The sequence below is a fragment of the Pseudomonas sp. 6D_7.1_Bac1 genome, assembly GCF_025465945.1.
Lineage (GTDB): Bacteria > Pseudomonadota > Gammaproteobacteria > Pseudomonadales > Pseudomonadaceae > Aquipseudomonas.
The window spans coordinates 1-57,671 of sequence record NZ_JANLNW010000034.1 but is presented as its reverse complement, the minus strand read 5'-3'; the positions used below and the strand labels follow the sequence as shown (position 1 = coordinate 57,671).

The following is a 57,671-nucleotide window of genomic DNA, read 5'->3' as shown; positions in this document are numbered from 1 at the left end:
CGTTACTCGCTGGAGGTATTTTGTTTGGGTGTGCTGCTGGCGCCGCTGGCGGACATGCTCAACGCGCTGACAGAAGATGCGTGGGCGATGCAGGTTTTCAGTGCGTTGCTGGGAGTGGGATTGATGGCCCTACTGGCCGCGTGGCTGGATTGGAACAAACGGCTGAACCGGTCGGCGCAAGTCGCCGTAGCCTGAACTCAAAAAGCCCCGATCTGGCGACCGGGGCTTTTGCTTTTACGGGGTTACCCACTTACGAAGCCGAGCGCACCGCACCGTGCGACACGTTGGTCGGTTGCAGCTTGAACACGTAAAACAACACGGTCAGCAGCACCAGGAACGCCGGCCCCACGTACAGCGCGACGCGAGTGTCCGGGAAGTAAGCCATCAGGCCAACCACCAGCACCAGGAACGCCAGCGCCAGGTACGAGCTCACCGGGTATAGCCACATGCGGTACTTGAGGCCGACACGTTCAGCCGGACTCAGGCCTTTGCGGAACTTGAGCTGCGCCAGCAGGATCATCACCCAGGTCCAGATCGCACCGAAGGTCGCAATGGCGGTGACCCAGACAAAGACTTTTTCTGGCACCAAGTAGTTGAGCAACACCCCCAGCAGCAACGCACCAATCGACAGCAGCAACGCGCGACGCGGCACGCCATTCGAGGTTTTGGCGAAGCCGGCCGGGGCCTGACCGTTCTGCGCCAGGCTGTAGAGCATGCGCCCGGTGCTGAAGATGCCACCGTTGCAGGAGGACAGTGCGGCGGTGATCACCACGAAGTTGATGATGCCGGCAGCGGTCTTGATGCCCAGACGCTCGAAGGTCATCACAAACGGACTGCCCTGAGTGCCAATTTCGTTCCACGGGTAGATCGACAGAATCACAAACAGCGCGCCGACGTAGAACAGCAAGATGCGCCAGAACACCGAGCCGATCGCATTCGGAATAGTCTTCTGCGGATTCTTCGCTTCACCGGCGGTCAAGCCGATCATCTCGACGCCCAAGTAGGCGAACATCACCATTTGCAGGGACATCAACACGCCCTGCACGCCATTGGGCATAAAGCCGCCGTGGCTCCACAGGTTGGAAATCCCCAGCGCAACACCGTCGTTGCCGAAGCCGAACGCGATCACGCCGATACCGCCCACCACCATCGCAATGATGGTGACGATCTTGATCAGGGCGAACCAGAATTCGAATTCACCGAAGGCCTTGACCGCGATCAGGTTGATCGAGCCCATGCTCACCAATGCCGCCAGCGCCCAGATCCAGCGCGGTACATCGGGGAACCAGATGCCCATGTACACCGCCACCGCGGTAATTTCCGCGACGCAGGTCACCAGCCACAGGAACCAATAGTTCCAGCCCGTGAGGAAGCCTGCCAACGGGCCGAGATAGTCTTGTGCATAGCGGCTGAAGGAGCCGGCGACCGGGTTGTGCACGGCCATTTCGCCAAGGGCGCGCATGATCACCAGGATCGCCAGACCGCCGATGATGTACGACAGCATGATTGCCGGGCCGGCCATTTCGATGGCCTTGGCCGACCCCAGAAACAGGCCGACACCGATACAGGCGCCGAGCGCCATCAAGCGAATATGCCGTTCGCCGAGTTCGCGTTTGAGCGGACCGCCCTGAGCGGTCTCGCCGTGGGGTTGGTGATTGCCTACTGGCATAAGGGTACAACCTCCTTGTTATTGGATATGACCACCGAGCGTCGAAACGCGGACCGATAAGCCTGAACTTCCTGATACCGGATCCACTTCGTGGGTCGATCCGTCTTGTAGGAAAAAACCTGCAAGATCAGCGAAGCGGCGCCGAGTATTGCACAGCAATGGTGCAGCGTCATGCCCCTACCTAGGCCGTATTTACCTGCCAGATAGCTCTATCTCAAGCCTCTCAGACAACCGCCAACCTCCCTCGCCACAGTCAATCGTATGTTCGCAGAAATTCTGTATTCACAAATTTTTCACCAGTTCCAACCAGCGTCTAAGCTTCAGACAAGTCCGATAAATCTGCGTGAATGGATCAATCGACTATGGGCGCTTTATGGCAATCCGATTCGAGTAAAACTGTGGAACCAACTGATCGCGTGGAAGAAGCGCCTTTACCGAAAAAACCTCGCCGCCCCCGTTATGCCTGGCGGATGTTCTGGTTGTTGCTGGTGATCATTCTGATCGTGCTCGGGTTTGCCGCCGCCAAGGAAATGCGCACCGCGAAACTGCAGGCGCGCGAATTCAGCCAGTTTGCCGCTTCGTTGAGTTACTCGATGCAGCCCGGTCCCAGCGATTCGATTTTCTATCCGGGCGCCGGGCCTTTCGACAAGCGCCTGGGCTACAGCGCTCTGGGTGAGTTTTTGCCACGCTTGCTCAAGCGCGACTACATGATCGTCGCGCAAACCCGCTTCTCGCCGAAACTGTTCGACTACAGCGAAAAGGGCTTTTTCGTGCCCTACACCGAGAAAATCCAGGCCGGTCTATCCATCACCGACTGCCGCGCCTTGCCGTTGTATCAGTACAACTATCCGCAGCAACTGTATTCGAGCTTTGCTGCAATCCCGCCGCTGGTGGTGCACAGCCTGCTGTTCATCGAGAACCGCGACCTGCTCGACCCCAATCAACCCTTGGCCAACCCCGCCGTGGACTGGCCGCGTTTTGGCAAGGCCGCCTGGTCGCAAGTCGCCAAACTGTTGCACCTGCCGGGTCAGACGGCCGGTGGCAGCACCCTCGCCACGCAGCTGGAAAAATACCGCCACTCGCCGGATGGCCTCACGGTATCGGGCAGCGAGAAAATCCGGCAGATGATATCCGCCAGCGTGCGCGCCTATCAGGATGGCCCGCAAACCCTGGAGGCACGGAAAAACATCGTGCGTGACTACCTCAACAGCGTGCCGCTGTCGGCGGTGCCCGGCCACGGTGAAGTGCATGGCATGGCCGAAGGGCTGCGCGTTTGGTACGGCGCCGATTTCGGTCAGGTCAACGAAACCCTGAGAAGTGTTGCCAGTGACCCGTTGAGCCTGTCTCAACGCGGTCTGGCCCTGCGTCAGGTGCTGTCGCTGATGATCGCCCAGCGTCGGCCTTCACACTATTTGGCCAACGGTCGTGACGAACTGGCGGACCTCACCGACAGCCACATCCGCCTGCTCGCACAGAACGCCGTGATCGACGCGCCTCTGGCCGCCGCCGCACTGGCCAGCAAAGTGACCTACCGCGACTGGCAACTGCAACCGACCATCCAGCCGATCGAAACCAACAAGGGCATCAGCGTCGCCCGCAGTCGACTGGGCGCCCTGCTCAATCGCCCTTTGTATGACCTCGATCGTCTCGACCTGTCGGCCACCAGCACCTTGCAATATGACCTGCAAACCAAGGCCACCGAGTACCTCAAGCATCTGGCCGACCCGGCCTACGCGGCGCAATTGGGCCTGCTGGGCGAACACCTGCTGACCCCCACCAGCACGACCCAGGTGCGCTACAGCTTCACCCTGTTCGAGCGGACCCCTGATGGCTCGCGCGTGCGTGTGCAAACCGACAGCACCGATCAGCCCTTCGACATCAACGAGGGCAGCAAGCTGGAACTGGGCTCCACCGCCAAACTGCGGGTGCTCACCATGTATCTGCAGATCATCTGCGAACTGCACGACCGTTATGGCGACAAGACACCGGCCGAGCTGAAAAAAACCGACGTCCCCGAGCAGGATCGGATTACCCGCTGGGCCGTCGATTACCTGATCCAGAACACTGACCGCAGCCTGCCGAAAATGCTCGATGCGGCCCTCAACCGTACGTACTCGGCCAACCCCGGCGAATCATTTTTCACTGGCGGCGGCCTGCACACCTTTCACAACTTCCGTAAAGAAGACAATGGCCGCAGCCCGACCCTGCGCGATGCCCTGCGCGAGTCAATCAACCTGCCGTTCATTCGACTGATGCGTGACCTGGTGCGCTACAGCACGTACTCGGGCCCCAATAACAGCGGTCAATTGCTCACCGATGATGAAAACCCTCGGCGCCAGGAGTATCTGGCGCAATTCGCCGACCACGAGGGCACTGCATTCCTGCTGCGCTTCTGGAAGAAGTACCAGAAGAAAGACACCCAGGCTCGCCTCGAGACCTTCCTCGACGGCATGCACCCGACGGCGATTCGTCTTGCCGCGGTGCACCGCTACCTGCTGCCCGAGGCCAGCCAGGAAAGCTTCAACAGCTTTGTGCGTTCACACCTGAAAACGGCCAAGAAAACCGATAAGAATATTGAAAAAACCACGGGAAAACCCAACGAAAAACTCACTGACGAGCGCCTCGAAAAACTCTATAAAACCTACGGGCCGGGCGCCTTTGACCTGCCCGACCAGGGCTTCATCGCCAAGGTCCACCCACTGGACCTGTGGCTGATGGGCTACTTGCTGAACAACCCCGACGCCAAGTTCAGCCAGATCGTCAAAGCCAGTGAATTCGAACGCCAGGAAGTCTACAGCTGGCTGTTCAAGAGCCGGCACAAAGGCGCCCGAGACAGCCGCATCCGGACCATGCTGGAGATCGAAGCGTTCCTCGACATTCACCAACGCTGGCAAGCCGTCGGTTACCCGTTCGACCACCTGGTGCCGTCACTGGCCACGGCCATCGGCAGCTCCGGCGATCGGCCAGCGGCGCTGGCAGAGCTGATCGGTACGATTCTCAACGATGGTGTGCGTATGCCGACCCTGCGCATCGACAGCCTGCATTTCGCTGCCGGCACACCTTATGAAACAACGCTGATCAACGATCCGAACAAAGGCAAACGCGTAATGCCATCCGAAGTGGCGACGGCGATGCGCGAAGCGCTCTCGCAAGTGGTGGACGCCGGTACCGCCAAACGGGTCGCCGGTACGTTCAAACTGCCGAACGGCACCCCGCTGGCCATGGGCGGCAAGACCGGCACCGGTGATAACCGCATCGAAGCTTTCGGTTCCGGCGGGCGGGTTCTGAGCTCGAAATCGATCAACCGCACGGCGACCTTTGTGTTCTATATCGGTAACAACCACTTTGGCACCTTGACCGCGTTCGTCCCCGGCGTTTCGGCGCAAGCCTACAAGTTCACCTCGGCGCTGCCGGTGCAAGTGCTCAAGGGCATGGCGCCGATTCTTACGCCGTACCTGCAACCGGGCAGCCACACGTTGTGTCAGGCAAACGTGGCAAGTACTCAACCTTAAGCAAGTTCAGACAGGAACGTTTCGAGTGGCGGTAACCCTGTATTTTTTACTCTTCAATATTGAGAGGTTTGAGTCGATACCAGCACTGTTTCGAACGTATATTTGAGCTTTTTTCGGGCTGATCTCTTACCTAGTCTGGTCGCTCCACTATTGATCAATGGACGATCAAGCAATGCCCAATCCTCCCCTGACACTTCATCGGTCAGATCAGGCGACCTCAGCCTCTGCCGATAACAGTATTCACTATGCGCTGGTCAAAAAAGCCATCCCTTCCTGGCTGCTGGGTATTTCAGCGCAACGGGTCAACGCATTGAAAACCGTCAGACTGACGATGCCTGACTGGCACAGAAGCGCTTCGGCCGCGGCCCACCAAAACCTGAAAAATGAAATGCAGCTCGCCTGGAACGCGCAGAACGACGTGGATCAGGCACTGAGCAACCTGCAAGACGTACACACGTTTGCCAAACCCTTGCTGCAAAAGACGCTGAAAGATCGCTTCGGCATAGACGATGACGTCGAGGACACCTGGTTGCGACTGTATGCGCCGGCGAAAACATCATGGTGGGTGAATGACTTTGCGTCAGGCACACAAAGCCGAACTGTTTCCTTGCTCGATGCGGCGCTGCACAACTTTTCCAGCAGCGAAACATTCACCGCCGACTCCGAGTTCATCACCCGGCCCGACGTCCGGGGGCACTTCGCCGTAAAACGCCTGAAGCACAAAATCAGCATCGATCAGTTCAAGGCATTGTGCCGCGAGCTGAACATCGGCGCGCAATACCAGCAGCACCTGAACGAGTTTTTGCTTTCATCCAATCGAGTGGCCGGCAACGTATTGCGCCACAAAGTCATTCACAGCCAAAAGAGCACGTTACGTGCGGCTGCACGAATGGCCCTGATGAAAAACGATATCGGCCAGAACGCTTACGACGTCGTGCTGGGGATGACTGATGAGCGAAAAAATCTGCACTGGAACGGTCAATCCGTCAGCTATTACAACCTGGCAATGATGGATGTTGCGCTGACCGGTATTGTCCTGATCGCCGCCGAAACGTTTACCAGCGGCGAACCTGTTCCCCTGATCGCGTATGTCCCCCACGACCCGGAGCATCCACTCAAGCAATACCCGTCGTCGCTTGAGTTCATGGCAGAACTGACCCGTCAGTTACGCGACACGCAACCCACCGGACACTATCAACAGTTCTTCAGCCAGTTCGTGGCCCATCAACAACGGGGACATTTTTTTGCCGGGTTGAATGACCGTCTCAGCAAAGTGAAATGGCAACCAGCCCCACCGGGCTCCAACTTGCCCAGTTGGCGTGAAACGCCTGTGGATAACCCCAACCTGCAGTTTCGCCTGTCCAGGATTCAGGATGATCGCGAGAACCGCTTCACCGGTGATCTGTGGGGATACGTCTACCGGCAGAAGCTGAACAAGATTTTCAACGACGCACAGGAAATCGCGATTCCCACCGAGTACGCCGACCGTATGGCGCGTTGGGCCTGGTGGGACAACCTGGAAAAAATGCTCTCGGACATTCTGAACGTCGCGTTGCTGGTGGCGACACCGTTTGTGCCTTATCTGGGTGAACTGATGCTGGCTTACACCGCCTTTCAACTGACTGACGAAGTGTTCGAGGGCATCGTCGACCTGGCTGAGGGGCGATTGGCCGAGGCCGCTGAACAGGCCATCGGCGTGCTGGAAAGCGTTGTACAACTCGCTGCGTTCGCCGCCGGGTTGAAAGTTGGCAGCCTGGCCCTTGTGAAGCTCTCACCGTTTATCGAAAGTATGAAACCGGTGCAATTGGCTGATGGCCAGACACGTTTATGGAGTCCCGACCTCTCGCCTTATCAACAGCCGGAGCTTGCCTTGCCGGCGGACGCCAGACCCGATGCATTGGGCATTTACCAACATCAAGGCAAACAGATTGTGCGGTTGGACAAGCAACTGTTCGAAGTGGAAAAAGACCCGGTCACCGGGCAGCACCGCATCAAGCATCCGCAACGGCCCGACGCTTATGCCCCCACCCTCACCCACAACGGCCACGGTGCCTGGGTCAGCGAAACGGAAAATCCGCGTCTGTGGGAAGACCCGCCCCTGATGCGCCGTCTGGGTCACACCACCGACGCCTTCAGCGACACCCAATTGGAACAGATTCGCCAAATCAGCAGCACCGATGAGACCGTACTGCGCAGGATGCATGTTGAAAACGCGCCGCCGCCACCGCTGCTGATCGATACCCTGCAACGCCTCGGATCCCCTGTAAACGCCGCTGAAGCGTTATCCCCCGACATCGCGTTGATGTTCACCGACTTCCCCGAGCTGCCTGAAAATATCGTGGAAAGAATCATGGCCAGCGCCACGGCGTCGGAGCGCCAGCAGATCGCACAGAACAATCGCCTACCGCTGCGACTGAAAAACCGGACCCGAGAACTCCAGTTCGAAGTCAGCTCAGTCAGAGCCGCACAAGGCCTTTACCACGACTCATTGTCCAACATCGACACTGAACGTCTGGTATTGGGAGCCTTGCGCATCTACACCGACACGTTCGGCGATCTGCGCATTGAAATCCGCCAGGGAACGTTCGATGGCGAGCTGCGTTGCAGTGCAGGGCCCGAGGATGCAACACAGTTACGAGTATTGATTCGAAACGACGCGGGTAAGTATCAGGTGCGTGATGGCTCGAATCAGCCGATCCATGAAGCCGATGGTCTACTGGAAGCGATCCTCCAGGCCACGCAAAAGAACGGGCGCAACGCATTGGGCTATAAACCGGGCGACGCCGAGTTCTTCAGGCAATGGGTAATCGCCAAGACGGCGCCCCCCAGTGAGCGCCGGACCGTTCTGGCCCAGCCGCCGATCCGCGCCATTGCCGAGCGTGATACCGAACTACTGGTGCGCGGCGGCGCCCTCAGCCGTGGTGGAGTCACCCTGCATGAACGTATCGAGGACCTGCATCCGCATTTCAGCGCCAGCGAAATCGACGCCTTCGCCGAAGCCTTGATCGCCAAAGGTGAGTCACTGAGGGCCATTGAACAACAGGAAAACGACCTCGATGAATTGCACGTGATTGTCCGTCGCTGGGAGCTCCAACAACCCAAAGCATGGGGCCCTGGCGGGTTCGATTTTCGCGACAACGGCGGACAGCACATTGCCGAACGCCTGATCGACTGTTTCGAACGCAAGAACACTGACCTCGGTAACCGAACTGACCCGGACAGCTACTCACTTGACCTGTCCAGGGAGTTGCTGCCACTGGATCTGCAAACCTGGTGGTCGAAACGTCCGGAACTGAAGAAGTTTCTCGACAAGGTCCGCGTGCTGAAGCTCGACAACACCCGGTTTTCCAGCGAGTCGAACGGTTTGCTGAAGGACTTCCCGAACCTGCGCGAACTCAGCGCCAAAGGCTGCGAGCTGACCCGTTTGCCCCAGAGCATCGGTTCCATGCACAGACTTGAGCGCTTGCGGCTGAGCGACAACCAGATCGTGCTGGACGCCCCGGCGGTGGAGCAGTTGAAAAACCTGACCTACCTGGAAATTCTCAGGCTCGAGAACAATCCGCTGGCCTTGCCGCCACACATTGGCCGAATGCCGCGGTTGACGGTGGTAACGCTGAAAAACACCGGGCTCTCGACCTGGCCCGAGGGAGCATTGGCCAAACCGCGACCGCGTGGATTTTTTCTGGACCTGCGGGATAACCCGATCACCCGGATACCTGAGGTAGTACCCGGCTCGTCGCAAGCCGCCATCGTGGCCCGCACACGTCTAAGCCTTGACCGCCTGACGGAGCCGGATCGGTTGCACGTTGAAACGCTGCGTCGCTCCGTTGGATTGCCTGCCGAACCTGTATTGCCATCTGCTCAGACGAACCCGGCGCTGATCATTTCGAATCAGTACGCTTCGCTTTGGCGAGACGTGCCGGGATGGGGGGTTGATCGCGATATCTTACTGTCGGAGCTGATCGACGAGCCGGATGCAGAAAGCTTCGCAGCCTTGCTTGTCGACATGCAAAACTCTGCGGATTATCGGGCCGGCGGTGAAACACGGGCCAATCTCTTGCAACGCTTGTGGCGAATGATGGACGCCGTTCACATCGACACCCGTCTTCGGGAAAAGCTGTTCACCATGGCGATCGACCCGGTCCGCTGCGCCGATGCCGGTGCGCAGTTGTTCAACAACATGGGTATCGAAGTCCTGGCCTCGGAGGCCTACTCCTACTCCACCAGCGCAGAGCAACTGGAGCAGAAACTGGTAACACTGGCCAAGGGTGCCGCGCGCCTGGAAACGGTCAACGAGATCGCCCGGGCCGACATGGCCAGCCGCCCTGGCAATCCGGACGAAGTCGAGGTCTACCTGGCCTATCAAACCGGTCTGGTACGACGCCTGAATCTGCCGTGGCAATCGGAGTACATGCTGTTTCGGGAAGTGTCAGGGGTCAGCGACGAGATGATCGATCAAGCCTATGACACGGTTATGGCCCTGAGCGAAGGCGATGGTCTGGTGAACCGGATGCTGGAGCAGGAATTCTGGGAAAACTACCTGCTTGAACGCTATCCCGTACGGATGGAAACCAACAAACGGCGCTTCCAGAGCAAAGCCGCTCAGCTCGATGACCTGCAAGCCACGCAACGGCAATGGGCTGACAAAACACTGGCCGAATTTCAACGCCGCGAATTGAAAAACCGGCTTGCAACGCTGATGGATGGATTTTCGATTGCGGAAACCGAAGTCTTCGTCGATGAACCGATCAGCGATGCGGTCATTAACCGCTTGCTGGTGGATCTGGGGGATGAGGAAAAGGGACTGGCCAGAAACCTGACCCGAGCGGCTCTGCGCAGCGCCGGACAGTAAAACCCCGATACCTGCCTGACAGCCATCGCTGTCAGGCAGGTGTCTCTATCAGGGCGCCGCGGCATTGAAAATCAGCTGGACATTTCCATAATAAGTACCCGGTTTAAAGCCGCCGGCCGGCGCTTTCGGTTGTATTTCCAGAGGAAAACGCCCCCCCGCGACCGCCTGCGCTACGGGCACCACTTCCCGAGGTTGGGGATCATGGCTCAACGCTCTGCCATTGAAGCTGACATGCAGATAGATGTTCTGATCGTCACGGCCATTGGACAGGTACGGTTCGCTCTCCAACCGGGCTTCGATCGCGCTGGTGTCATGCTTGACGTCGAAGTTTTTGCGCAACCCACCCAACGTCGACGTATTCAGATTCCACGGCAACGTCTGTTCGAGATGAATCCAGTTGGTCTCGGCCGGTATCACATAAAACCCCAGCGTCGGAATGTCCACCGACACTTCGAAAGTGTGTTCCTCCCGCGCCGCGAACGTCGAAACACTCGTCAGCGCCACGACGCCCACCCACAAGGCGATGGCCGATTGCTTGATCATGTCAGGTACCTGTTGCATCAAAAATGAAGGTTGCGCGAACACTGTTCATTCACGATTACCCGGGCATTACTGGCTGGCGATGCGCAACCTCTTTTTGGCGTGACCCTCGACCAGGTTGAAGCGGTATTCACGCCCGGGCTTTTTCTCGAACTCGAAGGTCTTGCCCGCCAGGATGTGATGCTTGGTGGTCGGCTCGCACTCGGTTTCGCTTTTCAGCGAACAGTTGCGAAACTCATCGACCACCACCACTGTGTTGCCGTTATTGCGCAGCCGGTAGAGGCCCGGACTGTCATCGATCACGCTGTCGAAACGGCTGTTCTTCGGTCTGACGAAGAACACCGTGCCAAACCCGGTCATGACGTTGACGCCCGCCGACAGGTTTTTTTTGTATTCATCGCGCTCGTCGCTGGACACGGCGAACTCGTCCTCCTTTTCCGGTACCACCGGCACGAAGCGCACGCGGAAATAACGCTCGGTGTCACGCTCGCCCATGTGCAACAAACGCGTTCCCTGCATGCCATTGGCCGGCACGATCAACCGCGCGGGGCTGGCCATCAAACCATCACGACCGCTTGCGTCCGCCTGTGTCCTGACCGGCACTTCACGGGATGTGCCATCGGCGTCGTAAATGATTTCCAGGATGTTGACCTTGACGAACGCCGTACTGTCGCCGCTGTTGAACACACGCTTGAGGTACGTGCTCTTGTCGCCATCCAGATAGTCGTACACCGTTCCGACGTTGATCTGCGGCCCGGCCTGAAGGCCCAGGGAAAATCCGCTCAGTCCCATCAGCAGCAATAGACGTTTCATACCTTTGAACCTCATCCCATTGAACATGACACGCTCCCGGATCATTGATACAGCGCCCATCAGACTTCCGAATCCCAGATGACCGTAATGCGCCCGGAATATCTGGACGCGACACCGGGTTGCAACATCTGCTCCATCTCAAGTCGCGCAATTTCAAAGTGCAACACGCCGGGTGCTCTATCTACATAGGAACCAGGTTGATAGAATCGCGCGTAGGACGGTCCCGCTCGTAACAACTCATACTTGACGGGACGCCCAGCCATATCTGTCAAGCCTGGAGGCAGGCTGACATAGGTCTTCAGCTTGACCGACCGGTTGGAAACCGGGTCCTTGATCAAGCAGTCATAGAGATCGATTTCGCAATCCAACTGCATCTTGAAACGCGATGACACCGAGATGAGGAACGCTTGGTCACGGAACAAACGCACCGGTCTGCGGCCCGCTTGTAACCAGTTTTGCCAGCCACCATCAGGCACCAACTCGACTTTTTCACCACCGGGAGGGATATCGACTTTCAGGGTGTGCTGAACGTCCAGAACGAAATGCAGGGCCAGGTAGGAGTCGGTCGGGATCATGACGTCGCCGAAGTCAAAATCACCGCCTGGGCCGAGGCGATAACTCAGGCTCCCGGTGTAAAGCCCTGAAGACATTTTCAACGGGTTAGGCGTGCGAAGTTCGTAGGCGAAGTCCAGATAGCCATAGGTCATGGCGGGAATTGGAAAATTGGCCACTTTGACGCAAGCACGTTCATCCGAGACTTTCCAGAAAAAAGCGTACGTGCTCTCCCCATAAAACCCGACCCCGGTGGATGCACAGGGAGACGCGGGATACAGCCAGCCCGCGCCTTTCCATAACTGATCGTGCCCTTCTCTTGCGCTCAAGGCTCCGGTTAGATTGACGGCCGTATCACTCAAAACATAATTGGAACCAATGCCGGCAATACGTACTTCGACCGTTTCGACTTCGTTCGTATCTGTATTCGTGACCGTCAACGAACGCCACCCCCCCGGCACTTTGAACATGGCACTATTGCGTGGATCAGCATCGGCTTGAATGGCCTTGTTCGACTCGACGCGCGTCGGCAGCCGGATACTGAAAGTATTGCTGTTGCGACATATATCGGGGTAGTACTCGCAGTAACCACTGAGCGGCGTCTGATTGACGAACTCGTTACGTTGCGGATTGGCCGAGTCAGGCGTGAACAACGCTCTGATTTCCTGGGTTACCGCCTCTGCCGGGGGCACTGCAAACACCGCGAACAGCCCCAGCCAATGGCTACGGCGCTTCCATCCAGGCGAAAAAGTCTTGAGATTCATGATTGCACTCTGTCTTGAAACACTATCGGCGCCACTCAACCGGCCTTCTGCCGGGTGAAGGTGACATCGGCCAACGTGTCCGGGCTGCACCGCAGATCACCGATCATCAACACGTTGTTTTCGCTGCGGTGTTTGTCCACATCGAGCCGGAACTGGCACAGCAACTGATCGGCATGCCGCACCTCAAGGGTTGGCGAGCCGGCGTTCATTTCCATCGAGAAGAAGCCGTCGACCTCACTCACGCCACGGCTGGCGTGGTTGATCACGTGATGGCCCTTGAGCGGCCGGCCTTGCGGATCGAGCAGACGACCGAGCACGGTCAGGGTTTTCATCACCCGCACCTTGCGGTACTCCACGCCGCCCTTGTTCAGGTGATAGCGGGTACGCGCCGGTTCGATGGTCGCCGCCGGCACATGGTTACCTTCGAAATCGAAGCTCAGCGAGCTGCTCTTGTAGGCGGTAATCGGAATGAAATTGCGCCCTGGCCGCAGGGCCGCGCTGCCACCACTCAGGTCGTCGGCGCGCAAGGCAATACCCTCGATGTCGGACTCCACGTCAACAATCATCCCCGCCTCACGCCCCTGGTGCTGACTGGTCAACACCATGCGTTGCGCACCAATGGCCAGCGTGCTGTCCAGGTTCACACCGCCGGTCAAGTTGCCGTTGTAGGACGAGCGCTGGACAAAGCCGTCGCCGTTGATCACGTCTGTACGAAAGTTCGCCAGGCTCGACACACCAACGCCATAGGTGTCGGTGAGCGCCGTCACCGATACGCTCTGCAACACGTGGTCTTGCAGGTCTTTGCGGTAACCGAGCGACGCATTGTTGTCGCGGCTGCCATCGCGTGCGGTGCGCGTACCGAGGCTGCCCGAGATTTGCTGACCCGGCCCGCCCAGCGCCATATTGATGCTCAGGTCGACCCCGCGATTGCGTGCATTACCGCTGCTGAAACTGCCGGGGCGGTCGAACAGCGAGAGCCGCCAGTTGGCATCGCTGCCAAACACCTGCGTGCGCTGCGTCCATCCCAGATCTACCCCCACGCCCTCGGTGTTGCCTTCACTGTGGGACACTCGAGCGTTGAGCGAACTTTTGCGGCTGATCCGATGGTTCAGTGCCAGTGATGAATTACTGGTCTGCCCCGTGAACACGTTGCGTTGGCGCACGCGGGTGCCATCGGGCAGGGTGTCGAAAATGTCACGAGTGTCGAGCCAACTACGGTTGTGGCTGACCACCAGACTGCCGCTGCCATAGTTGTAAAGGCCTTGCACATCGGCCCCGGTGCCGTGGTCTTCGGTCCGATACAGGTTGGCGTACAGGCTGGTGCTGTTGGCCAGGGTCCAGTCGATGGAACTGCCGTATTGCAGCTTTTCACGCACCTGGCGCGCCGACAGCCCGAGAATCACCCGTGGGTGCAGCAGGTAGTTGATCGACGCGCCAGCGGTCGCATCGCCACTGGCCTGCTGATCCCAGTTGCTGAGCAGTTTGGTTTCCTGCCCGGCAAACAGGTTGTAGCGCCAGCGCTCATCATGGTTGCGCCAGTTGTTTGGTTTGTAGACCAGTTCCAGCGTCGTCGAAGTGATTTGACCGTCTTCGATCAAGCGAACTTCCACTTCATAGATGCCTCCGGGCAGCGGCCGGGTGTCGAGGGTCTGCAATCCGGCTGGCACCGCTTGGGTATTGATCAGCAGACCGTCGCGGTAGATTTCCACCGAGGCCTGCCGATTGGCGGTGACGTAGATCGGATAAACACTGGGTTTCGGGCTGTCGATCGCCAGACTGTCGGAACTGCCATACATCAACCCGACCGCCGTATCGGGACTGGTGCCGAACGAACGGGGCTGGCGCGTCAAACCTTCGGAGTTGGGGGTGAAATACCCCAGGCGAACAAAACTGCCTTGCAACTCACGTTGGGTGTAAAGCTCGTATACCGAGTGATAGAGCTTGTCATCCGGTCCGCCGAGGCGGGCCAGTTGCAGATTGAGGGTCTGGCTCCAGTTACCCAGGCTGCCGCTGGCCTCGAGACCAAAACGCCCACCCAGATCCTGATCCTGGCCGCCATTGAGGTTGAGCTGGTTGCGCACGATCAGGCCACTGCTGCCGCCTTCCGGCTGATCGTAAAAGCGCTTGGTTTCAGTGTCGCGTTCGGCATTTTCAGTGACGATCGACACCAATGAATTTTCGAGGTTGTAGTGGATCGCCAGCATCTGCTCTGGACACGTACCGGCACAGGCGCCCAGCGCCACCCCGGGCTTGAGGTAATCGGCCCAGGTTTCACGCTCGCTGGCGCTTAAGTTGCTTTCGCTGGTATCGGTAAACTCGAGCAAGGTGATGCGGTCATCGCGGGACAAGACAATCATGGCCTCACCGAGCGGCTGTTGGTCGAGTTCAACCCGAACCGCCAATGGCACATCAAAGAAGTGCTCCTCGAACTCCGCCGGCAAGCCTTTGGCCTGGGCCAACAAACTTTTCGGTGTAGGACCAACAGGAACGGGCGCGGCGAATGCACTGCTACAAAACAGCAACGCAAGTGCAGCCGCGATGGGCGTCATCGGGAACATGAACGAGCACTCTAATGACTAATAAGTTAAAGCCCGGCCGACAAACAGACGTCGTTGCCAGCCGGTTACGTTACTTAGGCAAGTAAGCGTTGGGTGTCGTACTTTCTATTCAAAGAGCGACAGGGGGAACAGCGTCAAACAACATGGTGACTTCACCGGTGTAATCGCCCGGAGCAAAGGTTGTGCCTTTTGCACTGATACGCAGAGGGGCGCGATAGTTCACGTCCGACTCGGCCTCGCCCACGACCATTTGTGGGGTGTTGTTGAGCTCTTTGTTGTTGAGCTCTACTTTCAGGTCAATGGTGCTGGCACCGGAGATGAGCTTCGGCGTGCCTTGCACACTGGCGTGAACCGAGCCGTTGTTGTTACGTACGTCGAAAAAGCCGTTCACCTGGCGCATGGTACCGGTGGCCGGGTTGTGGCTCATATCCTGATCCTTGTTGACCAGATCCGGATCGACTGGAACGACGTAAAAGCCGTTGGTCGGAACGTGGGCAACCAGACTGATGGAATGGTTGGCTTCGCCTGCGGCAAATACAACGGAAGAACTCAGAGCCAGAACAGCCAATGGAGCAGCAATTGCGAGTTTCTTGAACATTATTCGATACCTGTCTTTTTAATAGGTTTTGATCATCGAAAGTTTAAAAACCCAAGGCCAATACTGCACCTTGATAGCGCTTTGTCTTAACTTTCAACGCCGGCAAATGATCAAGCAATTTCTATGGAAAGTAAGCAGGCAAGTTCCGGCGAAGCTGTAGCCATAACGCCGCAGGCAAAGAGTGACAAAACCCGAAAAAACAGGAAAAGCTGTTATTAACCGTAAGAATAAGACGACAAACAGATTTACCGAAAAAACAAGACAGACGCCATCGCCCTGCAATATCCGTATCACTGACACCAGGCAACTAGCAAACAAAGGCCAGAGCCGAACAATTAGAGAGTTAACACTAATTTCCAAGTACACACGGGAATTAAAACCCGCATTTTATCGATATGAAATCGTCCGACAATTTCATACACAAACCGCTTACCTCTGCCGACGCCGGGACCCGACCGTTGGTCCTGCGCCCTTGACCTTCCGTAAAGATATATCTTAAGTTGTATCTAAACACGACGAGAGAACGCAAAAATGAGAGACCATCATTCCCACCGAGAACACAGCGAGGGCCGCGACGGCTTCGAAAAACGCCCTGGCCCCGGCCGCGAACGCGGTGGCCGCGGACCGCGGGTATTCGCCCCCGGCGATCTGAAACTGCTGTTATTGGCGCTGATCGCCGAGCAGCCGTGCCACGGCTATGACCTGATCCGCCAGATCGAAAGCATGTTCGACGGCGCCTACAGCCCAAGCCCCGGCGTGATCTACCCGACCCTGACCTTTCTTGAAGAAAGCGAAATGATCCTGGGCGACGCCGATGGCGGAAAAAAACGCTACAGCATCACCGACGCCGGACGTCTGTCATTAGGCGAACAAGCGATTGCCCTGGACGGCGTGCGCATGCGCATCGAGGTCAGCAAGCGCTCGTTGCGCGGCCAGGATCGCCCGGCCGAAATTCACGAAGCGGTGCACAACCTGCGCCACGCCTTGCAAATGCATCACGGTCGCTGGAGCCCGGAAGAAATCCTGCGGGTGCGCGACCTGCTCAACAACACCGCCAAAGCCATCGTCGATGGCCCTGTCGTCAAACCCGTTCAGGAGCAAGCCGAATGACTGAAGTCATCGTGCAAACCATTCACCGTGTCAGCCACGAGCTCAAACGCCGCCGTCTGCAAGTGCTGCGAGTGGTCGACCTGACCCCGCGCATGCGCCGGATCACCCTCGGCGGCCCAGAGCTGGCCGGCTTCGTCAGCCTTGGAACGGATGACCACGTAAAACTGTTTTTCCCACAGAACGCAGCAGAACACGCGGCGCTGGAAACCCTGGTGTTGGGCGCTGGCAAGGACAACGGGCCAATGCCTGAGATGCGCGACTACACGCCACGTCGCTACGACCTGGACACGCTGGAACTGGACATCGACTTCGTGCTGCACGGTGATGGCCCGGCCGCAACCTGGGCGGCGCAGGCCACACCCGGTCAGTTCCTGCACATCGGCGGGCCACGGGGTTCGATGGTCGTACCGGATGTCTTCGACAGTTATCTGCTGATCGGTGACGAAACCGCCCTACCCGCCATCGCCCGCCGCCTCGAAGGCCTGGCGGCCAACCGTCGTGCGCTGGTGGTGGTGGAAATCGAGAACGGCGCCGAACAGCAAATCCTCGACAGCCCGGCCGAGGTCAAAGTGATCTGGGTTTTACGCGAAAGTGGCAAGCACCACCTGCTGACCACCGTGCAGCAACTGCCCATGCCGAGTGGTGAGCTGTATGCCTGGATCGCGACGGAATCCAAGGTTTCACGGCAGATTCGACGGGTGCTGCTGGATGAGAAAGGTTTGAATCAGGATCAGGTGAAGGCCGTGGGTTACTGGAAACTGGACGATAGCGACGGAGAATAATCATCCGACTGTATTCCACATCCCGTAGCAGCTGCCGAGCCCGCGAGGCTGCGTTCGGCAGCGCAGCCGTCGTAAAATCAGGCAACGCGTTCTTACAGGAAAACCGCGTACACAGGGTTTGCGAGGACTTCGTCCTCGAACGCAGCCTCGCGGGCTCGGCAGCTGCTACGGGAGTTAGTTGCTACAAACGCGGTCAGTGATGGTTAACGCCGCCCGCGCCACCGATCCAGCCCAACCACCACCAGCGCAATCAGCACAAACCCCAGCAATATCCCGCTGGCATTGATGAACACCTGGGGATAACCGAGTTTTTCAACATCGATGAACGGATAGGGGTAGAACCCCAGCGAGTGCCCACGCAACAAGACAAAAGCGAAATACACCACCGGGTAAATCACCCACCCTGCGATGTGGCCCAGGCGCAAGGTGCCCTTGGGCACACACCGCCACCAATAGAGCAGAAACAGCAGCGGCATGACGTCATGCAGCAACTCATCGGCGATGAACTGCCAACCCTGCGGGTGCCATAAATGCCGCAGCAACAGGCTGTAGGCCAGACCGACCAGCGCAATGCTCGCGGCAATCGCGCTGCTGACCCACGGCTGCAAAAAGAACGCACGGCCCTTCGACTCGCGTGAGGTCACGGCACAGGTCAGCACCGTCGCCGCCAGCGTGTTGGTCAGCACCGTAAAATAGCTGAAGTAACTCACCAGCCCTCCGAGCAGACTGGCGTCGACACTCCAGCGACCGTAAAACACCAGGTACAGCTGAATGCTCAATCCCGACCAGCCCAGCACGGCGGCCGAACGGATAAAGCGTCTCATGACGGGCGAAAGTCGAGTCAGCTCGGCGGGCATTTCTATTCCTTAGAGCGGACGTTTGGTGCGCATCAGCTTGACGTAAAGCTTTTCGACTTTCTCACGGGCCCACGGGGTTTTGCGCAGAAAGGTCAGGCTCGACTTGATACTCGGATCACTCTTGAAGCAGCGAATGTCGATGCGCTCGGCCAGCCCCGACCATTCGTAGTGTTGAACCAGCGCGGTGAGGATCTGTTCCAGGGTCACGCCGTGCAGCGGGTTGGTGTTCTGTTCGGTCATGCCGGGCCTTCGAACGAAAAAAGTAGAAGAAGGCGCGCACCTTAGCCGAGGGGGTCGCGCGGTGGAAGAGCATCAGGCAACGGTGTTCGTCAGATGCCGAGTTAACTGTAGGCGACTTCCAGGCAATCAACAGCCGCGCAAACACCCCATGCGTCCGCGTAAAAAAAACCAAAACATATACATATGTACCGCACCCCGCCCTATCGCCCCCTTCACGCTGGCGTTCTCTTGTTTCCTACAACAAATGGAGCTCTTTCGTGCAAGGAATCACTAACAAGTCCCGCGCCTCAATCATCCTCGACGAAATCCTGCAGTACCGCCGACGCTTTTCGGCGATCGACCAGGACATCAGCGCAGAAAACAACCTCGTCAGGCAAATCCAACTGCCGCGCATCGAAGCCTTCGTGGCGCAGAACCGCCCCATCCAGTTTGTGCTGCCGGCATTTCCAGCCAAATCACCGAACCCGAACAAGGTACTGGGCGACGTGCCGGACATGGCGGAAAAACTCTCACTGACGTTTCTCAATGAGGTCTGCCACAGCATCCAGCAGCACTACGCACCGGGTGCCCGGCTGACGATCTGCTCCGACGGTCATGTGTTCTCCGACCTGATCGGCGTCCCGGACGACACCATCAACGTCTACCAGGGCCAGATCAAAGCACTGATACGTGATGAAAAACTGTTGCACCTGGATGTGCTGAACCTGGGGGATATTCAGGAGTTTTCCGCGCTGACTGGCGACTACAACGCCCTGCGCGAAACGCTGATCAACGGTTATGCCGACCCGCTGGAAGACATCCGTGATCAGTTGATCAGTGACGAAGACGGCACGCGGCTGTACCGCGCCATCACCCGTTTCCTCTATGAAGACGGCCTGCTGCCAGACTATTCGGGCTCCAAAACCGCCCTGCAACGCGATGCCCGGCAACGTGCCTACGGGGTGATCCAGAGCAGTTGGGCCTGGGGCAATCTGTTGGCCCGGTGCTTCCCCGAGGCCATCCGCCTGTCGATCCATCCGCAACCGGCATCGAGCCTGAAAATGGGCATCCACATGCTGCCGACCAAGGACGACTGGCTGACACCCTGGCATGGCACTGCCGTGAAAGTCGACGGCACCTTCGTGCTGATGAAGAAAGCCCAAGCCCTGAAAATCAACGCCAAGCCGGTGTGGGTCGATGGCCTGCACAGCCATTACCAGGTCACTACGCAGGCCAATGCCAACGTGGCTTGAACGCTGCGTCCTCTCCGTCTCTACGTCCGGTGAATCACCATGAACACTCACGCCATCAACGACAAACCGTCCTTGCATACCATGGATAATCTGCCCTTCGGCTTGCTGATCCGTCCCACATTCAGCGGACAAACCGTTGAACAATTGCCTGTCAGCGAACTGCGGGCCCTGGCCCGCGAGCACCATCTACTGATCCTGCGCGGGTTCGCCCCGACCTTTGTCGATTCACCGTCGCTGACCCGCTATGCCGAGCAGTGGGGCACGATCAAGATGTGGCCATTCGGCGCGGTGCTGGATGTGCGCGAGCATCTGGATGCCACCGACCATATCTTTGATCACAGCAGCGTCCCCTTGCATTGGGATGGCATGTACAAGCCGACTATCCCGGAATTCCAGCTGTTCAACTGCCTGAAGGCACCGGCAGAAAACCAGGGTGGCTGCACCACCTTCCTCAACACCCGCGCATTGCTTGCAGATGCGCCGCCCGAGCGGCTGGAGCTGTGGAAAACCATTGAGGTGACCTACCGGATCCAGAAAGTCGTGCACTACGGCGGCGAGGTCTGCTCGCCCTTGCTCGTCCCCGACCCACGCGATGGGCAGTGGGTGTTGCGCTACAACCAGCCTGCCGAAAAAGACACGCGTTTCCTCAACCGCCATGCGCTGGAGTACCACGGCCTTGCGCCTGAACAGGTTGCGCACTTTGAACAGGACCTGCATGAACGCCTGCACGACCCGCGTTTTTTCTACGCCCATGCCTGGCAACAGCACGACGTAGTGATCGCTGACAATTTCTCTTTGCTGCACGGTCGCGAAGCCTTCACCAGCCGCTGCACCCGGCACTTGCAACGGGTGCATATCCACGGCTCGCCGGTGTGCACCAACACCGCACTCAAACGATAAGGACATCACCATGGCACGCATTCTGATTGCCGCAACCGCAACGCCGGGGCACGTTTTCCCCTTGCTGAAAATCGCCGAGTCGCAGGTCCGGCAGGGACATCAGGTCGCTGTACTCAGCGGCCAGTTGTTTCGCCAGGAAGTCGAAGCCACCGGTGCGCAGTTCCATCCCTTCGATGAACGCATCGATTTCGACTACCGCCATCTGGAAAGCCACTTCCCGCTGCGCGCCACGCTGCCACCCGGCCCGGCGCAAATGGCGCTGGCGCTGAAGAACTTCTTCGCCGACGCCATGCCGTTGCAGGATCAGGACTTGCGCCGATTGATCAGCGAGCACTCACCTGACGTGGTGCTGATCGAAAACACCTTTTACGGTGCCCTGCCGCTGCTGCTCGGCCCGCGGGCTCAGCGGCCGAAGATTGTTTGCATCGGCGTCACGCCGCTGACCTGGTCTTCGCGCGATTCGATTTTCTACGGGCCGAGGATTCCCCCAGCGCTGCTGCCCGACGACCTCAGCCGAAGCACCTTGATCGAACCGACTACTCAACAACTGATTGAAGAGGTGCAGACGTATTTCAACGCCAAGCTCAGCGAACATGGGTATCCGCTGCTGCAATCGGCAGTCACCGACAGCCTGATTCTCAACGCGGATCGATTCCTCCAGCTCTCCACCACAGCCTTCGAATACCCTCGCGCGGATCTGCCGGACAGCGTGCGCTTCGTCGGACCGCTGACCGTCAAGCGCCCCTCGCCCCACACCGTGGCCGACCTGTTTCCTGGCGACGAGCGGCCGTTAGTGGTGGTTACCCAAGGCACCCTGGCCAACGCTGACTTGAACCAGTTGTTGTTGCCGACTCTTCGGGCGCTGGCCGATTTGCCGGTCAAGGTGCTGGCACTCACCGGCGGACGTTCGAGCGATGCGCCGATACCGGACAATGCCCGGCTCACCGACTTCGTGTCCTACGATCAGGTGCTACCCAAGACATCGGTGTTCATCACCAACGGTGGTTACGGCGCGGTCAACGGCGCGCTCTGTCATGGGGTACCGATCATCGTTGCCGGCATCGGTGAAGACAAAGCCGAAACCGCTGCGCGAGTGGTCTGGGCCAGGTGCGGGATCAATCTGGGCACCAGTTATCCGGCAGAGCGGGCAATTGCCGATGCGGTGCAGCAGATACTGCAAACACCTGCGTTTCGCACGAACGCCCGCGCCATTGCCAAGGACTTTTCACGGCATGACGCTCTGGCGCAGATAGTGAGCGAACTGTGTGGCGAGGGAGCTGGCTAACCGGATCCCACTGCCGTAGCAGCTGTCGAGCCTGCGAGGCTGCGTTCGGCCGCGGAGCGGTCGTAAAATCAGGCGGCGCGTTCTTCCAGGCAAACCGCGTATACAGGATTTGCGAGGACTTCGTCATCGAACGCAGCCTCGCAGGCTCGACAGCTGCTACGAGCGTAGAACAGCAAGATACCTATGCGTTGTTCTCACTATTACCAAATCCGAAATGATCCATGTCAGGAAAAGCCCTTTCTCTGCGTGTAACAGATCATTATCCTTGCGCCCCTTAAAGCTGAAACGCTTCACCTGCCCGATTCACCCTCGCAGCGTTCAGCTCTCTCCCCCCATAAAAGACCAAGAATTCCTTCTCTATGCCCGACATTCAGACTTTGCGAGACAGCGCTGTCCGCCCCACTATTGCCGCCCGAAAAGCCACGACCCTGATCGGTGGACTCAGCGCCCTGGGCCTTGCCACCTGCGTTCAGGCTGCCCCTGCATTCGATAGTGACTCACCGTGGATGCTCGGCGACTGGAACGGCACTCGCACAGAACTCGCGGAAAAAGGCTACGACTTCAAACTCGACTACACCGGCGAGATGGGCAGCAACCTGCACGGCGGCTACGACCACGATCGCACCGCGCGCTACAGCGACCAGTTCGGTCTCGGCACGCACCTGGACCTGCAAAAAATCCTCGGCTGGCACGACGCGGAATTTCAGCTGACTGTCACCGAGCGCAGCGGTAACAACATCAGCAACGACCGGATCAACGATCCACGGGTCGGCGGTTTCACCTCGGCCCAGGAAGTCTGGGGCCGTGGCCAGACCACGCGGTTGACGCAAATGTGGTATCAGCAAAAATTCTTCGATCAGAAGCTCGACATCAAGGCCGGCCGCTTTGGTGAAGGCGAAGACTTCAACAGCTTCCCCTGCGACTTCCAGAACCTGGCGTTCTGCGGCTCTCAGGTCGGCAACTGGGCGGGCGGCATCTGGTACAACTGGCCAGTCAGCCAATGGGCGCTGCGGGTCAAATATCACCTGACGCCTGAGCTCTACGCGCAAGTCGGCGCCTATGAACAGAACCCGTCGAACCTGGATCGTGACAACGGCTTCAAGCTCAGCGGCAGCGGTACCCAGGGCGCGGTGTTGCCGGTGGAACTGGTGTGGACGCCAAAGCTCAACGGCCTGCCGGGCGAATACCGCGCCGGTTACTACTACAGCAGCGCCAAGGCCACCGACGTCTACAAGGACAGCAACGGTCAGCCGGCAGCCTTGAGCGGTGAAGCCTATCGCAGCGCATCGAGCAAGCACGGCGTCTGGCTGGGCGTGCAGCAACAGCTGACCAGCCGCGCCAGCGATAACTCGCGGGGCCTGAGTGTGTTCGCCAACGGCACGATGCACGACAAGAAGACCAACGCCATCGACAACTACGTCCAGGCCGGCGTCGTCTACAAAGGCCTGTTCGACGCCCGCAGCAAGGACGACATCGGCTTCGCCATGGCCCGGGTTCACGTCAACCCGGCCTACCGCAAAAACGCCGAGGCGACCAATCAGGCGCACGCGGTCTTCGACTACAACGACCCGACCTATTTGCCGCCGCAAGACACCGAATACAGCGCCGAACTCTATTACGGCGTGCACCTGACCAACTGGCTGACCGTGCGCCCGAACCTGCAATACATCCGCCATCCCGGAGGGGTGAATGAGGTCGATGACGCGCTGATCGGCGGGATCAAAATCCAGTCGTCGTTCTAACTAACGCTACAAAACCCTGTGGGAGCGAGCCTGCTCGCTCCCACAAGGATTGCATCTACCGAACCTTTTTTACTCAAACCTGCCCGCGCCTGCGGGACTACTTGAAACATCACGGAGAACCACACTATGAGCACTGAGGGTGCTTTGAGTCGAAGCCGTCTGTTGCCGAGCCTGCTCGGTATCGTGCTTCTGCTAATGGGCCTGGCCTTGCTGGCCGGGGGGATCAAGCTGAGCATGCTCGGCGGCTCGCTGTACTACCTGCTGGCCGGTATCGGCCTGGTGCTGACCGGGATTTTGCTGCTGGCAGCCCGCCGTGCGGCGCTGGGCCTGTACGCACTGGTGCTGTTTGCCAGTACGGTGTGGGCGCTGTGGGAAATCGGCCTCGACTGGTGGCAACTGGTGCCGCGACTGTCGTTGTGGTTCGCCCTTGGCGTGGTCCTGCTGTTGCCGTGGTTCCGCCGCCCGTTGCTGCGTGACGGCGCCGCCCCACTGGGCACCGCTGCGCTGAGCGTGGCCGTGGTGCTGGCCGGTGCCACCGCCATTGCCAGCCAGTTCACCCATCCCGGTGAAATCATCGGCGAGTTGGGCCGCGACACTGCCGACATGACCAGCACCGCACCAGCAATGCCCGAAGGTGAGTGGCAGGCCTATGGCCGCACCGAATTCGGCGACCGCTACTCGCCGCTGAAGCAGATCACTCCAGCCAACGTCGGCAAACTGCAGGAAGCCTGGCGTATCCGCACCGGCGACCTGCCGACCGCCGACGACCCGGTGGAGTTGACCAACGAGAACACCCCGCTGAAGGTCAACGGCATGCTCTATGCCTGCACCGCCCACAGCAAGGTACTGGCACTGGACCCGGACACCGGCAAGGAAATCTGGCGTTTCGACCCGCAGATCAAGAGCCCGATAGGCTTCAAGGGCTTCGCCCACATGACCTGCCGTGGCGTCTCTTACTACGATGAGAACGACTACGCCAAGGCTGACAACGCTTCGACCACCGTCATCTCCGAGGCTGGCAAGGCCGTTGCGCAAGCCTGCCCGCGTCGTCTGTACCTGCCCACCGCCGATGCTCGTTTGATCGCGATCAACGCCGACACCGGCAAGGTCTGCGAAGGCTTTGGCAATCACGGTGTGGTTGACCTGACCCAAGGCATCGGCCCGTTCACCCCCGGCGGCTACTACGCCACCTCGCCGGCGGCGATCAGCCGTGATCTGGTGATCATGGGCGGTCACGTCACCGACAACGAGTCGACCAACGAGCCGTCCGGCGTGATCCGCGCCTTCGACATTCGCGACGGTCACCTGGTGTGGAACTGGGACAGCGGCAACCCGGAGGCGACCGAGCCTTTGGCGCCGGGCCAGATCTACACCCGCAACTCGCCGAACATGTGGTCGCTGGCCAGCGTCGACGAGAAACTGGGCATGGTTTACCTGCCGCTGGGCAATCAGATGCCTGACCAGTGGGGTGCCGACCGCACGCCAGGCGCGGAAAAATTCAGCGCCGGCCTGGTGGCCCTGGACCTGGCCACCGGCAAAGTGCGCTGGAACTACCAGTTCACCCACCACGACCTGTGGGACATGGACGTCGGCAGCCAGCCGACCCTGCTCGACCTGAAGACCGCCGACGGCATCAAGCCGGCGCTGATCGCTCCGACCAAGCAGGGCAGCCTGTATGTGCTCGACCGTCGCGATGGCACACCGATCGTGCCGATTCGCGAGATCCCGGCGCCGCAAGGCGCGGTCCCTGGCGACCATACTGCCCCGACCCAGGCGCGCTCGGACCTAAACCTGCTCGGCCCGGACCTGACCGAAAAAGCCATGTGGGGCGCCAGCCCGTTCGACCAGATGCTCTGCCGCATTCAGTTCAAGGAACTGCGTTACGAAGGCCAGTACACCCCACCGTCGTTGCAGGGCAGCCTGATCTATCCGGGTAACGTCGGTGTGTTCAACTGGGGCAGCGTATCGGTCGACCCGGTTCGCCAGATGCTGTTCACCAGCCCGAACTACATGGCGTTCGTCTCGAAAATGATCCCTCGCGCCGACGTGGCTGCCGACAGCAAGCGCGAAAGCGAGACCGCTGGCGTACAGCCCAACACCGGCGCGCCGTATGCGGTGACCATGCACCCGTTCATGTCGCCGTTCGGCGTACCCTGCCAGGCCCCGGCCTGGGGCTATGTCGCCGGTATCGACCTGACCACCAACACAGTGGTGTGGAAGCGCAAGAACGGCACCAGCCGCGACAGCTCGCCACTCCCTATCGGCCTGCCCATCGGCGTACCAAGCATGGGCGGCTCGATCGTCACCGCCGGTGGCGTCGGCTTTCTCAGCGGCACCCTGGACCAGTACCTGCGCGCTTATGACGTCAACAGCGGCAAGGAACTCTGGAAGTCGCGCCTGCCGGCCGGCGGCCAGGCCACACCGATGACCTACACCGGCAAGGACGGCAAACAGTACGTGCTGCTGGTTGTTGGCGGTCATGGTTCGCTCGGTACCAAAATGGGCGACTATGTGATTGCTTACAAACTGTCGGAATAAGCGTTAACGGCAGTAAAGAAGAAGGCGACTACCGCGAGGTAGTCGCCTTTTTTGTGGGCGATCAAGGAGCAAGCACAGCCCCAAACCGTAGCAGCTGCCGAGCCTGCGAGGCTGCGTTCGAGGACGAAGTCCTCGCAAATCCTGAATCCACGTTTTACCTGGAAGAACGCGCGGCCTGACTCAACGACTGCTTCGTCCGAACGCGGCCCGAGCCGAACGCAGCCTCGCAGGCTCGGCAGCTGCTACGGTCGGTTGTCAGGCCGCCATCGCGAGCAAGCTCGGCTCCTACGGTTTGGCGAAGACCTCTTGCGAAACACCCGCTAACAACTCCCCCCCATTGAAACCAGCCCCCACCTGCCCCATCTAACTCTCATACCCCATTGTGCAGGTGCCCCATGAGCGACCAGCAGGAATTCCCGGAAGACCCGAGCGACTACGCCGACCCCGAAAACGCCGAACACCCTACCTCCTCAGGCAAAGGCCTGGCCCTGCCCGGCCAGAACCTGCCGGACAAGGTCTACATCATCCCGATTCACAATCGCCCGTTCTTCCCGGCGCAAGTGCTGCCGGTGATCGTCAATGAAGAGCCCTGGGCCGAAACCCTGGACCTGGTGGCCAAGTCCGAGCATCACTCGCTGGCACTGTTCTTCATGGACACCCCGCAGGAAGACCCTCGGCATTTCGACACGTCCGCCCTGCCGCTGTACGGCACCCTGGTGAAGGTCCATCACGCCAGCCGCGAAAACGGCAAGCTGCAATTCGTCGCCCAGGGCCTGACCCGCGTGCGCATCCGCACCTGGCTCAAGCACCATCGCCCGCCGTACCTGGTGGAAGTCGAATACCCGCACCAGCCGAGCGAGCCGACCGATGAGGTCAAGGCCTACGGCATGGCACTGATCAACGCGATCAAGGAACTGCTGCCGCTCAATCCGCTGTACAGCGAAGAGCTGAAAAACTACCTCAACCGCTTCAGCCCCAACGATCCGTCGCCGCTGACCGACTTCGCCGCCGCCCTGACCTCGGCCACCGGTAGCGAGCTGCAAGAAGTGCTCGACTGCGTGCCGATGCTCAAGCGCATGGAAAAAGTCCTGCCGATGCTGCGCAAGGAAGTCGAAGTCGCGCGGTTGCAGAAAGAAATCTCCGCCGAGGTGAATCGCAAGATCGGCGAGCACCAGCGCGAGTTTTTCCTCAAGGAACAGCTCAAGGTCATCCAGCAAGAGCTGGGGCTGACCAAGGACGACCGCAGCGCCGACATCGAGCAGTTCGAGCAGCGGCTGGTGGGCAAAGTCCTGCCGCCACAGGCGCAGAAGCGTATCAGCGAAGAAATGAACAAGCTGTCGATCCTCGAAACCGGCTCGCCGGAATACGCCGTGACCCGCAATTACCTGGAATGGGCGACCGCGGTGCCGTGGGGCGTTTATGGCGAGGACAAACTCGATCTCAAACACGCGCGCAAAGTGCTCGACCGCCATCACGCCGGGCTCGACGACATCAAGGACCGAATCCTCGAATTTCTTGCGGTCGGCGCTTACAAAGGCGAGATCGCCGGTTCCATCGTGCTGCTGGTCGGCCCGCCGGGCGTGGGTAAGACCAGCGTCGGCAAATCCATCGCCGAGTCGCTGGGGCGGCCGTTCTATCGCTTCAGCGTCGGCGGCATGCGTGACGAAGCCGAGATCAAGGGCCACCGCCGCACCTACATCGGTGCGCTGCCGGGCAAGCTGGTTCAGGCGTTGAAAGACGTTGAAGTGATGAACCCGGTGATCATGCTCGACGAAATCGACAAGATGGGCCAAAGCTTCCAGGGCGACCCGGCCTCGGCGCTGCTGGAAACCCTCGACCCGGAACAGAACGTCGAATTCCTCGACCATTACCTGGACCTGCGTCTGGATTTGTCGAAAGTGCTGTTCGTCTGCACCGCCAACACCCTGGACTCGATCCCCGGCCCCTTGCTCGACCGGATGGAAGTGATTCGCCTGTCGGGTTACATCACCGAAGAAAAAGTCGCCATCGCCAAACGGCACCTGTGGCCGAAACAACTGGATAAGGCCGGTGTGTCGAAAACCAGCCTGTCCATCAGCGACAGCGCGCTGAAAGCCTTGATCGACGGTTACGCCCGCGAAGCCGGGGTGCGGCAGTTGGAAAAACAACTGGGCAAACTGGTGCGCAAAGCGGTGGTCAAGCTGATCGACGAGCCAAAAACCGTGATCAAGATCGGCCCCAAAGACCTCGAAGCCTCACTCGGCATGCCGGTGTTCCGTAACGAACAAGTGCTGTCCGGCACCGGAGTCATTACAGGCCTGGCGTGGACCAGCATGGGTGGCGCGACCTTGCCGATCGAAGCCACACGCATCCACACCCTCAACCGCGGTTTCAAACTCACCGGGCAACTGGGTGACGTGATGAAGGAATCGGCCGAGATCGCCTACAGCTACGTCAGCTCGCACCTCAAGCAATTCGGTGGCGACGCGAAGTTCTTCGACGAAGCCTTCATCCACCTCCACGTGCCAGAAGGTGCAACACCGAAAGACGGCCCGAGCGCCGGCGTGACCATGGCCAGTGCCCTGCTCTCGCTGGCACGCAACCAGCCACCGAAAAAAGGCGTGGCCATGACCGGCGAACTGACGTTGACCGGGCACGTGCTGCCGATTGGCGGCGTGCGCGAGAAGGTGATTGCGGCGCGGCGGCAGAAGATCTTCGAACTGATCTTGCCGGAGCCTAACCGTGGCAGTTTTGAAGAATTGCCGGAGTACCTGAAGGAAGGGATCACCGTGCACTTTGCCAAGCGGTTTGCGGATGTGGCGAAGGTGTTGTTCTGACCATTTTGTAGCGCCTGAACCACCGCCATCGCGAGCAGGCTCGCTCCCACAGGGTTATCGCAATTCCTGTGGGAGCGAGCTTGCTCGCGATGGGGCCGGTACTGACAACCTGCCCGTCACACTTTGTCTCATCTTCGGTTATGCTCGCCGTTCGTCGTGAACTCCGGAGCCACTGACCTTATGTCCCCCACCCGCCTGTTTCTCCCCTTGAGCCTCGCCCTGCTGGCCGCCTGCGCCACTCAACCGAAACAGAACGTGACGGTGGAAAAACAGAGCGAATGCCCGGTGCAGTTGAACAACGGGCAACACCTGATCCTGACCCTGCCGAGCAACCCGACCACGGGTTATCGCTGGGCTATCCAGGATTCGGCCGGCGGTGTGCTGCGGGCGATCAGCCCTGAGGTTTACACCAACCCGGAAAACAGCGGCCTGGTGGGCAGTGGCGGGCAATCGACCTGGCGCTTTCAGGCCTTCGCCGCGGGCAACGGGCGTTTACGTCTGACCTATCAACAGCCGTGGGAACCGGAAGTCACGCCTGCGCAAACCTTCGACTGCTCGATTTCGGTTCACTGATCGTGGGCTGGCTGATTCTGGCGCTGATGGGCGCGGTGACCTTTCTCTACGGGGTGAGCGTTCACGCCGAGTTGCTGTGTCTGTTGGTCAAACCGTTGCCGGTGCTGGCGCTGCTCGGCTGGTTACACGACGCACCGCCCAGCGACTATCGGCGCTGGATCAGCCTGGGTCTGATCTTTTCCCTGCTCGGCGATGTACTGCTGGCGTGGCCTGGGGATTTGTTCGTGTTTGGTCTGGGTGCGTTTCTGGTGGCGCACCTGGCGTACTTGAAGGCGTACTTGAGTGATTGCCGGCGGTTGGCGCTGGTGCCACTGATCTTCGCGCTAGGCGTCGGTGCCGTGCTGTTGGGGATTCTGATTTCCCATGGCCTGGGGCCGTTGCTGATCCCAGTGATCGTTTACGGCGTGGCCATCAGCGCCATGCTTTGGAGGGCGCTGGCCCGTTTGGGCAGTGACGTGCCCAAACGCTCGGCACTGTTGGCGGCCGGTGGCGCGCTGGCGTTTGTGTTCTCCGACAGCGTGATCGGCCTCAGCCGCTTTGTGTGGCCATTCGACGTCGCACCCTACGTGATCATCCTTAGCTACTGGCTGGGGCAATGGGGGATTGCGGCGTCGGCGTTCCACCAGAAACCACGCTGAATCCATCGCGAGCAGGCTCGCTCCCACAGGTATAGCGCTGTACTTGTGGGAGCGAGCCTGCTCGCGATAGCGGTATCACTGACGACACAAACTTCAGCGCCTGCCCGGCGGTTTATCAGACAACCCGCGCATCCGCGCGCCAAGTTGGCTAAAATGCCGGCCTTTTCCACATCCGCCGCTGGAACCGCCGTGAGCAAAGAATCCGATCGCCTTTTCGCCCAGCCCCTGGCCCAGGTGCCTGACTTCGCCTTTAACGAGGACGTGGTGCGGGTGTTCCCGGACATGATCAAGCGCTCGGTGCCGGGTTACCCGACCATTGTCGAAAACCTCGGCGTACTCGCGGCGCAATTCGCCCAGCCCAACAGCGTGCTCTACGACCTTGGTTCGTCCTTGGGCGCGGTGACCCAGGCCCTGCGTCGTCACGTGCGCACCGACGGTTGCCAAGTGATCGCTGTGGATAACTCGGCGGCGATGGTCGAGCGCTGCCGCGAATACCTCAACGCTCAGGACTCGATGTTCCAGGAGCTGCTGCCGGTTGAAGTGATCGAAGGCGACATCCTCGCGCTGGCGTTCAAGCCGGCCTCGGTGGTGGCGCTGAACTTCACCCTGCAATTCATCGCCCGGGATGAGCGTACTGCACTGCTGAGCCGCATCCGCCAGTCGCTGTTACCGGGCGGTGCGCTGATCCTCTCGGAAAAGCTGCGCTTCGAAGACGCCGAAGAACACGCGCTGCTCACCGACCTGCACATCGCCTTCAAGCGCGCCAACGGCTACAGCGAGCTGGAAATTGCCCAGAAGCGCAGCGCCATCGAAAACGTCATGAAGCCCGACAGCCTCGAAGAACACCGCGAACGCCTGCTGGCGGCCGGGTTCTCGAAAGTCGTGCCGTGGTTCCAGTGTCTTAACTTTGCCTCGTTGATTGCCTTGCCATGATTGATCTGTCCCCCCTCGCCCGCCGTCTGGCCGGTACGCCGCTGGCCGATTGGGCCAACACCCTGCAAGCGCAACTCGATGTAAAAATGGAAAAGGGTCACGGCGACCTGGAGCGTTGGCAGAGTGCGCTGGACGCCTTGCCGAAGATTCAGCCGAGCGAAGTTGATCTGCTGAACGGCTTGACCCTCGACACCGACTGCGACGATGAAACCCGCACACAAATGCGCACCGCGCTGATGGGCTTGTCGCCATGGCGCAAAGGCCCGTTCGACCTGTTCGGCGTGCACGTCGATACCGAATGGCGTTCGGACTGGAAGTGGTCGCGGGTCGCCCCGTACCTGAACCTCAAGGGCAAACGCATCCTCGATGTCGGCTGCGGCAACGGCTATTACATGTGGCGCATGCTCGGTGCCGGTGCCGACAGCGTGATCGGCGTCGACCCGAACTGGCTGTTCTTCTGCCAGTTCCAGGCGGTGCAGCGTTACCTGTCCGAACCCTCGGCCTGGCACCTGCCGTTTCCTTTCGAAGACCTGCCGCCGAACCTGGAAGGCTTCGACACGGTGTTTTCCATGGGCGTGTTCTACCACCGCCGCTCGCCGATCGAGCATTTGCTGGCGTTGAAGGATTGCCTGGTCAAAGGCGGGGAGTTGGTGCTGGAAACGCTGGTGATCGAAGGCAACGAGCAACAAGTGCTGGTGCCGGAAGACCGGTATGCACAGATGCGCAACGTCTGGTTCCTGCCGTCGGTGCCGGCGCTGATGCTCTGGCTGCGCCGCGCAGGCTTCAGCGATGTGAAGTGTGTGGATGTCAGCGTGACCACGGTTGAAGAGCAACGCGGGACCGAGTGGATGAAGTATCAGTCACTGAGCGATTTCCTCGACCCTGAAGATCACAGCAAAACGATTGAAGGCTTGCCGGCGCCGATGCGTGCGGTGATCGTCGCCCGCAAATAACCGCCAATCTCCCTGCCAATAGAGATCAAAATGTGGGAGCGAGCCTGCTCCGGGCGGCGTTCCGACGATGGCGACCTGACATTCAACATTGATGTTGGATGTTCCGGCCTCATCGTCGGAACGCCGCCCGGAGCAGGCTCGCTCCCACAGTTGATTTGTGTTGTGCCTCAGATCGCGGGCTTGGCCCTTCGCGCCTTGAAAAACTCGCTCAACACCGCCCCGCACTCGTCGGCCAATACCCCACCCTCGACCAGTACCCGGTGGTTGAGAAAACCCTGGGTGAAAAACTGCCCCTGGCTTTGCACGATCCCCGCCTTGGGTTCCAGCGCCCCGTAGACCACTCGGGCAATCCGCGAATGCACGATCAAACCGGCGCACATGCTGCACGGTTCCAGCGTGACGTAGAGCGTGCTGCCTGGCAGCCGATAGTTGCTCACGGCCTGCGCCGCGGCGCGGATCGCGACCATTTCGGCGTGGGCGCTGGGGTCGCTGCCACTGATCGGGCAATTGAAACCGCGACCGATGATTTCACCGTCCTGCACCAGCACCGCGCCCACCGGCACTTCACCGAGGGCGGCACCTTGCGCGGCCAGCGCCAGGGCTTCACGCATGAAGTCCTGATCGCGGCTGCGGTCGATGATTTGCGCGGGGCGTATCTGACGCATCAGGCCACCTCGATGGCGGCCATCAGGCCGGTTTCCATGTGGTCGATCACATGGCAGTGGAACATCCATACCCCAGGGTTATCCGCCACCAGCGCCACTTGGGCGCGCTCGTTCTTGCCTAGCAGGTAGGTGTCGGTGAAGTACGGGGTGATCTTTTTGCGGTTCGAGGCAAGGACCTTGAAACTCATGCCGTGCAAGTGGACCGGGTGCTGGTACTGGGTCATGTTTTTCAATTCGAAAATGTAGCTTCTGCCTTTCGCAAGCTTAGCAATCGGACGGTCGGCGCAGGTTTTATCGGTGATGTCCCAGGCCTTGCCGTTGATCTGCCAGAGGCTCGGCGGCTTGCCATTATCGACGTTCACCGACACCGAGCCCACCCATTCGAAATTGAAGTTGAGTTTCTCGGCATTGGCGATGTCCGGCTCGGAAATCGGATTGGCCGGCAGCGCGGGTGGCCACTGGGTTGGCGCGTCCGTATTGGCCACCGAGCGCAACGTGCCAATGCGCACCGGCCCATTGCGCAGGGACAACTCTTCACCGGCCGCCGGGGCCTTGATCGCCAGGCAAATGCGCATGCCCGGGCCCAGCCAGTATTCCTTGCCCAGCGGACGCGGCTCGATGGGGTTACCGTCCAGCGCGTAGATCTGCGCTTCGACGCCCGGAATGTTGAGGCGGTAGGTCAGGGTGTTATCGAGGTTCAGCAGACGCACCCGGGTGATCTGCCCGGCCGGCAAGTCGATCACCGGCAGCGGCACGCCGTTGATGGTCGATAGTCGTCCCGCCGTCCCGCCACGGGCCGCTTCGCGGGGAACGCTGAACGGCACGAAGGCGCCCTCTTCATCGACGTGCCAGCTCTTGAGGCTCAGCGTCTTCTCGTATTTGAAGCCGGTGGGTTCGCGTTCTTCAATGATCAGTGGCCCGACAAGTCCGCGACCCAACTCCTGGCTGCTGTTCACGTGCGGGTGATACCAATAGCTGCCGGCGTCCGGCACACGGAACTTGTAGTCGAAATACTCGCCCGGCAGCACCGGCAGTTGCGAGACGTACGGCACGCCGTCCATCTCCAGCGGCAGACGGATGCCGTGCCAGTGAATCGTGGTGGGCACCGGCAAGTGGTTGATGAAGCGCACCCGCAGCCATTCGCCCTGGCGCACCCGCAGTTCGGTGCCCGGCGCCGACGGGCCGAAAGCCCAGGCCTCGGTCTTGTGCCCCGGCACCAACTCGACATCCAGCGGCGCGGCGATCAGTTCGTAATCGTGACCCGCGTTGGCGTCTGCCATTTTCCCCAGCCAGTAACGCGATGCACCACCGGCCCCGACGCCCACCACTGCCAGACCGGCCAGACCACCCAGTATTTGTCGACGGGTAAAGGACATGAACTCAACAACCTCACGTATCAGCCGCGGGCCTGACGCCCGCAAAAGGCGAATACGATACACCTGCGGTTGAGAAACAGTAAGGGCAACAAGGGAACGCACATCACCTGTGGCGAGGGAGCTTGCTCCCGCTGGGGCGCGAAGCGGCCCTAAAACCTGCAATCGCATTCCGTCAGACACAGCGCGCTGGATGGTTTACGACTGCTTCGCAGCCGAGCGGGAGCAAGCTCCCTCGCCACAGGTTTCGGTTAGGCTTCCAATCCGGTGATCAAATGCACCACGCCACCCGCCAACATCATCACCCCCGGAACACCCGCCGCACGCAAGGCCGTCGCATCCAACTGCGCGGCACTGTTCAACTCCACCCGTACCCGCGTCAGGGCAATGCGCTGTTGGGATTTGAGGTTAGCCGCGCCACCCAGTGCTGCGATGACGCTCGGCGTCAGCAATGCTGAAGACGAGCGCGCCACCTTCGGCTCATCCACCAGCAGATCCGGGGTCAATGCCTTCCAGAACGCCCGTTGCATTTTCTCGAACATGTTCAGTTCTCCAACACCTGTGAAGTTTCGACCGTCGCCTGTTGTTGCAAATACAAGGCCTCGCGGACCTGCTCGGCGCTCTCCAGCCCCAGCACCTGGTGCGCGATAGCCTGACAGTCACTGAGTTCGACCTCACGAATCGCCGCCTTGATCGCCGGAATCAACGGCACGCTGACCGACAGCTCATCCACCCCCAGCCCCAGCAACAGCGGCACGGCCAGGGTCTCCGACGCCAGCGCGCCACACACTCCGACCCACTTGCCATGGGCATGGGCGGCCTTCACGGTGCTGGCGATCAGGCGCAGCACCGAGGGATGAAAACTGTCGGCCTGGCTGGCCAGACGCGGGTGATCGCGGTCCATGGCCAGGGTGTATTGGGTCAGGTCGTTGGTGCCGATGGAGAAGAAATCCACCTCGGGCGCAAACAGGTCCGCCATCAACGCCGCCGCCGGGACTTCGATCATGATGCCCAGTTTCGGCAGCTCCATTAGCCCGAGCGCCAGCGCCTCTTCTTCGAGCATCTGCCGCGCCAGGCGAAGCTCCGACAGTTGGCTGACCATCGGCAACATGATGTGCAGACGAGCCAACCCGACACTGCTCAGAATCGCCCGCAATTGCTCGCGCAACAGCTGCGGACGCTCCAGGCACAAGCGAATCCCGCGCATGCCCAGAAACGGATTGGCCTCGCTGTCCATTGGCACGTAGGCCAAGGGTTTGTCACCGCCGACATCCAGCGTGCGCACCACCAGATTGCGTTGCGGGCCCAGTGCTCGGGCGATGGCGCTGTAGGTGTTGGCCTGTTCATCAGGGCTCGGCGCCAGACTGCGCTGTTGATACAGAAACTCCGAACGCAACAGGCCGACCCCCTCGGCTCCCAGGCTCATGGCCTGCTCGGTTTCGGCCAGCGAAGCAACGTTGGCCGTGACTTCGAAGCGATGGCCGTCGCGGGTAACGGCTGCCTCGGCAGCGTTTTCCAGCTCGTATTGATGACGCTGGCGTTGCTGCTGGCGCTTGGTGTGCAACTGCTCAATGTCCTGTGCTGCCGGGTCCAGGTGCAATTCGCCCTTGTCCGCATCGAGCAGCACCCGGGTGCCACTGGCCAGCGACAGCACCTGCACCGGTAAACCGCACACCGCCGGCAAACCCAGGGCCCGGGCGAGAATCGCCACATGGCTGGTGGCGCCTCCGCCCACGGTGGCGAAGCCCAGTACTTTGCCGGTATCCAGGGCGGCGGTCTGCGACGGTGTCAGTTGTTCGGCAATCAAAATCGCCTGATCCGGCAGCTCCCAGACACCGTCCGGCACCCCGAGGATCAGCTTGAGCACACGCTGGCCGACATCCATCAGGTCCAACGCCCGCTCGGCGAGCAACGTGCTGCCCAGCGACTTGAACAGCGTAGCGGTGGCTTGCGTGGCGCTGTTCCAGGCGAACGCCGCACTCTTGCCCTCAGCGATCAGGGCCTGGGTTTGCTCCAACAGGCTCGGGTCTTCCAGCAACTCCTGATGCGCCTTGAAGATGTCCGCCTGCGTCTCGCCTGCCGCGTTGTCACGCAAGCGTTGCAGCGCCTGCGTCGCGAGTGTCAGTGCACGCTCCAGCGACTCGCGCTCCACGCGTTGATCGGCAGCAAACTCAGGCATCTCCAGGGTGCGCTCAGCCACCTGCACCACGTGCCCAAAGGCTGAGCCCGCCGAAGCACAGACGCCGCGCAACAGCGTCGTCGACACCACCTGCGCCTGAACCACCGGCGCTACGACCGCCACCTCAGCAATGGCCTCACCACAGCCGTCCGCCAATAATCGGGTCAGCGTGCTGATTGCCAATTCGGCATCTTCGCCCACCGCACTGACCTGCAATGCATCACCATGAACCGTCTGCAACGCCATGATCGCCACCAGGGACTTGGCGTTGGCGCTGTCCTGCTGCTTGTGCAGGCAAATGCTTGCCGCAAACCCTTTCGCCGCCTGCGCAAAAACCGCCGCCGGGCGCGCGTGCAGGCCATTGGGGTTCGGCAGGTGGATCGGTTTGGAGAACAGCGCTTCGCCCTCCTCCTGCGCAACACTGGAACGCGGATCGCCAAGGCTCAGGCGCAACACGGGTTGAGCGCACGCCACCAGCCCGCTGTCGGGTGTCAGCAGGCTGAAAGGCTCGCCACTGACCACCAGCATCAAGGTCAACAGACTGCGGGCATGCAGGGCGACATAGTCGGCATCGAACTCGATCAACGGCTGCCCGGCCTCGACACGCTGACCCTGCTCGACCAAGGCGCTGAACCCCTGCCCCGCCAGGTTCACGGTATCCAGGCCAATGTGCAGCAACACCTGCACGCCGCTGTCATCGGTGATGCTGATCGCATGGCCACTGTGTTGAAGGTTGCTGACCACACCGGCCAACGGTGCACAAAGGACCTGCGAGGTCGGGTCGATGCACAGACCGTCGCCGATCACCCGGCTGGCGAACACCGGGTCCGGCACGTGATCAAGCGGCATCAGCACCCCGGACAGCGGCGCCAGCAATTGCAATGGTTGGGTTAGGGTCATGACTTCACCTGCGGTTTTGTTCTGTGTAGATACATTGAGCAGCACTGCACTGTGTAGCAGCTGGCGCAGCCTGCGTTCGGCTGCGCAGCAGTCGTAAAATCAGGCACCACGGTGATTCAGATTAACCGAGGATGCAGGATTCACGACTGCTGCGCAGCCGAACGCAGGCTGCGCCAGCTGCTACAGAAGCGAGTTGAGTCTGCAGCTAATAACCGTACTTATTTCCACCAGTACTCGACCTGCAATCCGACGTTTGCACCGTGCAGTGCCGTGCCGAAGGCGCCGGTGTCGGATAACGCCGAACCCGCCGCCAACTCATTGGCCGCACGCTTGGCCGCCTCGTTCCAACTGGCGTAGGTGTAATACAACCGCACCTCTGGACGTTCCCAGAAACCCGGTCCTTTTGGCGACCAGGTCGGGGCAAAAGTGAACTTGCTCAACTTGCGCGTACCGCCTGGGGCCTCGACCTGATCGTGACCCAGCTCGGTGACCAGTTTGAATTGATCGGTGATCGCATACGACGGGCGAACCCCGAGGGAAATCCAGTTCTGGCCGTTACCGTCCGGGCGAATGTCCTTTTGGTAGACCGCTTCGACCTGGCCACCAAAACGCGGTGTCACCTGCCAGTCGAAGAACTCCACCAGCCGGTAGCTCTTGTTGCTGTCGTCCAGCCCCACATCGCCGGTATAGCCCAGCCCGGTGCCCGGCCCTTCGCCGTATTGCAGCGCCAGTTTGTTTTTGCCGCCGAGGAAGTCTTTCTGCACGTGCTGGGCGGTGATCGCCCAACCTGCGTGAGCGTCACGACGGTCGGGTTTGTCGATGTAGCTCAGGCCAAACTCCAGCTCACCGCCAGGGTTGGTCTTAAACCCTGCGACGTTGAAATCCTGCCGGGTGACGTAGTCCTTCTGGTACAGGTTGTCCTTGCGCGAAAAGGCGTAGCTGTATTTCAGATCGCCAATTTTTACGTCCTCGATACCGCCGCCGGTAGCGCTCTGGTTCCAGTAGTAGAAGTCGGAAATATGGATGTCGTTCCGTTTGTAGTAGCGCCGACCGGCCCACAGCGAACCGCCGTTGAGGCTCGGCAGGTTCGACCATTGGGCGTACATCTGCGGCATCCGTACCGAGCCGTTGTCGCCCTGGAACGTCAGGTTGCGGTCGTACTGGTTGTACAGCGAGGCCATGCCATCGACGCTGAACACCGAGCCATCATCGAGAGTCAGCAGGTCCTGACGTAACTCCAGCTCCGCGTATTGCTCGCACTCGTTTCCCAGACGGTACTTCGACTCCGCGCCAGGCAGTTTGAAGCACGATTGCGAACTGCCGTTGACCGTGGTTCCGACGCCGCTACGCAAGTAACCGGCGAACTCCAGAGCCTGGGCCGAGAACGGCAATACCAGGCACACGCACGATGCTGCAAGGCTGCGATTTATTGTTGTTTTCAAGAGCCACCCCATTATTTTTATTGTGCTCATCCAGCAAAAACTGCGCGCAAAAAGCCCCCGCGCAGTGCTCTGCGAGTTGTTTGAAAAATGTGTTTTTTAGTGGTCGGTCAGGTGCAGAACGAACGATTCGTACGGCCGCAGGAACAGCTGCCGATTACGTGTCTCGCCATTCGGGTAGTTGCTGATCACCAGGCGTTGCAACATGCACTCGGTGATCACCCGCTCCGGTAACTCGACTTCACAGGCCGTGCCGTAGAAGTTGTTCACCACCAGCAGACGCTCGCCGCAGCCTTCGCGCAGATAAACCCAGACCTGCGGGTGCGTGGGCAAGAGCTGGCGATACACGCCGTCCGACATCAACGGTTCGCTGCGGCGCAAGGCAATCAACTGGCGATAGTGGTGCAGCACCGAAGTCGTGTCGTCGAGCTGGTTTTCGACGTTGATCAGCGTGGCGTTGGCCGGCACGCCGATCCACGGTTCGGCACTGCTGAAACCGGCGTTCGGCTGAGCATTCCAGTGCATGGGGGTGCGACTGTTGTCGCGGGATTTCTGCATGATTGCGGCCATGCTCGACGCCTCGGACTCCCCCGCCTCGCGCTTGAGGCGATAGATGTTCAGGGTCTCGACATCGCGGTACTGCTCAATGTGCTCGAAACCCGGGTTGGTCATGCCCAACTCTTCGCCCTGGTAGACGAAGGGCGTGCCCTGAAGAAAGTGCAGCGCGGTGCCGAGCATCTTCGCCGAGACCACCCGGTGTTCGCCGTCATCGCCAAACCGCGACACCACGCGCGGTTGGTCATGGTTACACCAGAACAGCGCATTCCAGCCGCCGCCGGCCTGCATCCCGGTCTGCCAGTCGGAGAGAATGCGCTTGAGTTCAAGGAAGTCGAAGTCGGCGCGAACCCACTTCTGCATGTTTGGGTAATCGACCTTCAGGTGATGGAAATTGAAGGTCATCGACAGCTCTTTCGAGTCCGGCCGCGAATAGCGAATGCAATGTTCCAGGCTGGTGGATGACATCTCGCCGACGTTGATCAGGTCATGACCTTCGAAGACTTCGCGGTGCATTTCCTGCAAATAGTCATGCACGTTCGGGCCGTCGGTGTAGAAGCGCCGACCGTCTGTGTTGTCCTCGGGAAAGTCTGCCGGTTTGGAGATCAGGTTGATCACGTCCAGACGGAAACCGCCCACACCCTTGTCACGCCAGAAACGCATCAGTTTGAACACTTCAGCGCGCACCTGCGGGTTATCCCAGTTCAGGTCGGCCTGGGTGTGGTCGAACAGGTGCAGAAAGTACTGGCCGGTTTGCGCCTCGTACTCCCAGGCCGAACCGCCGAACTTGGATTCCCAGTTGTTCGGCTGGTCGCGCCAGATGTAGAAATCACGGTATGGGTTATCAAGACTGCTGCGCGCTTGCTGGAACCAGGTGTGCTCGATGGAGGTGTGGTTGACCACGATATCGAGCATCAACTTGATCCCGCGTTTACCAGCCTCGGCGATCAGCAACTCACAGTCGGCCATGGTCCCGTAACTCGGGTCGATGGCGTAGTAGTCGCTGATGTCGTAGCCGTTATCGCGTTGCGGCGAACGCAGGAACGGGGTGATCCACAGGCAATCGACACCCAGCCAGTGCAGGTAATCGAGCTTGGCCACCACCCCGAGCAGATCGCCCGTGGGGTTGCCGGCGTGGCTGTGAAAACTCTTCGGGTAGATCTGGTAGATCACCGAACGCTGCCAGTCTTGCATGGCGCAATTCCTTCAATTGGTTTTGTACTGGCCCTGAGGGCCTCATCGCGAGCAGGCTCGCTCCCACAATGAAATGCGAAACCCTGTGGGAGCGAGCCTGCTCGCGATAGCGATCTGTCAGGCAACGCGATACCCGGGCCGAACGATTTTCATGCTCAAACCACAGGTCAAAACAAACGGCACGACCATGGCGATGACCATGCCGATCACAAACATCGGGATGAACTGCGGAATGATCGAGATGAAACCGGGCAACCCGCCGACACCAATCGCCGAGGCCTGGACCTTGTTCAGCGACAGGAACACGCAGCCCAGTGCCGAGCCGATCAAGGCTGCGTAAAACGGAAATTTGTAGCGCAGGTTGACGCCGAACATTGCAGGTTCGGTGATGCCGAAATAAGCAGAAATCGCTGAGGTCGAGGCCATGCTTTTATCCCGCGCACTGCGGGTCATGTAGAACACCCCGAGTGCCGCGCTGCCTTGGGCGAGGTTGGACATGACAATCATCGGCCAGATGAAGGTGCCGCCCTGAGTGGAAATAAGCTGCAGGTCAACCGCGAGGAACATGTGGTGCATGCCAGTGATGACCAGCGGCGCATAGAGCAGACCGAAAATCGCCCCGCCGACCATCGGCGCCAGGTCGAACAACGTCACCACGCCTTCGGTGATCAGAATCCCCAGGTGACGGGTTACCGGACCGATCACCGCCAGTGCCAGCACGCCGGTCACGACGATGGTGGTAATCGGCACCACCAGCAGTTGGATGGCATTGGGCACCCGTGCCCGCAGCCATTTTTCGATGACGCTCATCACGTAGGCGGCCATCAGGATCGGCAGGATCTGCCCCTGGTAACCGACCTTCTCGATCTTGAACCAGCCAAAAATGTCGAAGTACGGCAGGCTCTGGCCGTCCAGCCCGGCCACCGCCTTGCCGTAGTTCCAGGCGTTGAGCAGGTCCGGGTGAACCAGCATCAAACCGAGCACGATGCCCAGGATTTCACTGCCGCCAAAACGCTTGGCCGCCGACCAGCCGACCAGCGCCGGCAGGAACACGAACGAGGTGTTGGCCATCAGGTTGATCAGGCTCCAGACACCGTCCAGTGTCGGATAGGCCTCAAGCAGGGTCTTGCCCGCAATGAACATGCCCTTGGCGCCGATCAGGTTGTTCACGCCCATCAGCAACCCGGCAATGATCAGCGCCGGCAGAATCGGCATGAACACATCGGAGAACACCCGCACCAGCCGCTGCATCGCGTTGGCTTTGTCGGCGCCCTTCTGTTTCACATCGGCGATGGTCGAGGCGGCGAGACCGGTCTGCAGACGCAGCGCGGCGTAGACCTTCTCTACTTCGCCGGGACCGATGACCACCTGGAACAGGCCGCCGGTGAAGAACGAACCTTTGACCAGGTCGATCTGGTTCAGCGTCGCGCTGTCGACCAGGTTGGGGTCTTTGAGGGCCAGGCGCAGACGCGTGACGCAGTGCGCGGCCTGTTCAAGGTTGTCGCTGCCACCGAGGCTCTGAAGCAGCTCGCTGGCGATAGTCGCGTAATCGTGGCTCATGCTTTTTCATCCACTGTGTTTTTTTGTTGTTTGGCAGCATGCCGAAGCGAAAAGTACTCGTCTGTACGAGTTAATGCAACAACTCGTACAGACGAGTTTCATTTTGTTTATCCACAACCCGACCAGCGGCGATATTTCCGACCGCCAAGACACGCCTGTCATCAGCGCAATAGACAAACCGTCACGCGTTCCCTAAGGTTCCTGCCTTCAGTACAACGCGGCACTGAGCCATTCCCATGAGCAAATACAACCAGATCTACAGCGATCTGCTTGCCAGTATCACCACCGAACGCCTGGAACGCGGCGCCCGGCTGCCTTCCGAAACCGAATTGATGGACAGCTACCAGGCCAGTCGCGGCACCGTGCGCAAAGCTATCGAACTGCTTCAGGAACGCGGTTTCGCGCAAAAAATTCACGGTAAAGGCACCTTCGTGCTGTCGCCCAGCCCGATCGAATTCCAGCTCGGCGGTATCGTCAGCTTTCAGGAAACCTACCCAAGGCTGGGCAATGACGTCAGCACCGAGGTGGTGGAGTTCGAGCAGATTCCCCTGCAAGGCGCGCTGCTCGAACACCTGAAAGCCGAAGAAGGCAGCCTGATCACGCGGATCAAGCGCGTGCGTCGAATCGATGGGAAAAGGGTCATCCTGGACATCAACCACTTCGTCGCCGACCTCATTCCGGGGCTGAACCGCGAGATCGCCGAGCACTCGATCTATGCGTTCATCGAACAGACGCTGCAACTACAGATCAGCTACGCACAACGCACCATCGAAGCCGTACCGCGAGGCAAGGACGACCAGCAGCACCTTGACCTTGAGGGCCAAAGCCATGTGATCGTGGTCAGCAACCAGACCTTTTTGCAGGATGGCCGGCAGTTCGAGTACACCGAGTCGCGGCATACCCTGGACAAGTTCTACTTTTCGGACGTGGCCAGGCGCTGACCCTACACGGCCCCGGATAGCATTGGGGGATAACTATGTAGTGCACCTCCCTTGAGTTAACGGGTCATCCTCAGTGCCCATTTCTCAAGGAGAGAGAGTGCATGAACTCGAACGAAACCCGTCCACTGCCCAATGCCGCCGACAGGGCAGCGCTCAAGGCGATCGCCACCGCCGTCGTCCAGACGTGCCCCAGCCTGCAAGACACGGCTCACGAGGTCGCCAGCAATTTACTGAAGAAATACGCCATCACCGACCTCGATCCGGATCAGGTGTACTTCCACCGCTTCGATGCTGCTCAGAGCAGCTCGAAAGCCTTCACGGGATGGGAGCATGTCATGGCAACGCCTTCATCCTCCATGACCCTGACACAGCTGGTGATCCACCGATTCCGCGTCGCCGACCAGGACAATGCCGACCTGCTCGACGTGTATGCCGGCTTCTATACCGCCGGCCCGAACGCCGGCACGTTCAATGAAACCAACGAGGTTCGCCTGCACGGCAACGAGGTGCTGAAGGACTTCTGGAGCATCGACTTCAGTTCGTTGTACACAGAGCGACTGACAGCCTTCTGGAACGATTCCGGCACTGACTTTCGTACTCTGGCCAAATGCAATTTCCTTATCAAAGCCGTGCAGGCACGGGACAAAGGCCAGTTGAGCGACGAAGACTTCCAGTTCGTCACACATGCGGTCCTTGGCCCGATCACCTGGCCGATCAGCCTGCAGTTTTTACAATCACAACACCCTGGCGCTGACAGCATTCGAACCCTGGATGTCGCCGGCTACGTCGCCACCAACATTCTTCGCTTTGTCGCGCCCAAGGGGCGGCAGATCGTTTACCTGCCCGGCGACACCGACGCCTTCCAGGTACTGGAAACCGCCACGGACATGCACTACTGGATGTTGCAGCGGATGAACAAGGAGGATGCGCGCCAGGCGTTCATGACGCACTTTTCCCTGGCCGATCGTCAGAGTATCGCCGAGAACATCACTGATCTTATGAACCGACTGGTCAGCACATGGGGCAAGTACGACCATCACCTGATCAACCAGGAAAACCAGGCCATTCGCGGTGACGCCTTCAGTTGGCTGCGAGACTCGACAAAAGCCGCGATGTTCGCCGAGGCCGCGCTGTCGCTAACCTCCAATGGCGATCTACGCAAAAAACTGTGGATAGGTTACCTCAGCGCCGGCGTGAAAGTGTTTGGCCCGATGGCGGTCGTCGGCTGGCCGGTCGCACTGCCGGTGATCGGCGCCAGCATCGCCAATATGGGGTTGAACATCGACCAGGCGGTCAACGGCAAAACCGCCGAAGAGCGCAAGGCCGGCGTGCTTGGCGCGGTGCTCAGCGGCATTGATATGCTGTTCAACCTGCTCGTCCTTAAAGGTCCCGGTTCGCTACAGGAAATCGGCCCCGAAATCGACGCCGCCGAGGCGAAGGAAATGGCAGAACTGAAGGAGACGACACAACCGACCAAAGGCCCCGAACCGACGCCGACCGAAGTCACCGTTGAAGCGCCGGGCAAGACCGAGCCGACCGTGAAGGTGCCGGAAACCTTCAAGATCGATGTGTCACTCAACGACGACACACTGGTTCGCGAACCGGGTAAGTTTCAAGGCACCTATCGGCTCGCGTCCAATCCTTCAAGCGCCATCAAGCTCAACAACAACGTTTATTACGTGCGCTATGAAACCAACATAAACGGTCGTGGTACCTGGGCCATCATCGATCCGGCCAATCCCAATGCTTTCTCGGGTTCAATTCCCGTGCGTTTGAGCGCCGAAGGCAAGTGGGAAATCATCCCGCGACTGGGACTGAGGGGCGGCATGGATGTACCGCCTGTTGCGACCGCTGGCGCAACAAGTGAGTCCGTCGTCGAAGAATGGGCACGGACGCCTGGCATTCATGTCCCCGGGCTCGAAGACCCCGAGATGAGGGCCTGGGCACTCGGTGGGCCCGATGTCCGCAGTCTGTTCAGGCGGGTATGGACCCTCGGCGACATAGACGTGCGTAGTGTGCTCATGACTGATGTCGATACCGTCGGTGCCCGCAGTGTGTTCATGTCCCCTGCCGACGAAGCCACTGAGTCTTTGAGCGAGTTCGAGCTGGCTCAGGAAGAACCTCGCAACGATCTGATCAACGATGCAAACACCTACTACGAGCTCAATCCCCCGACTCCTCGTCTACCCGTATCGTCTGCACGGGTGATAAACACGTCGACTGAACTGCTCGACGCCGCACTCGCGGAAAAACCGGGGCTGGTCGTCGGCGAGAGCCGCGGCAGCATCGGCAGCAAACAGTTCCTGATCGAAAACATGCCCGCTCTGGCCCGCCGCGGCGTGAAGACGTTGTACTTGCAGGAACTGCTGGCCAACGTCAATCAGCTCGACCTGGACACCTTTGCAAGAACCGGCGAAATGCCCGAGGAGTTGGAGAACTACCTGAGAAAACTCGATATCAAGGCCGGCAACGACCCCGAGGGCAGATTCAACCTGCTGACACTGGTGAAGTCCGCCAATGCCCAGCGCGTGCGGGTTCAAGCCATCGACATGACAACCACCTACAACATCAATGAAGACTTGCTTTCCCGGGATCCGGACAGCCAAATGGCGAGGAGTTTTTTTGCCAGCGAGGTCATTCAGTTCAATGAAGAGTTGAAGGGGCCCGCCAAATGGATTGCCTTGGTCAATCAGGAACACATGACGAGCTTCAGAGGCTACCAGGGCATCAGTGAGCAGACCGACGCCTTGAGTGTACGAATCGATGAGGTGACACCTGGTCAGGCACAACCCATCGGCTCCGATCCGGGACTCGCGGTGGAGTATGCAGACTATCCGGGCTCATCTGTCCATGAAACGGTGGACGGTCTCACTGATTTCGACAGCATTCAGGCGCTGATCAAAGGTGACTGGCGTGTACAGATGCAAACGCCGTGGGCTTATAGAACCCCGCAAGAACTGCGAGCGCTGTTGCCGGAACCGGGGATGTTCACCTTTCAGCGCTACAGAAGCAGCGTGCTGGTGGTTTACCGCAACGCCAACCATCAAATGGCGGACAGCGTCATCCGGTCGACGCCCGGTGGCAAGATCAATCTGGATACCCCGCTCGGGCCAACCCACGACTCCATGACCGTGGATAACCTCGGTGAACTGAAACAGGCATTGATAGAAAAAGGCATGCAACCGATGGGCTGGCCAGAAGTGGCCGGCGAGGCCGAGGGCGCCACATCGGTGCTCGAGGACCTTGCCCAGGCACGACCTGAAGTCCCGGAGCCGACCCTACCGCAGCACTGGCAAGCCAACGAATTGCTGGAAGGAATAACACCCGAAACATCCCCCGGAAAATTCCAGGGCATCTATCGACTCAACAGCAACCCTTCGACTGCCATCATGCTCAACGATATGCCCTACTACGTGCGTTACGAAGCCGACGCCAACGGTGTAGGCACCTGGGCCATCATCGATCCTGAAAACCCGAACGCGTTTTCAGGCTCACTACCGGTACGCCTGAATGCTCAGGGTGAATGGGAGCTGACTTCTCGCGCCGGCCTGAAGGGTGGCGGCAAGGGCGTTACCGACCCGCTACCGGGAACCTCTCAGGCAGCGGCTCAACGTCAAGCATCGTCCGCCCTGCGCAGACCCTCGACAAAATACGACGCACCTGACAGATACAGCCTCAGGAAACTGGCGATGGGCAAACCGGAGACGCACATCAAAATCATGCGTTTGCCCGACGGCAGAACGAAAGGAATAACCACCTATGACGAATACGTCGCAGCCCCTCGTACCGAGTTATCACGAGACGCTCGCAGCTTCTTTGCCCGCAGCGGATTTTCCGCTTCCTTGCCTGCTCGCCCGACCGTCCCCGTCGTCACGCCATCGACTACCACCACAGAGCTGATCGAGAAAGGACTCGACGCTGCGCGGGGTCTGGTCATTGGCGAAAGTCAGGATCGCATCGCCAGCATGCAGTTTCTTATCGAGAACATGCCAACCCTCGCCAGGCAGGGAGTCAAAACTCTCTATTTCCATCGTCTGCTCAACGATTTCAGCCAACTGGACTTGAATACATTCTTCAGCACCGGAGAAATGTCCGATGACCTGGAGGAATCTCTGCAACAGCTACAAAGCGACCCATCAGGACGGTCTACGCCACTGGAAGTGGTCAAGACTGCCCGTCTCAACGGGATTCGGGTTCAGGCAACGGATTGCTTGGCGAGCTATCGATATCCCGGCTCGTCGCTGCCTGACATGCATGAACAAGCCATCAAGAATTACCTCACCCACACCCTCATGCAGGCCAACGAATCGCTCAACGGAGCGGGCAAGTGGGTTGTGCTGACGGGTCAGGAAAACACCAATACCTTTCGCGGCATGGCCGGCATCAGTGAAATGCAGGGCGGTATCGGCTTGCGCATCGAAGAAGTGCTGCCTGAACAAAACCTGCTGATCGAGACAGACCGGGGCATCGAAGTGGGACGAGGGTTCACCACGCAACCAGACCATGTCAGTGGCGATTTCGATACGCTGAACGCTGACCTGAGTTTGCAGATGCCGCTACCGCTACTCGAAAGGACACCGGCGGAACTCAATCGCCTACTGTTCCGGCAGGGCATGTTCACCTTCGAGAAAGTCGATGGAACCTGGACGTTGATTCATCGCGGCAGAGACCGTCAGATTGCGCGAACGCTGGTCGAGCGTACGCTTGACGGCAAATATCTGATCAATCGTCCGACATGGACTGACGTGCATCAGGTGCATTACGCCGATATCGTCGAACTGTCCTGGGCCCTCAGCCGCATGGGCATGGACCTAGAAGGCCGCTTGCCTCTGTAGTTCATTGCCTGTTTCTGCCACGCGCATACGCAAAAAGCCCCCGGTCTCACAACCGGGGGCTTCCTTTACCGCTATCGTTTTGAGCCTGAGTTCACAGGCTCAAACACGATCACTCCCACTCAATGGTCGCTGGCGGCTTGCTCGACACGTCGTAGGTGACGCGGGAGATGCCTTCGATTTCATTGATGATGCGGCCGCTGACGGTTTCCAGCAGTTCGTAAGGCAGGTGTGCCCAACGCGCGGTCATGAAGTCGATGGTTTCTACCGCACGCAGGGCGACAACCCAGGCGTAACGACGGCCGTCACCGACCACGCCAACCGATTTCACCGGCTGGAACACCACGAACGCCTGGCTGACCTTGTGGTACCAGTCGGCTTTGCGCAGTTCTTCGATGAAGATGTGGTCGGCACGACGCAGCAGGTCGGCGTATTCCTTCTTCACTTCACCGAGAATCCGCACGCCCAGGCCCGGGCCCGGGAACGGGTGACGGTAGACCATGTCGTACGGCAGGCCGAGTTCCAGACCCAGACGACGGACTTCGTCCTTGAACAGCTCGCGCAGGGGTTCAACCAGCTTGAGGTTCATTTCTTCCGGCAGGCCACCCACGTTGTGGTGCGACTTGATCACGTGAGCCTTGCCGCTTTTCGCGCCAGCCGACTCGATCACGTCCGGGTAGATAGTGCCCTGGGCCAGGTACTTGATGTTGTCCAGTTTGTTGGACTGGGCATCGAACACGTCGATGAACGTACGACCGATGATCTTGCGTTTTTTCTCCGGGTCCGACTCGCCGGCCAGGTTGTTCAGGAACTGCTCTTCAGCGTTGGCGCGAATCACCTTGACGCCCATGTTCTCGGCGAACATGGCCATCACTTGCTCGCCTTCGTGCAGACGCAGCAGGCCGTTGTCGACGAAGACGCAGGTCAGTTGGTCGCCAATGGCTTTGTGCAACAGCGCGGCAACCACCGAGGAGTCCACACCGCCGGACAGGCCGAGCAGTACGTTGTCGGTGCCGACCTGAGCGCGAATGTTGGCGATGGCATCGTCAGCGATGTGCGACGGCGTCCACAGGGCTTCGCAGCCGCAGATGTCGAGAATGAAGCGCGACAGGATGCGACCGCCCTGCTTGGTGTGGGTCACTTCCGGGTGGAACTGCACGCCGTAGTAGCCGCGCTCGTCGCTGAACATGCCGGCAATCGGGCAGCTCGGGGTGCTGGCCAGGACGTGGAAGTCCGCTGGCATTTTGGTGACCTTGTCGCCGTGGCTCATCCACACGTCGAGGCCGAACAGGCCATCGGCATCGATGTGGTCTTCGATGCCATCGAGCAGGCGGCTCTTGCCGACTACATCAACACGGGCGTAACCGAACTCACGCAGCTCGGAACCTTCAACCTTGCCGCCCAGTTGCTCGGCCATGGTCTGCATGCCGTAGCAGATACCGAAAACCGGTACGCCCAGGTCCCAGACCGCTTGCGGGGCGCGGGGGCTGTTGGCTTCGTGCACAGACTCGGGGCCGCCGGCGAGGATGATCCCGCGCGGTGCGAATTCGCGAATCGCTTCGTCGTCCATGTCGAACGGATGCAGCTCGCAGTAAACGCCGATTTCACGCACGCGGCGGGCGATCAGCTGGGTGTACTGGGAGCCGAAGTCGAGGATCAGGATGCGGTGAGCGTGAATGTCGAGGGCCATGATTCAGTCTCGTCTAGGTCATTCAAATAAAGAGAAATCAGAAACAACTCGGGGCTGAAGAACAGCCCCGGTTACTTAACATTTTGCTGGAAGCATCAACCTACGCGGTAGTTTGGTGCTTCTTTGGTGATCTGCACGTCGTGGACGTGAGATTCCGCCATGCCGGCGCCGGTGATGCGCACGAACTCTGGCTTGGTACGCATTTCTTCGATATCGGCGCTACCGGTATAGCCCATGGAAGAACGCAGGCCGCCCATCAGTTGATGGATGATGGCACTCAGGGAGCCCTTGTACGGGACACGCCCTTCGATACCTTCCGGAACCAGCTTCTCGGCACCCGCGGAGGAGTCCTGGAAGTAACGGTCGGAAGAGCCTTGCGCCTGGGACATGGCGCCCAGCGAACCCATGCCACGGTAAGCCTTGTACGAACGGCCCTGGAACAGTTCGATCTCGCCCGGCGCTTCTTCAGTACCGGCGAACATCGAGCCCATCATCACGCAGGAAGCACCGGCAACGATGGCCTTGGACAGGTCACCGGAGAAACGGATGCCGCCGTCGGCGATCAACGGAACGCCAGTGCCTTCAAGAGCGGCGGCGACGTTGGCGATGGCGCTGATTTGCGGCACGCCGACACCGGCAACGATACGGGTGGTGCAGATCGAGCCAGGGCCGATACCGACCTTGACTGCGTCAGCGCCCGCTTCGGCCAGGGCCTTGGCGGCAGCGCCGGTGGCGATGTTGCCGCCGATCACCTGGACTTCAGGGAAGTTCTGTTTGACCCAACGAACGCGGTCGATTACGCCTTTGGAGTGACCGTGGGCAGTGTCGACCACCACCACGTCAACACCGGCAGCAACCAGTGCCGCGACGCGATCGCCGGTGTCCTTACCGGTACCGACCGCAGCGCCGACGCGCAGACGACCCTGGTCGTCCTTGCTGGCCAGTGGGTAGGCTTTGGCTTTTTCGATGTCTTTGACGGTCATCATGCCTTTGAGGGCAAACTTGCCGTCAACGATCAGGACTTTTTCCAGACGGTGCTTGTGCAGCAGCTCACGAACTTCGTTCTTGTTGGCGCCTTCACGGACAGTCACCAGACGCTCTTTGGGCGTCATGACTTCACGAACGGTGGCATCCAGACGGGTTTCGAAGCGCACATCACGGGAGGTGACGATGCCGACCAGGTCGCCATCGTGCAGGACCGGAACGCCGGAGATGTTGTGCATGCGGGTCAGTTCGAACAGATCACGGACCGTGGCATCCGCCTCGATGGTGATCGGGTCCTTGACCACGCCGGCTTCGAACTTCTTGACCTTGCGCACTTCGGCAGCTTGCTGCTCGATGGTCATGTTCTTGTGGATGATGCCAATGCCACCTTCCTGAGCCATGGCAATTGCCAGACGGGCTTCAGTGACGGTGTCCATGGCAGCGGAAACCAGTGGAATATTCAGCTCGATGCCACGGGTAAGGCGGGTTTTGAGACTGACTTCGTTAGGAAGCACCTCGGAATAACCAGGCACTAAAAGAATGTCGTCGAAGGTCAGAGCTTCTTGGCTGATACGCAGCATCGCGGGGGCTCCCGAGCGGGAAAATGGAAGCGCGCCATTATACTCAGACACCCCCTCAGGCTCAATGTAAAAGTCTGTCTATTATTGGCATTGCTGATAGAAGGGCTGCGCTGGTCGTAGCAGTTGCCGAGGCACGAGGCTGCGTTGGGCTGCAAAGCGGCCCCCGAGGGCGGTCCTGCGGAAACGCAACGCAGCCTCGTGCCTCGACAGCTGCTACGGGAGTTGCGGCAATCCTATAGCTCTACCTTGACCCAACTCACCGGCAGATCCAGCCATTCGGCGAATTCGTCGATGAAGCTCTGCTTGAACCCGGCTTCAGCCCAGTTATTGAAGATAAAGCCAAGGTTTGAGAAACCGCACTCTTGCAGGAAAAGAAAGCCGTTGATGTCATCTTCATGCCCGCATTCGGGGCAGATGAAGTTGTCGGTGCGCCCCGGCATCCAGTCTTCCAGGCTTTCGAACAGCGCCTCGCCGATCTCTTTACGGCATTCGGCACAACCGGCCTCTTCGAGAAAACCCTTGGCCGGTGTATAGATGCAGCGCTTGGTGATGATCTCCAGTCCATTGATCGGCTCACCAAACGGCAATGCTTCGGGGTGCAGCACCACCGCCCGCGCGCCAGGTGCGATGGCGTGGGCCATGCGATTGCCGGTACGACCGCACGTGGTGAGTTCTTCTTCAATGATGTTCTTGCGCACCAGCCACCGCACAATCGCCCGCGCCCGGGGTTCATGCACCGGCAGTGTGGAGATTTTCGGGACGAGGATGCTTTGCGAGTTCATGGGTGCAGGCCTACAGATACTGAATGATCACCCTTGTGGGAGCGAGCCTGCTCGCGATGAGGCCATTGCAGCCAACATTGATATGGCCTGACCCACCGCCATCGCGAGCAAGCTCGCTCCCACAGGATTTGCGGCCGGCAGCTTAATCCCTGACGCACTCAGGTCAAGTACTGATATAGCGACCGATCAAGGCAATGCCACTGGCCAGCACCAGCCAGGTCACCAGCCGCACAAAGGCCTCGCGGGTCATCTTCATGGTCAACCGTCGACCCATCCACAGCCCCAGCGCCATGGCCGGCAACAAACACACCGCCAATACCAACAAGGGTAGCTCGGCATAGACCCCGGCGAGCGTAAACAGACTCAAGCGCACTACCGTGCTGCAACTGATCAGCGCACTTTGGGTCGCCCGGGCCGCGTCCTTGGGCAAGCGGCTGTTCAGATAAATCGCATATAAGAAGCCGCCACTGCCGAACAACGCCCCGAACATTCCGCCCACCGTGCCCATCGGGATTGCCCATGCTGCGGCCAACTGTGTCGGCCGGGCTTTCACCCACAGGCTGTAAATCGCATACGCGCTGATAAACAGCCCCATTAATAGCAACAACAGATCCGATTTCAGGTTCAGCAGGAAAATCACTCCCAAGGTGCAACCCACTGCCATACACGGCAGCAATCGCAACAACTCAGGTCTGGCTACGTCCCGCCGCGACGGCAGTAAATTACCGAAGGCCGCGACGAAATCCAGCAGCACCAGCAACGGCACGATTTTCGACAGCGGCATGAACAGAATCAGGACAGGACCTGCCACCAGCGCCGTGCCAAAGCCTGCGATGCCGAAAACGATATAGGCCAGGCTGATGCCGAGGCCGATCACCAACCAGTCAGTGGCGCCGAAGGACCATTGATTCAATAATTCCAGCACGTTCATCCCCCGTCTTCCTTGAGTACCACTGACGACTTTACCCCCTGTGGGAGCGAGCCTGCTCGCGAATACGGTGTGTCAGCCACATTAATGTTGAAAGTTAATCCGCCTTCGCGAGCAGGCTCGCTCCCACAAGGGTTTATCGCGGACACATGGAGATTAAGCGTCGAATGCCTTTAAACTGCGCCCCATGATTAAAGATCCCTTTGCAAGACTCGGCCTGGACCGAGAAGTCCTGACGGTCAGCCAGCTCAACGGCCGCGCGCGGGTGCTGCTCGAAGACGTGTTCAGCAACATCTGGGTCGAAGGCGAAATCTCCAACCTCGCCCGCCCAGCGTCCGGCCACATCTATTTCACCCTCAAGGACAGCGGCGCCCAGGTGCGTTGCGCGCTGTTCCGGCAGAACGCTGCGCGGGTCCGGCAGGCGTTGAAGGATGGCCTGGCCGTGAAGGTCCGGGGCAAGGTTTCGCTGTTTGAAGGGCGTGGCGACTATCAGCTGATTCTCGACACCGTGGAGCCTGCCGGTGACGGCGCGCTGCGTCTGGCGTTCGATGCACTGAAGGAAAAACTCAGCGCCGAAGGCCTGTTCAGTGCCGACCGCAAAGTGCCGCTGCCGGCGCACCCGCAACGCATCGGCATCATCAGTTCGCCGACCGGCGCGGTGATTCGCGACATCATCAGCGTGTTCCGTCGCCGTGCGCCGCAAGTCGCGCTGACCCTGATCCCGACCGCCGTGCAGGGCCGCGAGGCCACTGCACAAATCGTCCGTGCGTTGAAACTGGCTGACGCCCGTGGTTTCGATGCGCTGATCCTGGCCCGTGGCGGTGGCTCGCTGGAAGACCTCTGGTGCTTCAACGAAGAAGCCGTGGCCCGTGCGGTGGATGCCTGCGTCACACCCATTGTCAGCGCCGTCGGCCATGAAACCGATGTGTCGATCAGCGACTTCGTGGCCGACGTCCGCGCACCGACACCGTCGGCCGCCGCCGAACTGCTGGCGCCGGATTCCAGCGATCTGGTGCGTCGGGTCGAAAGCCTGCATCGACGCTTGGTCATGCGCATCCGCGACCGCTTGATGCGTGATCGCCTGCGCCTGGAAGGCATCTCACGTCGCCTGCGCCATCCCGGCGAACGCCTGCGTCAGCAAGCGCAACGCCTGGACGACCTGGACATGCGCCTGCGCCGAGCGTTCGAACGCAGCCTCAATACCCGTCGCGAACGGCTGATTCGCCTGGAAACCCGTCTCGCCGGGCAACATCCGGGGCGGCAACTGGCACTGCTGCGTCAGCGCCTCGACAGCCTCGCTGAACGCTTGCCGCGCTCGATGCGCGAAGGTCTGAAAGCCCGGCGCCTGCAACTGCAAACCCAAATGCAAACCCTGCACGTGGTCAGCCCTTTGGCGACGCTGGGCCGTGGTTACAGCATTTTGCTCGATGAGCGCGGCAACGCGATCCGCAGTGCCGCGCAGACCCACAACGGTCAACGCCTGAAAGCCAGACTCGGCGAAGGCCAATTGCAGGTCCGGGTCGAAGACAACCACCTGACGCCTGTCACCCTTTCTTTACTGGATTGATCCATGCCGCGTGTTCTCAGCCTCTTGCTGTTGCTCTGCCTGACCTTCAACGCCCACGCCGACAGCTACATCACTCGCCTGCTGAACAAACCGGTGTCGGGAGGCGTGGCGGTGGTCGATCTGGGCGCTTCGGCTCAGGCGCCCAAGGCCAGTTATCAAGGCAAGCCGGTGCTGGTGGTCAAGGAGCAGAACAACTGGTTGGCGATTGTCGGCGTGCCCCTGACCGTCAAACCCGGCAGCCAGGCACTCAGTGCGGGCGGTCGTAACCTGACGTTCATGGTCGGCAACAAGAAGTACCCGGAACAGCACATCACCTTGAAGAACCAGCGCCAGGTGAATCCGAACCCGGACGACCTGAAGCGCATCGACGCCGAACTTGCCGAGCAGATCCGCGCCTACCGCAGTTTCAGCCCGGTGACGCCGAGCAACCTGCTGCTGGACAAACCGGTCAATGGTCCGCTGTCGAGCAAGTTCGGTGTGCGCCGGTTCTTCAACGGCGAAGAACGCAATCCCCACGCAGGCCTGGACTTCGCGGTGCCAGCCGGTACGCCGATCAAGACGCCGGCGAGCGGCAAGGTGATTCTGATCGGCAATTACTTCTTTAACGGCAACACCGTGTTCGTCGACCACGGCCAGGGCTTTATCAGCATGTTCTGCCACATGTCGAAAATTGACGTAAAAGTCGGCCAGCAACTGGTGCGCGGTAGCGTAGTCGGCAAAGTCGGCTCCACCGGACGTGCCACCGGGCCGCACATGCACTGGAACGTCAGCCTGAACGATGCCCGTGTGGACCCGGCGATTTTCATCGGCGCATTCCAGCCTTGAATATCGGTTGAGGCTACTGGCCTCATCGCGAGCAGGCTCGCTCCCACAGTGGATTTGGGGTATTCACCAAATCTGTGGTCACACCGATACCCCGTGGGAGCGAGCCTGCTCGCGATGACAATTTCACAGGCACCGAAGAACTTCCCGCGCCTGAAATCTTCAATTGCGCCTAGCCCAACCCTCGCGCAAACATCACAACAATCCCAGCCATGCACAGCAATAAAATCTCGATAAAAAACCATTTTCGGGTATTTATCTCAAAGTTTTTCGACTGCTTGCCATCTTTCACCCTCGCGGTTAGGGTTGAAGACATGAAAACCTCTCACACCCTCATTCAGCTCCGCCAGCACCGCAGCCTGTGCCTCGTCAGCGCACGACTGCCGGGCTGAATCGTGGTGCCTCGTCTCACGCTTTATCCAACGCATTTTTGATCCACCGGCAGGCCGCCTCTTTTCGGCCACAACCATAAGGATTTCCTGATGAGCATGCTCAAAGACCCGTCTTCGAAATACCGCGCTTTCCCGACTATCGACATTCCGGATCGCACCTGGCCGTCGAAGACCATCACTGCCGCGCCGATCTGGTGCAGCTCCGACTTGCGCGACGGTAACCAGTCGCTGATCGAGCCAATGGACGCAGTGAAAAAGCTGCGCTTCTGGAAAACCCTGGTCGCCGTCGGCGTGAAAGAAATCGAAGCCTCGTTCCCGGCCGCTTCGCAAACCGACTTCGACTTCGTGCGTACCCTGATCGAAGGTGGCCACATCCCGGACGACACCACCATCCAGGTGCTGACCCAGGGCCGTGAAGACTTGATCGAACGGACTTTCGAATCCCTTCGTGGTGCAAAAAAGGCCATCGTTCACCTCTACAACGCGACCTCCCCTTCCTTCCGCCGGATTGTCTTCAATCAGGACAAGGACGGGATCAAGGCCATCGCCGTGAACGCTGCCAAACTGTTCGTCAAATACGCCGCCAAGCAGCCGGAAACCGAGTGGACCTTCGAATACTCGCCAGAGACCTTCAGTGCCACTGAGCTGGAATTCGCCAAGGAAGTCTGCGACGCCGTGATCGAGGTCTGGAACCCGACGCCCGAGCACAAGGTGATCCTCAACCTGCCGGCCACTGTCGAATGCGCCACACCGAACATCTACGCTGACCAGATCGAGTGGTTCGGCCGTCACATCAACCGTCGTGACAGCGTGATCATCAGCCTGCACACCCACAACGACCGTGGCACTGGCGTTGCGGCCACCGAGCTGGGCCTGATGGCCGGCGCCGACCGTGTCGAGGGTTGCCTGTTCGGTAACGGCGAACGTACCGGTAACGTCGACCTGGTGACCGTGGCGCTGAACCTTTACACCCAGGGCGTTAACCCTGAACTGGATTTCTCCGACATCGACGGCGTGCGCAAAGTCGTTGAAGAGTGCAACCAGATTCCGGTGCACCCGCGTCACCCGTACGTCGGCGACCTGGTTCACACCGCGTTCTCCGGCTCGCACCAGGACGCCATCCGCAAGGGCTTCGCCCAGCAGAAACCGGACGCGCTGTGGGAAGTACCGTACTTGCCGATCGACCCGGCCGACATCGGCCGCAGCTACGAGGCGGTGATTCGCGTCAACAGCCAGTCGGGCAAGGGCGGTATCGCTTACCTGCTGGAACAGGAATACGGCATCAACTTGCCGCGCCGCATGCAGATCGAGTTCAGTCAGGTCGTACAACGCGAGACTGATCGTCTGGGCCTTGAGATGACTGCCCAGCAGATCCACGCGCTGCTTCACAGCGAGTACTTGCAGGCCAATACGCCGTACGCACTGGTCAGCCATCGCCTGCAGGAAGAGAACGGTCACAGCGCCGTCGAAGTGGAAGTCTCCAGCAAAGGCCAGGGTGAAACCAACCTGCACTGGCGTGGCAAGGGCAACGGTGCCCTGGAAGCACTGGTGGCCGGCCTGCCGATCCCGGTGGAAATCATGGACTACAACGAACACGCGATCGGCGCAGGCACCAATGCCAAGGCTGCGGCCTACATTGAACTGCGCGTGAACGGCGAACGTGCGGTGCATGGCGTGGGCATTGATGAAAACATCACCACTGCCAGCTTCAAGGCCCTGTTCAGCGCGCTGAACCGCTCCCTGAGCCAGCCGGAAGCAAAAGCGGCGTAACTCGTCCGCTGAAACGCAAAAGGCCCCGAGGTTAACGCCTCGGGGCCTTTTCTTTTGTCT

General features: G+C 59.7%; 39 protein-coding genes (1 of these 39 running past the window's edge). 20 read left to right on the top strand and 19 right to left on the bottom strand.

All coding sequences use genetic code 11. From position 1 onward, the window contains the following. On the top strand, positions 1-195 hold the 3' end of the coding sequence (locus tag NTD87_RS08805; protein WP_262113307.1) for an OpgC family protein. 930 nt of this gene lie to the left of the window's left edge; 195 of the gene's 1,125 nt are visible here — the last part of the coding sequence; its start codon lies beyond the left edge, outside the window; it ends in the stop codon at positions 193-195. 55 nt (positions 196-250) lie between these two features. Here the strand turns inward: NTD87_RS08805 and NTD87_RS08800 are convergent, their stop codons facing one another. Further along, positions 251-1,669 (bottom strand): amino acid permease, encoded by a 1,419-nt coding sequence (locus NTD87_RS08800; protein WP_262113306.1) that lies wholly within the window; start codon positions 1,667-1,669, stop codon positions 251-253. 362 nt (positions 1,670-2,031) lie between these two features. Here NTD87_RS08800 and NTD87_RS08795 point away from each other — a divergent pair, with 362 nt between their 5' ends. Continuing rightward, entirely contained in the window at positions 2,032-5,181 is a 3,150-nt protein-coding gene (locus NTD87_RS08795) for a transglycosylase domain-containing protein (RefSeq protein WP_262113305.1), read from the top strand. Between the two features lie 172 nt (positions 5,182-5,353). Next, positions 5,354-10,033: a dermonecrotic toxin domain-containing protein gene (locus NTD87_RS08790; RefSeq protein ID WP_262113304.1), complete on the top strand. Its 4,680-nt coding sequence runs from the start codon at positions 5,354-5,356 to the stop codon at positions 10,031-10,033. Positions 10,034-10,081: 48 nt separating this feature from the next. Here the strand turns inward: NTD87_RS08790 and NTD87_RS08785 are convergent, their stop codons facing one another. From NTD87_RS08785 to NTD87_RS08765, 5 genes are all read right to left on the bottom strand, one after another. Further along, on the bottom strand, positions 10,082-10,576 hold the full coding sequence (locus tag NTD87_RS08785) for a fimbrial protein (protein WP_262113303.1): 495 nt from the start codon (positions 10,574-10,576) through the stop codon (positions 10,082-10,084). Positions 10,577-10,642: 66 nt separating this feature from the next. Then, positions 10,643-11,386 (bottom strand): molecular chaperone, encoded by a 744-nt coding sequence (locus NTD87_RS08780; RefSeq protein ID WP_262113302.1) that lies wholly within the window; start codon positions 11,384-11,386, stop codon positions 10,643-10,645. 59 nt (positions 11,387-11,445) lie between these two features. Continuing rightward, complete coding sequence (locus NTD87_RS08775; protein ID WP_410017479.1) at positions 11,446-12,705, bottom strand: hypothetical protein; 1,260 nt, start codon at positions 12,703-12,705, stop codon at positions 11,446-11,448. A 32-nt stretch (positions 12,706-12,737) separates the two neighbouring features. Next, complete coding sequence (locus NTD87_RS08770; protein ID WP_262113300.1) at positions 12,738-15,260, bottom strand: CS1-pili formation C-terminal domain-containing protein; 2,523 nt, start codon at positions 15,258-15,260, stop codon at positions 12,738-12,740. Positions 15,261-15,369: 109 nt separating this feature from the next. Next, positions 15,370-15,858 carry a fimbrial protein gene (locus NTD87_RS08765; protein ID WP_262113299.1) on the bottom strand — a complete coding sequence of 163 codons (489 nt, stop codon included), beginning with the start codon at positions 15,856-15,858 and terminating at the stop codon, positions 15,370-15,372. 531 nt (positions 15,859-16,389) lie between these two features. Between NTD87_RS08765 and NTD87_RS08760 the strand changes: the two genes are divergently transcribed. Together NTD87_RS08760 and NTD87_RS08755 are read left to right on the top strand one after the other, a co-directional pair. After that, entirely contained in the window at positions 16,390-16,968 is a 579-nt protein-coding gene (locus tag NTD87_RS08760) for a PadR family transcriptional regulator (protein WP_262113298.1), read from the top strand. Beyond that, positions 16,965-17,750: a siderophore-interacting protein gene (locus NTD87_RS08755; protein WP_262113297.1), complete on the top strand. Its 786-nt coding sequence runs from the start codon at positions 16,965-16,967 to the stop codon at positions 17,748-17,750. Before NTD87_RS08760 ends, NTD87_RS08755 begins: the two co-directional genes overlap by 4 nt. A gap of 203 nt (positions 17,751-17,953) precedes the next feature. Here NTD87_RS08755 and NTD87_RS08750 read toward each other — a convergent pair whose 3' ends face one another. Together NTD87_RS08750 and NTD87_RS08745 are read right to left on the bottom strand one after the other, a co-directional pair. After that, positions 17,954-18,607: a Pr6Pr family membrane protein gene (locus tag NTD87_RS08750; RefSeq protein WP_262113296.1), complete on the bottom strand. Its 654-nt coding sequence runs from the start codon at positions 18,605-18,607 to the stop codon at positions 17,954-17,956. A gap of 9 nt (positions 18,608-18,616) precedes the next feature. Next, positions 18,617-18,847: a VF530 family protein gene (locus NTD87_RS08745; protein ID WP_262113295.1), complete on the bottom strand. Its 231-nt coding sequence runs from the start codon at positions 18,845-18,847 to the stop codon at positions 18,617-18,619. Between the two features lie 257 nt (positions 18,848-19,104). Between NTD87_RS08745 and NTD87_RS08740 the strand changes: the two genes are divergently transcribed. From NTD87_RS08740 to cmoB, 10 genes are all read left to right on the top strand, one after another. Further along, entirely contained in the window at positions 19,105-20,079 is a 975-nt protein-coding gene (locus tag NTD87_RS08740; RefSeq protein WP_262113294.1) for an isocyanide synthase family protein, read from the top strand. 39 nt (positions 20,080-20,118) lie between these two features. Next, a complete protein-coding gene (locus NTD87_RS08735; RefSeq protein WP_262113293.1) occupies positions 20,119-20,979 on the top strand; it encodes a TauD/TfdA dioxygenase family protein in 861 nt (286 codons plus the stop codon). Positions 20,980-20,989: 10 nt separating this feature from the next. Continuing rightward, the gene (locus NTD87_RS08730; protein WP_262113292.1) at positions 20,990-22,264 is read left to right on the top strand and encodes a glycosyltransferase; all 1,275 of its coding nucleotides are present in this window, start codon (positions 20,990-20,992) and stop codon (positions 22,262-22,264) included. Between the two features lie 359 nt (positions 22,265-22,623). Beyond that, entirely contained in the window at positions 22,624-24,006 is a 1,383-nt protein-coding gene (locus NTD87_RS08725) for a carbohydrate porin (protein ID WP_262113291.1), read from the top strand. Between the two features lie 126 nt (positions 24,007-24,132). Further along, entirely contained in the window at positions 24,133-26,544 is a 2,412-nt protein-coding gene (locus NTD87_RS08720) for a glucose/quinate/shikimate family membrane-bound PQQ-dependent dehydrogenase (protein ID WP_262113290.1), read from the top strand. Positions 26,545-26,939: 395 nt separating this feature from the next. Beyond that, a complete protein-coding gene (gene lon, locus NTD87_RS08715; protein ID WP_262113289.1) occupies positions 26,940-29,360 on the top strand; it encodes an endopeptidase La in 2,421 nt (806 codons plus the stop codon). Between the two features lie 180 nt (positions 29,361-29,540). After that, positions 29,541-29,933 (top strand): protease inhibitor I42 family protein, encoded by a 393-nt coding sequence (locus NTD87_RS08710; protein WP_262113288.1) that lies wholly within the window; start codon positions 29,541-29,543, stop codon positions 29,931-29,933. Positions 29,934-29,935: 2 nt separating this feature from the next. Continuing rightward, positions 29,936-30,571, top strand: coding sequence for a lysoplasmalogenase (locus tag NTD87_RS08705; protein ID WP_262113287.1), 636 nt, complete (start codon positions 29,936-29,938; stop codon positions 30,569-30,571). A 153-nt stretch (positions 30,572-30,724) separates the two neighbouring features. After that, positions 30,725-31,504 (top strand): carboxy-S-adenosyl-L-methionine synthase CmoA, encoded by a 780-nt coding sequence (gene cmoA, locus NTD87_RS08700; protein WP_262113286.1) that lies wholly within the window; start codon positions 30,725-30,727, stop codon positions 31,502-31,504. After that, the gene (gene cmoB, locus NTD87_RS08695; protein WP_262113285.1) at positions 31,501-32,457 is read left to right on the top strand and encodes a tRNA 5-methoxyuridine(34)/uridine 5-oxyacetic acid(34) synthase CmoB; all 957 of its coding nucleotides are present in this window, start codon (positions 31,501-31,503) and stop codon (positions 32,455-32,457) included. Before cmoA ends, cmoB begins: the two co-directional genes overlap by 4 nt. Before the next feature lie 167 nt (positions 32,458-32,624). Here cmoB and tadA read toward each other — a convergent pair whose 3' ends face one another. From tadA to treP, 7 genes are all read right to left on the bottom strand, one after another. Further along, complete coding sequence (gene tadA / locus NTD87_RS08690) at positions 32,625-33,122, bottom strand: tRNA adenosine(34) deaminase TadA (protein ID WP_262113284.1); 498 nt, start codon at positions 33,120-33,122, stop codon at positions 32,625-32,627. Then, the gene (locus NTD87_RS08685; RefSeq protein ID WP_262113283.1) at positions 33,122-34,498 is read right to left on the bottom strand and encodes a multicopper oxidase family protein; all 1,377 of its coding nucleotides are present in this window, start codon (positions 34,496-34,498) and stop codon (positions 33,122-33,124) included. The genes tadA and NTD87_RS08685 overlap by 1 nt, the downstream gene beginning before the upstream one ends. A 248-nt stretch (positions 34,499-34,746) precedes the next feature. Next, positions 34,747-35,037 carry a PTS transporter subunit EIIB gene (locus tag NTD87_RS08680; protein ID WP_262113282.1) on the bottom strand — a complete coding sequence of 97 codons (291 nt, stop codon included), beginning with the start codon at positions 35,035-35,037 and terminating at the stop codon, positions 34,747-34,749. A gap of 2 nt (positions 35,038-35,039) precedes the next feature. After that, complete coding sequence (gene ptsP, locus NTD87_RS08675; protein WP_262113281.1) at positions 35,040-37,574, bottom strand: phosphoenolpyruvate--protein phosphotransferase; 2,535 nt, start codon at positions 37,572-37,574, stop codon at positions 35,040-35,042. Positions 37,575-37,792: 218 nt separating this feature from the next. Continuing rightward, entirely contained in the window at positions 37,793-39,016 is a 1,224-nt protein-coding gene (locus tag NTD87_RS08670; RefSeq protein WP_262113279.1) for a maltoporin, read from the bottom strand. A gap of 96 nt (positions 39,017-39,112) precedes the next feature. Then, positions 39,113-40,762 (bottom strand): alpha,alpha-phosphotrehalase, encoded by a 1,650-nt coding sequence (treC, locus tag NTD87_RS08665; protein WP_262113277.1) that lies wholly within the window; start codon positions 40,760-40,762, stop codon positions 39,113-39,115. Positions 40,763-40,879: 117 nt separating this feature from the next. Continuing rightward, positions 40,880-42,322: a PTS system trehalose-specific EIIBC component gene (gene treP, locus NTD87_RS08660; RefSeq protein ID WP_262113275.1), complete on the bottom strand. Its 1,443-nt coding sequence runs from the start codon at positions 42,320-42,322 to the stop codon at positions 40,880-40,882. Between the two features lie 236 nt (positions 42,323-42,558). On the opposite strand from treP, the gene treR reads away from it, so the two are divergent. Then, positions 42,559-43,263, top strand: coding sequence for a trehalose operon repressor (gene treR, locus NTD87_RS08655; RefSeq protein ID WP_262113273.1), 705 nt, complete (start codon positions 42,559-42,561; stop codon positions 43,261-43,263). Positions 43,264-43,364: 101 nt separating this feature from the next. Further along, entirely contained in the window at positions 43,365-48,098 is a 4,734-nt protein-coding gene (locus tag NTD87_RS08650) for a membrane-targeted effector domain-containing toxin (protein ID WP_262113270.1), read from the top strand. A 109-nt stretch (positions 48,099-48,207) separates the two neighbouring features. Here NTD87_RS08650 and guaA read toward each other — a convergent pair whose 3' ends face one another. From guaA to NTD87_RS08630, 4 genes are all read right to left on the bottom strand, one after another. After that, positions 48,208-49,785 (bottom strand): glutamine-hydrolyzing GMP synthase, encoded by a 1,578-nt coding sequence (gene guaA, locus NTD87_RS08645; protein ID WP_262113269.1) that lies wholly within the window; start codon positions 49,783-49,785, stop codon positions 48,208-48,210. A 95-nt stretch (positions 49,786-49,880) separates the two neighbouring features. Beyond that, positions 49,881-51,350, bottom strand: coding sequence for an IMP dehydrogenase (guaB, locus tag NTD87_RS08640; protein ID WP_123425107.1), 1,470 nt, complete (start codon positions 51,348-51,350; stop codon positions 49,881-49,883). A 233-nt stretch (positions 51,351-51,583) separates the two neighbouring features. Further along, the gene (locus NTD87_RS08635) at positions 51,584-52,132 is read right to left on the bottom strand and encodes a sugar ABC transporter ATPase (protein ID WP_071553518.1); all 549 of its coding nucleotides are present in this window, start codon (positions 52,130-52,132) and stop codon (positions 51,584-51,586) included. A gap of 163 nt (positions 52,133-52,295) precedes the next feature. Continuing rightward, complete coding sequence (locus tag NTD87_RS08630; protein WP_262113266.1) at positions 52,296-53,063, bottom strand: sulfite exporter TauE/SafE family protein; 768 nt, start codon at positions 53,061-53,063, stop codon at positions 52,296-52,298. A gap of 184 nt (positions 53,064-53,247) precedes the next feature. Here NTD87_RS08630 and xseA point away from each other — a divergent pair, with 184 nt between their 5' ends. The 3 genes from xseA to leuA all read left to right on the top strand — a co-directional run bounded on the left by xseA (position 53,248) and on the right by leuA (position 57,611). Further along, entirely contained in the window at positions 53,248-54,627 is a 1,380-nt protein-coding gene (gene xseA, locus NTD87_RS08625; protein ID WP_262113265.1) for an exodeoxyribonuclease VII large subunit, read from the top strand. 3 nt (positions 54,628-54,630) lie between these two features. Further along, positions 54,631-55,452 carry a M23 family metallopeptidase gene (locus tag NTD87_RS08620; protein ID WP_262113264.1) on the top strand — a complete coding sequence of 274 codons (822 nt, stop codon included), beginning with the start codon at positions 54,631-54,633 and terminating at the stop codon, positions 55,450-55,452. Between the two features lie 479 nt (positions 55,453-55,931). Continuing rightward, positions 55,932-57,611, top strand: a complete 1,680-nt coding sequence (gene leuA, locus NTD87_RS08615; RefSeq protein ID WP_262113262.1) for a 2-isopropylmalate synthase — start codon at positions 55,932-55,934, stop codon at positions 57,609-57,611. Positions 57,612-57,671: the final 60 nt, after the last annotated feature.

Coding starts and splice junctions, on each gene's coding strand:
- NTD87_RS08800 (WP_262113306.1), bottom strand. CDS start 1,669: ATGCCAGTAGGCAATCACCAACCCCACGGCGAGACCGCTCAGGGCGGT.
- NTD87_RS08795 (WP_262113305.1), top strand. CDS start 2,032: ATGGGCGCTTTATGGCAATCCGATTCGAGTAAAACTGTGGAACCAACT.
- NTD87_RS08790 (WP_262113304.1), top strand. CDS start 5,354: ATGCCCAATCCTCCCCTGACACTTCATCGGTCAGATCAGGCGACCTCA.
- NTD87_RS08785 (WP_262113303.1), bottom strand. CDS start 10,576: ATGATCAAGCAATCGGCCATCGCCTTGTGGGTGGGCGTCGTGGCGCTG.
- NTD87_RS08780 (WP_262113302.1), bottom strand. CDS start 11,386: ATGAAACGTCTATTGCTGCTGATGGGACTGAGCGGATTTTCCCTGGGC.
- NTD87_RS08770 (WP_262113300.1), bottom strand. CDS start 15,260: ATGTTCCCGATGACGCCCATCGCGGCTGCACTTGCGTTGCTGTTTTGT.
- NTD87_RS08765 (WP_262113299.1), bottom strand. CDS start 15,858: ATGTTCAAGAAACTCGCAATTGCTGCTCCATTGGCTGTTCTGGCTCTG.
- NTD87_RS08760 (WP_262113298.1), top strand. CDS start 16,390: ATGAGAGACCATCATTCCCACCGAGAACACAGCGAGGGCCGCGACGGC.
- NTD87_RS08755 (WP_262113297.1), top strand. CDS start 16,965: ATGACTGAAGTCATCGTGCAAACCATTCACCGTGTCAGCCACGAGCTC.
- NTD87_RS08750 (WP_262113296.1), bottom strand. CDS start 18,607: ATGCCCGCCGAGCTGACTCGACTTTCGCCCGTCATGAGACGCTTTATC.
- NTD87_RS08745 (WP_262113295.1), bottom strand. CDS start 18,847: ATGACCGAACAGAACACCAACCCGCTGCACGGCGTGACCCTGGAACAG.
- NTD87_RS08735 (WP_262113293.1), top strand. CDS start 20,119: ATGAACACTCACGCCATCAACGACAAACCGTCCTTGCATACCATGGAT.
- NTD87_RS08730 (WP_262113292.1), top strand. CDS start 20,990: ATGGCACGCATTCTGATTGCCGCAACCGCAACGCCGGGGCACGTTTTC.
- NTD87_RS08725 (WP_262113291.1), top strand. CDS start 22,624: ATGCCCGACATTCAGACTTTGCGAGACAGCGCTGTCCGCCCCACTATT.
- NTD87_RS08720 (WP_262113290.1), top strand. CDS start 24,133: ATGAGCACTGAGGGTGCTTTGAGTCGAAGCCGTCTGTTGCCGAGCCTG.
- lon (WP_262113289.1), top strand. CDS start 26,940: ATGAGCGACCAGCAGGAATTCCCGGAAGACCCGAGCGACTACGCCGAC.
- NTD87_RS08710 (WP_262113288.1), top strand. CDS start 29,541: ATGTCCCCCACCCGCCTGTTTCTCCCCTTGAGCCTCGCCCTGCTGGCC.
- cmoA (WP_262113286.1), top strand. CDS start 30,725: ATGCCGGCCTTTTCCACATCCGCCGCTGGAACCGCCGTGAGCAAAGAA.
- cmoB (WP_262113285.1), top strand. CDS start 31,501: ATGATTGATCTGTCCCCCCTCGCCCGCCGTCTGGCCGGTACGCCGCTG.
- tadA (WP_262113284.1), bottom strand. CDS start 33,122: ATGCGTCAGATACGCCCCGCGCAAATCATCGACCGCAGCCGCGATCAG.
- NTD87_RS08685 (WP_262113283.1), bottom strand. CDS start 34,498: ATGTCCTTTACCCGTCGACAAATACTGGGTGGTCTGGCCGGTCTGGCA.
- NTD87_RS08680 (WP_262113282.1), bottom strand. CDS start 35,037: ATGTTCGAGAAAATGCAACGGGCGTTCTGGAAGGCATTGACCCCGGAT.
- ptsP (WP_262113281.1), bottom strand. CDS start 37,574: ATGACCCTAACCCAACCATTGCAATTGCTGGCGCCGCTGTCCGGGGTG.
- treC (WP_262113277.1), bottom strand. CDS start 40,762: ATGCAAGACTGGCAGCGTTCGGTGATCTACCAGATCTACCCGAAGAGT.
- treP (WP_262113275.1), bottom strand. CDS start 42,322: ATGAGCCACGATTACGCGACTATCGCCAGCGAGCTGCTTCAGAGCCTC.
- treR (WP_262113273.1), top strand. CDS start 42,559: ATGAGCAAATACAACCAGATCTACAGCGATCTGCTTGCCAGTATCACC.
- NTD87_RS08650 (WP_262113270.1), top strand. CDS start 43,365: ATGAACTCGAACGAAACCCGTCCACTGCCCAATGCCGCCGACAGGGCA.
- guaA (WP_262113269.1), bottom strand. CDS start 49,785: ATGGCCCTCGACATTCACGCTCACCGCATCCTGATCCTCGACTTCGGC.
- guaB (WP_123425107.1), bottom strand. CDS start 51,350: ATGCTGCGTATCAGCCAAGAAGCTCTGACCTTCGACGACATTCTTTTA.
- NTD87_RS08635 (WP_071553518.1), bottom strand. CDS start 52,132: ATGAACTCGCAAAGCATCCTCGTCCCGAAAATCTCCACACTGCCGGTG.
- NTD87_RS08630 (WP_262113266.1), bottom strand. CDS start 53,063: ATGAACGTGCTGGAATTATTGAATCAATGGTCCTTCGGCGCCACTGAC.
- xseA (WP_262113265.1), top strand. CDS start 53,248: ATGATTAAAGATCCCTTTGCAAGACTCGGCCTGGACCGAGAAGTCCTG.
- NTD87_RS08620 (WP_262113264.1), top strand. CDS start 54,631: ATGCCGCGTGTTCTCAGCCTCTTGCTGTTGCTCTGCCTGACCTTCAAC.
- leuA (WP_262113262.1), top strand. CDS start 55,932: ATGAGCATGCTCAAAGACCCGTCTTCGAAATACCGCGCTTTCCCGACT.